Source organism: Blastococcus sp. SYSU DS0669, assembly GCF_054050895.1.
Window position 1 is genome coordinate 112381 of the sequence record NZ_JBJHAE010000006.1, and the last position, 56117, is coordinate 168497.

Genomic DNA, 56117 nt, shown 5'->3' on the forward strand with positions numbered 1-56117 from the left:
CAGCCCGCGACCGGCACCTCCTCGTCGGCGTGGGCGATCTGCGCGAGCTGGCTCCAGATGAGGACGAGGATGACCGCCGACCCGGCGAAGGCGAACCAGAACGGCCCGGTGATGCCCCAGACGCGCGCGATCAGCCCGCCCAGCGCCTGGCCGACGACGATCCCGCCGAACACCCCGACGTAGTAGAGGCTGCCGACCCGCCCCTGCAGGTGGGCCGGGACGGCGCGCATGCGGACGGTGCGCGACGTCGTCCCCCAGACGAACGCGTGGGCACCGAAGACGAAGAGGACCGCTGCCGCGACCCAGGGGGCGGTGGTCAGCGCGAGCCCGAGGTGGGTGAGGGTCTCGATGACCAGGCCGACGCGCATGAGCAGGGCCAGGCTCGCGCGCCGGGCCAGCCAGTCGTAGGAGACCGTGCCCAGGAGGCCGCCCACCGCCGTCACCGTGCTGAGCAGGCCGAAGCCGATCGGCCCGAGCGCGAGCCGGTCGGTCGCGTAGAGCACCAGCACCGACCACGCGGCGCCGTAGGTGACGTTGAAGGTGACGATCGTGATCGTCAGGGTCCGGACCGGACCGTTCCCCCACGTCCAGCGCAGGCCCTCGACGATCTCGCGGCCGACGTGCCGCTCGCCCTGCGCGCGGGGGAGCGGGGGCAGCGCCATGCGCACCAGCAGCAGCGCGCCGAGCGCGACGCACAGCCCCTGGACGAGGAACGGCCAGGCCGAGCCCGCCGCGAAGAGCACCGCGCCCAGCGCCGGTCCGGCCATCTGGTTCATCGTGAGCGCGCCGGCCATCATCCGGGCGTTGCCGACGCCGAGATCGGCGCGGTCGACCACCATCGGCAGCAGCGTCCCCGAGGTGGTGTCGGCGAAGACCTCGGCGGTGCCCAGCAGGAACATGGCGGCGAGCACCGGCCCGACGCCGATCGAGCCCGTGACGAGGGCGACGGTCAGGACGGCGAGGACGACGGCGCGAGCGACGTCCACGGCGACGACCAGCAGGCGGCGGTCGACGCGGTCGGCGAGCACCCCGGCGTAGAGACCGAACAGCAGCCAGGGGAGACGCTGCAGCAGGGCGGCGAGCGCGACGACGAACGGATCGGTCGTCCGTGACGCCACGAGCAGCGGCCCGGCGGCCAGCGCGATGCCGTCGCCGAGGTTGGTCACCCACGAGGAGCCGACCAGCCAGCGGAACGGCGTCCCCATGCGGGCCGGGAGCACTGCTTCGACGACCCGGCCCACGAGGAGAGGAGCTTAGGCCTCCCGCGGGTGGGCGGCCGGTGCCGCCGGTCGGGTCAGCGCGGTGCCGTCTGCTCGGCGTTGAACTCGAGGACGGCGTCGAGCCAGAAGCTCAGGTCCTCGTCCGCGACGAGCGCGTCCCGGTCGACGGCGATCCACCCCTCGCCCATGGACCGTCCGGCGCCCATCTCCGCCCGGCGGGCGCCGGACACCTCGAGGTACCCGGCGTCGCGAGCGGCGGAGACGCGTACGAGCAGCGCGCCTCCGCCGGCCGAGACGCAGGCGGCCATCTTCCCGTCGACCATGAAGGCGAGGCCGCCGAACATCGTGATCTCGCGGACGGCCCTCCCCTCGGGGAGCGCCTCGCGGACGCGGCCTGCCAGTGCGACGTCGTAGGCCATGCGCGGTCCTCTCGTCGGGAGCGTCGGCAGCGTAGGGCCTGCGGTCACCCCTCGGACGGGCTGCGCTCCTCCCGGTCCCGGTCCCGGTCCTGGCGCCGGGCCGGTGGCGCCAGTCGGGCGCGCAGGACCGGGACGCCGCCACCGTCGAGGTCGTCGAGGGCGGTGGTGCGGCCGGACATCGCCAGCAGGAGGGCGTCGGCGTCCCCGTGCACGGGCCGACCGCTGCCGTGCGCCCAGTCGAGGTCGGCCGCCTCGAACCGGAGCCCGTCCAGCGCGCCGCGGGGGACGAAGCCGCCGTCGGCCAGGTAGGTCAGCGACGTGCGCAGGCGCGGCTCGGGGATGTCGCGCGGGATGCCCAGCGGCCGGCGGATGTCCACGCCGTGTACCAGGAGGTCGGTGAGGGGCGCCTCGGGGCCTGCGCCGGGTGGGGTGAACCGCGAGTCGGCCTTCCGGTGCAGCACCTCGACGAGCTCGGCGAAGGGCCGGCGGGCCTGCTCGCGGGTCACCCGGACGTTCGCCCGGTCGAAGCTGCCGCGGCAGACCAGCATCGCGAGGAGGAACCTCCGGGTGCTCACCTCGAGGGGCACGACCAGGTGGGCGGCGACGTCGTGCACGGTCCACCCGCTGCACAGGCTCGGGGCCGCCTGCTGCTCAGCCGTCAGCCCCGACAGCATCGCCGCCAGGCCGCGGCGCTCCTCGCCGATCTCCGCGAACGTGTCCTGCACGTGGTCATCGTGGCAGGGACCGCCGGATCGAGGCGGTGTCCCCCAGCAGGGCATCCGCCGGCCCCGGATGTCGTGGGGAGGGTCGACGCCGGCCAGGTCACGGCAGGCGCAGGACGCGGGCCTCCCAGGGGCGCAGCTCGGCGGGGTCGTCGTCGGGCAGGTTGCCCAGCACCAGCTCGGCGGCCGGCGCCTCCGGCAGCAGCTCGGCCAGCCGGTAGGGGGTCCGCGACAGGTTGCAGACGACGAGCAGCTCCACCCCGCCGAGCGAGCGGGTGAACGCGTACACGTCGCCGTGGTCGGGCAGCAGCATGGTGAAGTCGCCCAGCGCGACGACGTCGTCGGTGTGCCGGAGCGCGATCAGCCGCCGGTAGTGGGCGAGCACCGAGTTCTCGTCGTCCCGCTGCGTTGCCGCGTTCCACTGCACGTGGTCGGGGTTGACCGCCAGCCACGGCGTCCCGGTCGTGAACCCCGCGTGCGGGGAGTCGTCCCACTGCACCGGCGTGCGGGCGTTGTCGCGGCTCATGTACCGGAGGGCGGCGAGCACCTCGGCCGGGTCGTGGCCGGCCGAGACGGCGTGCACGTGGTGGTTGAGCGACTCGACGTCGGCGAACTCCTCGAGCGCGGTGAACGGGTAGTTGGCCATCCCGAGCTCCTCCCCCTGGTAGACGTACGGCGTCCCCCGGTGCAGGTGCAGCAGCGTGGCCAGGCAGGTCGCGGAGTCGCGGCGGAACTCGGGGGAGTCGTCGCCGAAGCGGGAGACGGCGCGCGGCTGGTCGTGGTTGTCCCAGTAGAGGGAGTTCCAGCCGACGTCGGCCAGGCCAGCCTGCCAGCGGCCGAACGAGGCCTTGAGGTCGCGCATCCGCAGCGGGTGGATGTCCCACTTCGAGGTGCCGTGGTCCAGCCCCACGTGCTCGAACTGGAACACCATGTCCACCTCGCCGCGCGCCGGGTCGGTGAACAGCCGGGCCTGCTCGACGGTCACACCGGGCATCTCGCCGACCGTCAGCAGCGCGCCCGAGCGGCCGGCGACGACCTCGCGGTGCATCTCCTGCAGGAACTCATGGATCCGCGGCCCGCACAGGTAGGACGCCGAGCCGTCACCCAGCGCGGAGCCGGCCAGCGGCGGACCGTCGTGCAGGTGCCCGTCCGGGGCGACGTCCTTGCTGATCATGTTGATGACGTCCATGCGGAAGCCGTCGACCCCGCGGTCGAGCCACCACCGCATCATCTCGTACACGGCCTGCCGGACCTCGGGGTTCTCCCAGTTGAGGTCGGGCTGCCGGCGGTCGAAGAGGTGGAGGTAGTACTCGCCGGAGGCCTCGTCCAGCTCCCAGGTCGAGCCGGAGAAGAACGACTGCCAGTTGGTCGGCTCCGCCCCCGGGGCGCCGGGCGCCATGCCCGCGCGCGGCGGGCGCCACCAGTACCAGTCGCGCTTCGGGTTCTCCGTCGACGAGCGCGACTCCAGGAACCACGGGTGCTGGTCGCTGGTGTGGTTGACCACCAGGTCCATGACCAGCTTCATCCCGCGGGCGTGCAGCGCGGCGATCAGCTCGTCGAGCTGCTCGAGCGAGCCGAACAGCGGGTCGATGTCCTGGTAGTCGCTGATGTCGTAGCCGTTGTCGGCCTGCGGCGAGGGGTAGACCGGCGAGAGCCAGAGGACGTCGACGCCGAGGTCGGCCAGGTGGTCCAGGTGCAGCAGCACGCCGCCGAGGTCCCCGATGCCGTCGCCGTCGCTGTCCATGAACGAGCGCGGGTAGACCTGGTAGACGACGGCACGGGTCCACCACGGCGGCTGCTCACTGGCCATGTGCCCAGCCCAGCACGCCGGGCCGCCGCTCGCAGGGTCAGGGCCCTCCGTGGTGCACCGCCTCCACGTTGTTGCCGTCGGGGTCGCGCAGGAAGACGCCGTAGTAGCCCGGGTGGTACTCGGGCCACACGCGCGGCTCGTGCAGGACCTCGGCGCCGGCCTCGCGCGCGGCGGCGAAGACGGCGTCGACGGCCTCGCGCGACGGCGCGGCCAGCGCCAGGTGCACCGGGCGGTGGCCGGTGTCCTCGGCGGGGCTGGTCCACAGCTGCGGCTGCCCGTCGGGGCCGCTGAGCCCGATCACCGGCCCGCGCGGGGTGTCGATGCGCATCGCCTCGCGGACGCCGCAGGCCGCGAAGACGCGCTGGTAGAAGGCGGCCGCCGCCTCGGCGTCGGCGCACTGCAGACCCAGGTGGTCGATCATGGCGCGGAACGTAGCGGCGGGGACCGGCAGAGCGGGGCACCCCGGTTCCGCCTTCGGGGAAACCGCGTGCCTCCTGTCGTACCCGTCGCCCAGGATGGGCGCGCCCACGACCCACGGAGGAGAGCGATGACGCTGCCACGCGCCCTGGCGCCGTTGCGGCACCGCTCCTACCGGCTGCTCGCGGCGGCGATGGCGCTCTCGTTGCTCACCCAGGGGCTGTGGGCGATCGCGATGGTCTGGCAGGTCGTCGCGCTCGGCGGCGGCCCCGGCGCGCTGTCGCTCGTCGCCGCCATCGGCTCCGGCGGCATGCTCGTCATGGCGCTGCTCGGCGGGGCGCTGGCCGACCGGGTGCCCCAGCGGCACCTGCTGCTGCTCGTGGCGCTGCTGCAGGGCGGCGCGACCTCCGTCGCCGCCGCGCTCTCGCTCGCCGGAGTCCTGGAGGTGTGGCACCTGGCCGTGGTCGCCCTGGTGGACGGTGCGGCCCTCGGGCTGTTCTACCCGGCGTACTCCGCGCTGGTGCCCGCGCTCGTCCCCGAGGGCGACCTGCTCGCGGTGAACGGGCTGGAGGGGGCGGTGCGCCCGGTGCTCGGCCAGGCGGCGGGGCCCGCGGTCGCCGGGTTCCTCGTCGCCGCGTGGTCCCCGGGCGCGGCGATGGCCGGCACCGCCGCCACGGCGTTCCTCGCCGCGGGCTTCCTGCTCGCGCTGCCGCTCACGCCGGTGCGCCGGGAGAGGGCCGAGGGCGCGGCACCGCCCGGTCTGGTCGCCGACGTCCGGGAGGGCGTCCGCTACGTCGTCGCGACCCCCTGGCTGCTGGCCACGCTGCTGTTCGCCGCCCTCATGCTGCTGGCCTTCATGGGGCCGTTCGAGGTGCTCGTCCCCTTCGCGATCGAGGACGCCGGCGGCGGGGCGAGCCAGCACGCGTGGGTGCTGGCCGCCTTCGGGGTGGGCGGCGCCCTGGGCTCGCTGCTGGTGGCGTCGTGGCGGCTGCCGCGCCGCTACCTCACGGTGATGAACCTGCTGTGGGGCGCCGGCTGCCTGCCGATGGTCGTCTTCGGGTTCAGCACCGACCTCGGGGTCATGCTCCTCGCCGCGGCGGCCGTGGGGGCGACGTTCCAGGCGGGCATGGTGATCTGGGGGACGCTGTTGCAGCGCCGGGTGCCGCCCGCCCTGCTCGGCCGCGTGTCCAGCCTCGACTTCTTCGTCTCGCTGAGCCTCATGCCGCTGTCGATGGCGCTCGCCGGGCCGCTCAGCGAGCTGGCCGGGCTCACCGGGGCCTTCCTGGTGGCCGGGCTCGCCCCGCCGGTGTTCGCCGTCGTCGCCATCTGGGCGGGGCGGCTTCCCGCCGACGAACTGGCCCATCCGCTCGACGTCGGCCGGCCCGAGCCGGAGCTGCCGCCCGCTGCTTGGATGGGGGACGACGGCGCCGGGAGAGCCCCGGTGCGGGAGGGAGAACCGTGGCCGAGCTGAGCCGACCCGAGGTCGAGCCGCCGACCGGACCGGCCCCCGACGACCTGGTGATCGAGGACCTCGTCGTCGGCGACGGCCCGGAGGCCAAGGCCGGCGACCTGGTGAGCACCCACTACGTGGGCGTCACCCACGAGGGCGGCGAGCAGTTCGACGCGTCGTGGGACCGCGGCGACCCGCTCGAGTTCCGGGTCGGCGTGGGCATGGTCATCCAGGGCTGGGACGAGGGCATCGTCGGCATGAAGGTCGGCGGTCGCCGCCGGCTGACCATCCCGGCGCACAAGGCATACGGCGAGCGCGGCGCCGGGGGCGTCATCAAGCCGGGTGCGACGCTGGTCTTCGTCGTCGACCTCGTCGGGGTCCGCTCCTTCACCGGCGGCTGACCCGGCGGAAGAAGTCGGGAGGGTGACGGCGTTGGGCCGGGCATGCAGGTAGAGGTCTGGTCCGACGTCGTCTGTCCGTGGTGCTACATCGGCAAGCGCCGGCTGGAGGCTGCGCTCGAGCAGTTCCCGCACCGCGACCAGGTCGATGTCGTGTGGCGCTCCTTCCAGCTCGACCCGACCGCCCCCGAGGGCGAGACGCACCCGACGCTGCCGGCGCTGGCGCGCAAGTACGGCACCAGCGTCGAGCAGATGCGGCAGAACATGGCGCAGGTCGAGCAGGTCGCCGCCGGTGAGGGGCTGGAGTACCACCTCGCCGACGCCGTCAGCGGGAACACGCTCCTCGCGCACGAGCTGCTGCACCTCGCCGCCGAGCACGGCACGCGCAACGAGCTCAAGGAGCTGCTGCTGCACGCCTACTTCGAGGAGGGTCGCTCCGTCTTCGACGTCGAGTCGCTCGTGCCCCTCGGTGTCCGGGTGGGGCTGGACGAGGCGGAGGTGCGCGCCGCGCTGACCGATCGCCGGTACCTGGCCGCGGTGCGCCAGGACAGCGCCACCGCGCAGTCGCTGGGCGCGACGGGCGTCCCGTTCTTCGTCGTCGACCGGAAGTACGGCGCCGCCGGCGCCCAGCCCGCCGAGCTGCTGCTGCAGGTGCTCGAGCGCGCCTGGGCGGACGCGCACCCGCTGGTCACCGTGCCGCCCGCCGAGGGCTGCACCGACGACAGCTGCGCCACCTAGCCCACACCTAGCCCACCAGGTCCGCCACCGCGCGCAGGGCCTGCTCGGCGCCGGCGTCCAGCTCTCGCACCACCTCGGTGGCCGAGCGCTGCGTCGTCACCAGGCCGACCGCCTCGCCCGCGTAGACGGGGGCGGTTGCCGGGTCCCCGGTCCGGCGGCCGTCCACCACCAGCTGCCGGGCCGCGGCGTCGTGCACGAGCTCGTCCTCCCGCCCGTGCCAGGCGCGGGAGAAGTCGTTGACCAGCGCCCGGCCGGGCCACCGCTCCGGCCAGGCGACGCCCTCCGCGACGTCGAAGGCGCGGGTCAGCACGGTCTCCTCGCCCGTCGCCGCCCGCACCCGTTCCCGGGCGGCGGGGGAGTTCAGCCCCTCCGTGCACGACAGCAGCGGTGTGCCGATCCAGACGCCGGCCGCGCCCGCGGCCAGCGCAGCGGCCATCCCGCGTCCGGTGGCGATCCCGCCCGCGGCGAGGACGGGGCGGTCGGTCAGCGCGAGCACCTCCTGCAGGAGGGGGAGCGTGGCGCGGTGCCCGGTGTGCCCACCGGCCTCGCTGCCCTGCGCCACCACGACGTCGACCCCGGCGGCCAGCGCCTGGTGCAGGTCGGCCACGGTGTTCACCTGCGCCGCGACGGCGATCCCGGCGTCGTGCAGGCGCGGGACCCAGGGCGCCGGGTCGCCGAACGAGACGGATACCAGGTCGGGTGTCGCGCCCAGCGTGGCCTCGAGCAGGTCGGGCCGGTCGGGGAGTGCCCAGGCCATCAGCCCGACGCCGAACGGCAGCCCGTCGCCCCGCGGGATCGAGCACTGCTCGGCGACGAAGGACGCCGGCGTCGCGCTGCCGACGCCGATCATGCCCAGCCCGCCGCCGAGCGAGACCGCCCGCGCGAGCGCGCCCCCGGCCACACCGGCCATGGGTGCCCCGATGACCGGCGTGGCGAGGTGGAAGCGGCGGGTCAGCGCGGTCCGGATCACGACCGCATCCTGCCCGCTCTACTGCGTGGCCGGGCCGCCCTGCTCCGTGCCCTGGAGCCGGCCCAGGAACTCGTGGCACCGCCTGGCGCGCTGGGAGTCCTGCTCCATGACCTCGCGGAAGAACGCCGCGATGTCGTCCAGGCCCGCGTTCTCGGCGTCCCGGACGTACTGGCCGTAGTCGTGCCCGGCCTTGAGCGAGTGGTACTGGACGGAGACGAGGTCGTAGAAGACGTCCTCGAAGCCAGTTTCACCGGTGGCCATCGGTCCTCCTCGGTTCAGGTGGGTGGGACGGGCCCGCCTTACCCGGGGAGAACCGATCCGTCACACGATCAGGCCGGCGGGGTGCCGCCGAATGCGCCACCGGTGACGTCGCCGCCGCCCGCCTCGTCCTCGAGGTTCTCGCCGGCGGCCAGCTCGTCCTCGCCGGTCGCTGCCGCGTCGTCCTCCGCGGAGGCGAGGTCGGCACCTTCCCCGTAGGCCCCCGGGTCGGCCTGCAGGGTGCGGGGGTCGTTGAGCGGGTCGGGGGTGTCCGGATCGGTGACGGTCATGGCCGCCTCCTTTCCCGGGGGGGCGCGCGCCAACCCCTCGACCGACCCGTAACACATGTGTTACGCATGGCCGGTGGAGGCGATGCAGGCGCTGGCCGACGGGACCCGGCGTGAACTCGTGGCGCTCCTGGCCGGGGGAGAACGGACCGCGGGGCAGCTCGCTGCGCCGTTCCGGGTGAGCCGTCCGGCGATCAGCCGGCACCTGCGGGTGCTCCGCGAGGCCGGGCTGGTGAGCGTGCGCGCCGACGGGCGCGAGCGCCGGTACTCGCTGGACCCACGGCCGCTGCGGGAGATCGACGACTGGCTGGAGCCCTACCGCGACCTGTGGGCGCAGCGGCTCGACGCGCTCGACACCGAGATCGCCCGCGGCAGGCGGGCGCGGAGCATGGGAGACCCGGCATGACCGAACACCTGGACACCCGGCGCGGCACCGTCACCACGGAGGACGACGGCCGCCGCCGGCTGGAGTTCCGCCGCAGCTGGCCCGACCCGATCGAGGACGTCTGGTCCGCCCTCACCGAGCCCGACCGCATGGCCCGCTGGATCGGCACCTACGAGGGCGAGCGGCGGCCCGGCGGCACCGGCACCTTCACGATGACCCACGAGGACGAGGCGGTCGGCGAGCCGATGACCGTCGTCGAGTGCGACCCGCCGCGGCGGCTCGTCGTGCAGTGGGTCCAGGAGCAGGAGGGCTCCGGCGTGTGGCGGATCGACCTCGACCTCTCCACCGAGGGCGATCGGACCGTCCTCCGCTTCGTCCAGGTCTTCGCCGCCGGCGTCGACGTCACCGACTACGCCATGGGCTGGCACTGGTACCTGGACAAGTTCGACGCCGAGGTGAGCGGCCGGCCCGCGCCCGGCCGCTGGGACGAGTTCGCCGCGGAGGTCGGCCCCGCCTACGGCCGCGCAGGCTAGTTCCGTCGGCCCCGGTTCTGAGGCCCGCCCTGAGCGTGCGAAGGGTGGGGGGAACGGGGGTCCTCCGTCTGGACCGGGTCGGGGCCGGTCCACGGGCCCAGCCGGCCGAGGAGCCGGTCGCGGGAGGCCAGCCGCGGCCCGGCCTGCACCGGGTAGGCGTCGTAGGTCTCGGTGAGCTCGCGGGCCGCGTGAGCGGCGAAGTTCGGGTCGTCCTGGGCCTCCCGGGCGACCGCGACCAGGTCCGCCGAGCCACCAGCGACGATCGCCTCCGCCTGTCGGGCGTCGACGACCAGGCCGACGGCCATGGTCGGCAGGTCCGCCCCGTCGCGGATGTCGCGGGCGTAGGGCACCTGGTAGCCGTAGCCGATCGGGTGCTCCCAGCCGCCGCCGATTCCGCCGCCGGAGACGTCGACCGCGTCCACCCCCCGGGCGCGCAGCTCGCGGGCGAGGGCGACGGTGTCCTCGATGGTCAGCCCGTCCCCCGAACCGTCGACGGCGGAGACGCGGACCAGCACCGGCTTGCCCTCCGGCCAGGCGGCGCGCACGGCGTCGACCACCTCGAGCGGGAAGCGCATCCGGCCCTCCCGCGAACCGCCGTACGCGTCCTCGCGCCGGTTGGTGAGCGGGGAGAGGAACTGGTGCAGCAGGTAGCCGTGCGCGGCGTGCACCTCGACGACGTCGAACCCGGCGGCGTCGGCCCGGCGGGCGGCGGCGACGAAGGCGTCGCGCACCTCGGCCAGCTCCTCGGCCGTCAGCGCGTGCGGCACCGGCCACCCCGGCCCGGCGGGGACGGGGGACGCCGAGACCGTCGGCCACGGCGCCTCACCCGGGTGGGCGTCGTCCTCGGTCACCGGACCCGAGCCCTCCCACGGACGGCGGCTGCTGGCCTTGGCCCCGGCGTGCGCCAGCTGGATGCCGGCCGCGGCGCCCTCGGCGTGCAGGAAGTCGACCACCCGGGCCAGCCCCCGGACGTGGTCGTCGGACCACAGGCCGACGTCGCCGTGGCTGATCCGGCCCCCCGGGGTGACGGCGGTCGCCTCGACGACCACCAGGCCGAAGCCGCCCAGCGCGAACCGCCCGAGGTGCACGAGGTGGTAGTCCCCGACCAGCCCGTCGGCGACCGAGTACTGGCACATGGGGGCCACGGCGAGGCGGTTGCGCAGCGTGACGTCGCGGAGGCGGAAAGGCGAGAGGAGGATGGGGGTGCTCACGAGGTGTGGCGAACGCCGCGTTCCGGCAGGCTGTTCCGAGGTGAGCACAAGACGTCCTATACGTAACATTTGTCTCGGTTACAAGCGCATGTCGACGCTTGTAGCCTGACCCGATCCGAACGGCCGTCCAGCGGCCGCGGCTCGCAGGGCACCACCGTCGGAACGGGAGTCCGCTCCGGCGACGCAGAGGATGGAGACGCCGTGACCACCGTGGCCACCCCAGGTCTGGAGAACGCCCCGACGACACACGCCCGGCTGCTGGCCTGGGTGCGGGAGATGGCCGAGCTGACGACGCCGGACCAGGTGGTCTGGGTCGACGGCACCGACGAGGAGTGGGAGCGGCTCACCCGGCAGCTCGTCGACGCGGGCACCTTCACGCCGCTGGAGAAGAAGCCCAACTCGTTCTGGTGCGCCTCCGACCCCAGTGACGTCGCGCGCGTCGAGGACCGCACCTTCATCTGCTCGGTCGACGAGGCCGACGCGGGTCCCACCAACAACTGGATGGACCCGAACGAGATGAAGTCGGTCATGACCGAGCTGTACCGGGGGTGCATGCGCGGCCGGACGATGTACGTCATCCCGTTCTGCATGGGCCCGGTCGAGGCCGAGAGCCCGATGTTCGGCGTGGAGCTCACCGACTCCGAGTACGTGGTCGTCTCGATGCGGGTCATGGCCCGCATCGGCAGCCGCATCCTGGAAGCGCTGGGAACCGACCGGCCCTTCGTGCCCGCGATGCACTCCCTCGGCGCTCCGCTGGAGCCGGGACAGGCCGACGTCCCGTGGCCGTGCAGCACCACCAAGTACATCGTGCAGTTCCCCGAGGAGCGCATGATTTGGTCCTACGGCTCCGGCTACGGCGGCAACGCCCTGCTGGGCAAGAAGGCCTACGCGCTGCGCATCGCCTCGGTCATGGCGCGCGACGAGGGCTGGCTCGCCGAGCACATGCTCATCCTCAAGCTCACCAACCCGCAGCAGAAGACCTACTACGTCGCCGGCGCCTTCCCCTCCGCGTGCGGCAAGACGAACCTGGCCATGCTGGAGCCGACCATCCCCGGCTGGAAGGTCGAGACCATCGGCGACGACATCGCCTGGATGCGGTTCGGGGAGGACGGCCGGCTCTACGCCATCAACCCCGAGTACGGGCTCTTCGGCGTGGCTCCGGGAACCGGCTGGGACACCAACCCCAACGCCATGCGGACGATCGAGAAGGGCAACTCGGTCTTCACCAACGTCGCGCTCACCGACGACGGCGACGTCTGGTGGGAAGGCATGACCGAGGAGCCCCCGGCCCACCTCACCGACTGGAAGGGCCGGGACTGGACGCCGGAGAGCGAGGAGCTCTCCAGCCACCCGAACAGCCGGTTCTGCACCCCCATCACCCAGTGCCCGATCCTGGCGCCGGAGTACGACGACCCCCGCGGTGTGCCGATCTCGGCGATCCTCTTCGGTGGTCGTCGCAAGACCACGGTTCCCCTCGTCAGCGAGGCCCGGGACTGGAACCACGGCGTCTTCATGGGCGCGACGCTCTCCTCGGAGACCACCGCCGCCGCCACAGGCGCCGTCGGCGTCGTCCGCCGCGACCCGTTCGCCATGCTGCCGTTCATCGGTTACAACGCCGCTGACTACTTCGGTCACTGGGTGAACACCGGCAAGCAGGCCGACGCCACCAAGCTGCCGAAGATCTTCTACGTGAACTGGTTCCGGCGCGACGAGGACGGCGGCTTCCTGTGGCCGGGCTTCGGTGAGAACAGCCGCGTGCTCAAGTGGATCGTCGAGCGCATCGAGGGCACCGCGGCCGCCGTCGAGACCCCGGTCGGCCACGTGCCCACGCCCGAGGCGCTCGACGTCTCGGGTCTAGACATGACACCGGAGCAGGTCGAGCAGGCCCTCGCGGTCAAGCCGGAGGAGTGGCGCGAGGAGATCCCGCAGATCACCGAGTGGTTCGAGAAGTTCGGCGAGAAGCTGCCCAGCACCATGTGGGACGAGCTCGAGATCCTCAAGAGCCGCCTCGCGTAGAGAGAGGACCACCCTCCCCCCACGCCTCGCACGCTCGGCGCGGGCCCCTGAAGGGTGGCCGTTCCAGCGCGTCGCCAGGGCCCGGACCGCGGTTGCGGTCCGGGCCCTCCGCCGTCCGCGCCCGACCCGGCCACGATCAGGTGAGCTGATCACCGGGTGTCCTCCCTCACGGTGGGCGGTGAGGGAGGACGCTCCACGATCAGGGACCCTGATCATCGCCGGGGGCGGGTGGAGCGTGACGGGTCGCCGTCGCGGCACGCCCGCCCACGGTCGGTTAGCGTGGCTGAGCCCCCCCTGCCCGTTCTCGGAGGCAAGCCCACTCGTGCCCAATCCCTACCTGCAGGTCCTGCGGACGCCGCACGCCCTGCCGATGGTGCTCGCCGCCTTCATCGGCCGGCTGCCCCTCTCGATGGTCGGGCTGGGCTCGGTCCTCCTGGTCGCCTCCGAGACCGGCTCCTACGGCCTCGGCGGCGCCGTGGCGGCGGTGGGGGCGGTGACGACGGCGATCGCCGGACCGCTGCTGGGGCGGTGGGCCGACACGCACGGCCAGCGCCGGGTGCTGCTGCCGGTGCTGGTCGTCTTCGTCCTCTCCGGCCTGGTCTTCCTCTTCTCCGTGCGCGAGGACTGGCCGCTCCTGGTCGTCTTCCTCTCCGCCGGGCTGGCCGGGGCCTGCATCCCGCCGGTCTCCTCGATGATCCGCGTCCGCTGGACCCACCTCCTCCGCGGCAGCCACCGGCTGCACACGGCGCTGTCGATGGAGTCCGTCGTCGACGAGTTCGTCTTCATCGTGGGTCCGGTCCTCGTCACGTTCCTGTCGACGACGGGGCACGCGACCTCCGGCGTCGTCACCGCGTTCACCCTGGCGACCGTGGGCAGCCTGCTGTTCGCCGCCCAGCGCCGCACCGAGCCGGAGCCGCACGGGCACGCCAGCCGGCAGGGCCCCTCCGCGATCCGCACCACGGGGCTGCGCGTGCTCTTCGTCGTCGGGGCCGCGGTCGGCGCGATCCTGGGCACCCTGGAGATCGCCCTGGTCGCCTTCGCCGACGAGCGGGACGCCATGGCGCTCTCCGGCGTGCTCATCGCCAGCCTGGCGGTCGGGTCGATGGCCAGCGGCATCGGCTGGGGCGCCATCCACTGGCAGCTCCCGCTCCGGCTCCGGCTGGTCGGGGCCCTGGCCCTGCTCACCCTGCTGGTCGTCCCGCTGCTGTTCATCGACGACATCTGGGTGATGGTGCCGTTCGTGATCGTCGCGGGCATCGCGGTGTCGCCCTCGCTGATCAGCTCCTTCACCCTGGCCGAGCTGCTGGTGCCCCGGTCGGCGGTGACGGAGGCGTTCACGTGGATCGGCACCGCGCTGGGCCTGGGGGTCGCCGTCGGTGCCTCGGTCGCGGGCAAGATCGTCGACGTCGCCGGCGCCAACCGGGCCTTCGTCGTCGCGATCGTCGCCGCGGGGATCGCCGCCGTGGTCGTCGCCTCGTACCAGCGGCTGCTGCACGTGCCGGCCGAGCACGCCGCCGAGCCGGCGCTGGCCCGCTGACCGGCGACGCCGTGGAGGAGTACGCGCTCCCCGGGGCGCTGGTCCGCGACCGGTCGGTGAGCGTGCCGCTGCACTGGGGCGACCCCGACGCCGACGGCTCCCTGGACGTGTTCGTGCGGGAGCTGGTGCACCCCGACCGGCGCGGTGACGACCTCCCGCTGCTGCTCTTCCTGCAGGGCGGCCCGGGGGGCAAGTCGCCGCGGCCGACCCGGGGCGGCTGGATCGAGCGGGCGCTGCGCGACTTCCGCGTCGTCCTCCTCGACCAGCGCGGCACCGGGCGCAGCTCCCGGGTGACCGGCGCCGCCCTCAGCCGCCTCCCCGGCGCCGCCGCGGCCGCCCGCCACCTGCTGGCCCACCGCGCGGACTCGATCGTCGCCGACGCCGAGCACGTGCGGACCACCCTCTACGACGGCCGGCAGTGGACGACGCTGGGCCAGAGCTACGGCGGTTTCCTGACCCTCACCTACCTGTCCCGGGCGCCGGAGGGCCTGACCCGCTGCCTGGTCACCGGCGGGCTGCCGGGCCTGCACGCCGACGCACGCGACGTGTACCGGCGCACCTATCCCCGCGTCGCGGCCCGCACCCGGCAGTTCTACGAGCGGTTCCCGGGCGACGTCGCCCGGGTGGCCGCCGTCGCCGACCGCCTGGCGGCCGGGCCCGCGACCCTGCCGGACGGCGACCGGCTCACCGTGCGCCGTCTGCAGACGACCGGCCACGTGCTCGGCATGCGGGACGGCGCCACCGAGCTGCACTGGCTGTTCGAGGAGGCCCTGGGCGCCGACGGCGAGCTCACGGACACCTTCCTCGACCAGGTCTCCCGGCGGACCTCCTCCTGGGACGATCCCCTCTACGCGGCCCTGCACGAGAGCATCTACGTGCAGGGGGCGGCCCCGGTCGGCTGGGCGGCGGAGGACGAGCGGGGCCCGGGATTCGACGGGGACCGCCGCCCGCTGCCCTTCACCGGCGAGATGGTCTACCCCTGGATGTTCGACGAGATCGCCTCGCTGCGGCCGTTCGGCCCTGCCGCGCACGCGCTCGCGGAGCTCGAAGAGTTCCCGGCCCTGTACGACCCCGCGCGGTTGGCGGCCAACGAGGTGCCGGTCGACGCCGCGGTCTACTTCGACGACATGTACGTCGACGCCGGGCTGTCGCTGCAGACGGCCGGGGAGGTCGGCAACGTGCGCACCTGGGTGACCAACGAGCACGAGCACGACGGCCTGCGTGTGGGCGACGTGCTCGACCGGCTGCTCACCCTGCGGTCCCGGTGACGCGTCCCCGGCCGGCCGCCGGCGGTGGGCGGCAGCTCGGGGTGGCCCCCGAGCGGCTGGGCCGCTGGCTGGACGGCGTCGCCACCCGGCACGGCGCCTTCACCACGGTGGAGCCGGCCGACGACGGGCTGCGGATCGCCTGCGCGGACACGACCACCGTCGTCCTGCACGCCCCGTTCGGCTGGACGCCCCAGCCGCCCCTGCTCGCCGCCTTCACGGCTGCCGCGGGCCGGCCGCGGCGCGCGGCCGTGCTCCTCGTCCGCCGGGGCCGGTGGGCGGTCGGCGTCTTCGACGGCGACGAGCTGGTGGTCTCCAAGGTCGACGCCCGCCAGGTGCAGGGCCGGACGGCGGCCGGTGGCTGGTCGCAGCAGCGCTTCGCCCGCCGGCGCGGCCACCAGACCGACGCCGTCGTCGACCACGCCGTGGAGACCGCCGTCCGGGTGCTGCTGCCGCACGCCGACGGGCTGGCGGCGCTGTTCACCGGCGGGGACCGGGGGCTGGCCGACGAGGTGCTGGCCGACCCCCGGCTGCGCCCGCTGGCCGCCCTGCGCCGCGACCCCGCGCTGGACGTCGGGGAGCCGACCAAGGCGGTCCTGTTGGGGACGCCGAAGCAGTTCCGCGCCGTCCAGGTGCTCATCAAGGAGCCACCCCCGTCCGCGGGTTGAGCCGGCCCAGGAGACGTTGAGCCGCGTGCGAGCGCGGCTCAACGTCCCGTGGGGCGGCTCAACGGCGGTGGGGGACGGCACCTGGCCGCGGTGTCGTCCGGAGGACGACAGAGTCAGGGCGTGAGGACCAGGCGGATGGGGTCGCCCTCCTTGTTCGCCAGCCGCTGCACGCCCTCGGCGGCGTCGGCGAGCGGGAGCGTGCCGGAGATGGAGCGGGAGAGATCGAGCCGGTGGTGCCGGACCAGGTCGACCAACTCCTCGACGTGGCCCGGTTCGGAGCCGTAGTGGCCGAGGATCCGCTGCCCGAAGTAGCTGAACTGGGTCCCGTTGCGGATCTCCAGCGGCTGGTCGGTCAGGCCGACCAGCACCAGGGCCCCGTCCCGCTCCAGGCAGCGCACCGCCTGCTCGCGCACCGGCGCGACGCCGGCGAAGTCGAAGGCGAAGGCCAGCCCGGCGCCACCGGTGAGCTCCCGCACGCGGGTGGCGATGTCCTCGGACGGGTCCAGCGCGAGGTCCGCGCCGAAGTCCAGCGCCCGCTGCCGGGCCGCGGGCACCGGGTCGACGGCGACGATCGGGGCGGCCCCGGCCAGCCGCAGCAGCTGCACCGCGTGCGCGCCTAGCCCGCCGATGCCCCAGACGCCGACCGGCTGGGCGGCGCGCACCTGCGCCGTCCGCACGATCGAGGCCCACGGCGTCGAGACCGCATCGGGCACGATGCACGCCTGCTCGAAGGGCAGCGTGTCGGGGATGGGCACGACCGTGCCCGCCGTCGCCAGGGCGTACTGCGCCCAGCCGCCGTCGTAGTCGACGCCACGGGTGTGGATCCAGCCGTCCTTCTCCTCCCCGGCCTGCAGGAGCACCCGCTGCCCCTCGGTCAGGCCGCCCACGCCGTCGCCGAGCTCCGCGACGGTGCCGGCCACCTCGTGCCCGAGCGTCACCTCGTCACCGGCGAGGAACAGCGGGGAGAGCTGCCCCTCGATCAGGTGGACGTCGGAGAGGCAGATGCCGGCCGCGGCGACCCGGATCAACACCTCCCCGGGGCCGGGTGCCGGCCTGGGCACCTCCTTGACCACGAACTCACGGGTGCGCACGTCCAGCCGGCCGGCCAGCATCGAGTCAGGCATGCCCCCATCCAACGCCGTGGGCGCTGCGCCGACGAGGGGGGTCCGGGGAACCCCTGCCCCGGGGCGCCGCGGCCCCCTGTGACGCGCGGGAACCGGGAGGCGGACGGGAGAGTTCCGGTTGACGCGCCACCGCGCGGGTGGTTGTGGATCGCCATCGGCCCTGCTGAGCTGCACGAACAGCCGGAGGAGGGTCATGGAGTCGCGCACGAGGCCGGGTCGCACCCTGCTCACGCTCGCGGGCGCCGTGCTGCTCGCCGGCGTCCTGCTGGCCGGGCTGCTCCTCCCCTGGGTCGGCGGGCCCGCCCTGGCCGCGCGCAGCTCCTCGGCCCTGCTCGGCGACCCGCCGGAGGAGTTCTCCGTCGAGGTGCCGGCGGGCAACACCGTGGTGCTCGCGGCCAACGGTGAGCTGATCACCTCCTTCTACCGGGAGAACCGCGAGCCGGTCGCCTTCGACCAGATCGCCGAGGTCATGCGGCAGGCGCTGGTCGCCGTCGAGGACGCGCGCTTCTACGACCACGGCGGCCTCGACGTGCAGGGGACGACGCGCGCCCTGGTCACGAACATCGCCGCCGGCGAGGTCGAGGAGGGTGGGTCCACCCTCACCCAGCAGCTGGTCAAGCAGACCCTGCTGCAGTCGGCGCGCACCCAGGACGAGCGGAACGCCGCCACCGAGAAGACCTTCGGCCGCAAGCTGCGCGAGGCCCGGCTGGCCCTGGCGATGGAGTCGGCCTACACCAAGGACGAGCTGCTCACGCGGTACCTCAACATCGTCTACTTCGGGCAGAACGCCTACGGGGTGCAGCCCGCGGCCCGGGCGTTCTTCGGCGTCGACGCCGCGCAGCTGACCCTGCCCCAGGCGGCGCTGCTGGCCGGCCTGGTGCAGAGCCCCAAGGACCACGACCCCTTCACCGACCCCGAGGGCGCGACCGTCCGGCGCAACCAGGTGCTCGCCCGGATGGCTGAGCAGGGGTACATCAGCCCTGAGCAGCAGGAGGAGGCCTCGGCCGCCCCCCTCGGCCTGGCCCCGGCCCCGGCGCCGCCCCGCGGCTGCGTCGAGGCGACCGTGGGTGCCTACGTCTGCGACTTCGTCCAGCAGTACCTGATCGACGAGCTGGGGCTGACCCAGGACGACCTCGAGCGCAACGGCTACGTCATCCAGACCACGCTGGACGCCGACCTGCAGCGCGCCGGTGACGCCGCGGTGCTCGCCAACCAGCCGCTGGAGAGCCCGCTGGCCGCCACCTTCACCGCGGTCGAGCCGGGCACCGGGCACCTGCTGGCGATGAGCGTCAACCGGATCTACGGCCACGACGAGGCGGACCGGCGGCAGGAGTCGGTGAACCTCAACGCCCTCCCGAGCCGTGGCGCGGGCTCCACCTACAAGGTGTTCGTGGCCGCCGCGGCGCTGGCCCGCGGTTACTCCACGGAGTACACGCTCACCGCGCCGAGCCCCTACGTCTCGCGCGTGTACCGGGAGGGCGACGGGTTCTACGACGTCCGCAACTCGGGTAGCTACCGGGCGACCCTGGACCTGACCACAGCCCTCTACCAGTCCTCCAACACCTACTTCCTCGCCCTCGAGGACGCGCTCGGCAGCGTCGAGGAACCGGTGCGCATGGCCGAGCGCATGGGGCTCTACGAGCACGGCCCGCAGGGCCTGGCGCAGCGCACCGTCGACGAGAACAACGGCTCCTTCGCCTTCGGCCCGGAGGCGACCAGCCCGCTGGGGCTGGCCAGCGCCTACTCCACGCTGGCGGCCTCGGGCACCCGGTGCGACGTCGTCCCGGTGACCGGGATCCTCGACCGCGAGGGCGAGCCCGTCCTCGGCGACGACGGCGAGCCGCTGGTCGACGGCGATCGCTGCACGCCCGAGGCCATCCCCGCCGGGGTCGCGAACACCCTGAACCAGATGCTGCGCAAGGACGTCGAGCCGGGATCCGGCGGGCAGACCGGCCGGCGCGCGTACGTGCCGGGTCACCAGATCGCGGGCAAGACCGGCACCACGCAGGACAACGTCTCGGTGGCGTTCGTGGGCTACACGCCGGAGATCGCGGCCAGCGTCATGGTGTTCAACCCCAAGGAGAGCCAGGACGTCGGCGGCTTCGGCGGCGACAAGGGCGCCACCATCTGGCACGACGCGATGGCGCCCGTCCTCACCGCGCGGGGCAGCAGCGACTTCCCGCCCGCGGACCCAGCGGTGGTGCGCGGCAACACGATCCGCGTCCCCTCCTGCGGGGAGCCGTCCCGGTGCCAGGACGTGCTCGAGGCCGCCGGTTTCCTCCCCCGCGTGGTGCGGGTGGACAGCGAGCTGGCCCAGGGGCAGCTCGTGGGGACCAGCCCGCCGGCGGGTGGGCGCGCCGTGCCGGGACAGGTCGTCGCCGTCCTCGTCAGCAACGGCTCCCGCTACGTGCCGCCCCCGCCGCCGCCCCCGCCGCCCCCGCCGGCTCCCGAGCGCGCGCCCGAGCCGGTGCCGCCGCCACCGGCCCCGCCGGTCGTGCCCGAGCCGGATCCCGGGACCGGTGACCCTGCGGTGCCCGACGACCCGGAGCTAGGCCCGGTCGAGACCTGGCTCGACCGGTTCCCCTATCCGCCGCCGCGACGCTGAGCGGCGGTCCACCAGCTCGTCCAGCGTCTGGGTGGTCAGCCAGCCCAGCAGGACGACCAGGTGGAGGAGGAACAGCCAGAGCGCGAGCGCGACCACGCCGCCCACGACGTCCAGGTCACCGAACGGCGCGCCGAGGTCCAGCGGCAGCGCCAGGAACAGCACGAACCCCTGCAGGAAGCCGGACAGGCAGGCGGCGGTGAACAGCGCGCCGACCAGCAGCGACCGCCACCGCACGCGGCCGCCGCCGACGACCCGGAACCCCCAGGCCAGCGGCAGGGTGAGCGCGGCCAGCACCGCGTAGTAGCCGAGCGCCACCTGCCCGACCGTGGCCGCCACGCCCCCGCGCTCGGCCAGGTCGGCCATCCGCGCCGCGGCGAGCAGCAGCGGGTAGAGCAGCACCGGGGCGAGCAGCAGCAGCGGCAGGGCGGCGAGCCGGCCGCGCCAGGCGGTGTGCCCCTCGTGCCGGGCGTGCCGTGCGGAGAAGCGCAGGAGGGCGCGCCGGAGCCCCTCGCCGTAGAAGGACATGGGCAGCAGGGCCAGCAGGGCGCCCAGCGGGTCCAGCCCCGCGCCGGCCTGGACCAGCCGTTCGACGGCGTCCGGGGCGCCGAGCGCGCCGGGCAGCAGGTCGCCGAGCCGGTCGCCGAGCTCCCGCACCCGCTCCGGGGAGGTGAGCCAGGCGGTCAGCCCGAAGGCGAGCACCACCAGGGGGACGACGGCGATGCCGGCGTAGAAGGTGAGCCCGGCGGCGATGAGCATGAGGTCGCGTCCCCGCAGCCGGGCGCGCACGCCCCGGACGAGGTCGCGGAGCGCGCCGACCGCCCGGGACGACCGGCTCCCGCGCTGCGGATCACTCGAGGGGCTCACGGCGATCCATCCTCCGGTAGTGGTCCCGCGGGGCCGTGCCGAAACCGCCCCCGGCCGCGTCCGCCCGGCGTCGGGTGGGGCTGCTGTGACGTGACCCGGGAAGAACTACACGAATGTGGTTCGCGGCATTGTCACGACCGGGTCACGCCGCCTACGGTGAGTAGGTCCGTCGGGGCTTTCCGTCACTGCCGAGTGACCCCCGCCGGGCGCCGTCGAGCCGGACCCGCGTACCCGCGGGCTGCCGGACCGGGGACCGTCGCAGCGTCGTGGCGGGACGGACCCGTCCGTTCCGCCGCACGGGGGCGCCCGGCCGGTCCTGGCAGGCGGCCGTGGACGAGATCGGAGAGCCGCCGCACCATGGCGACCCCCCTGCGCACACCCGCCCGCCGCCGCACCGCCGGGCGGGTGGGGCTGGCCCTGGCCGGCACGGTCGGCATCCTGCTCGCCACGGTGCCCGCCGCCGCGGCTCCCGGCTCTCCCGCCACGTCCGGTGAGGCGGCCCGGCTCGTCGCCGAGCGCGGCCACCAGCTCGAGGTCGTCACCGAGGAGTTCAACGCGGCACGGGATGCACTGGCGGCCCAGCAGGCCACCGCCGAGGCGGCCGCCGCCCAGCTCCAGCAGGCCACCGCGGACCTGGCCCGCGCCCAGGAGCAGGTGCGCGGCATCGCCCGCAGCGCCTGGACCGGCGAGGGTCTGAGCTCCTTCCAGGCCCTGCTCACCAGCGACTCGGCCGACGAGTTCGTCAGCCGCGTGAGCACGCTCGAGACGATCTCCGGGCACCAGGGCGTGGTGCTCACCCGGGCCGCCGAGGCGAACGTGGCCGCCGCCCAGGCCCAGGCCGCAGCGCAGCAGGCCGCCGCCCAGGCGAAGGCCGCCTACGACTCCATCGCCGGCCAGCAGGCCGAGCTGCAGGAGCAGGTCGACGAGTTCCGAGCCCAGTTCGACCGACTGAGCGCCGCCGAGCGCCAGGCCGTGGCCGAGGCGCACCACGCCGAGGAGCGCGGCGGGGAGCCCCAGCGCGCCAGCCGCGGGGAGCGGGAGGCGGTGGCAGCCGCGCCGTCCGCTCCCGTGGCGGCCGACAGCCGCGCCGCGCAGATCGCGGTCGACACCGCCATGGCGCAGCGGGGCAAGCCCTACGTGTGGGCGGCGACGGGTCCCGGCGCGTTCGACTGCTCGGGTCTGACCTCCTACGCCTTCCGGGCGGCCGGGATCGCGCTGCCGCGCGCCAGCCGGAACCAGGCGGGCGTCGGCCAGGCGGTCTCCCGCGACGATCTGCGCCCCGGCGACCTGGTCTTCTTCTACAGCCCGGTCAGCCACGTGGGCATCTACATCGGCAACGGCCAGATGGTGCACGCGCCGACCTCGGGCGACGTGGTCAAGGTGGCCAGCATCGACTCGATGGGCGGCTACGCCGGGGCCCGGCGCATCGCGGGGTGACGCCCGGCAGCCGCTCAGGTCGCGCCCGACCCGCTGACCTGCTGCAGCAGCCCCCAGACGAACACCGCCCGCACCCCACCCGGCAGCCGCACCTCGGAGCGGGTGGGCACGCCGGTGTCGACCCCGCGGGCGCCCGGCAACCCGACGACGTCGTCGAGCACGTGCTCCCACACGAGCAGGCGACGCGGGCGGGCCCGGGGTACCGGTGACCCCGGCGCCCGGGCGAGGTGCTCGTGCAGCACGGCGCCCCCGGGGCCGCTGACGACCTCCCACCACTGGTGCGGCCACAGCGGGAGCGGCCAGCGCCGCACCTGGACGTCGAGGTCGCCGACGCGCCGGTCCTCCAGCTCCTCCGGGGGGCCGAGGACCGCGGTGCGCAGGGCCAGCCCGCGCGGGGCCCGCCGGGAGTGCTGCAGCGCCTGCCAGCGGGTGTGCGCGGCGTGGGCCTCCGCCCGGGTCGCCCCGAGCCGGGGCAGGGCGGCGGCGGTGAGGTCGGGCCGGACGTCGGCCATCCGGCGCAGCAGCACCAGGCAGAACTCCCGCCGGGCCAGTCCGCGCACGCTGCCGACCCTGCCACCGGGCCGGCTGCCGCGTACGTCACACCCCCGCCCGGGGACGTCGCCGGCGGCCCGCTCGTTCACCTGCCGGATCCCGCCCCCGACCCGAGGACGCCCCGTTGAACCCGCGCACCGTCACCGCCGCCTTCCGCATCGTCGCCGTCGCCGAGGCGATCACCTGGGTCGGCCTGCTGGCCGGGATGTTCGTGAAGTGGGTGCTGCAGACCTCCGAGGTGGGCGTCCAGGTGTTCGGGCCCATCCACGGCGGCGTCTTCGTCGTCTACGTCCTCGTCGCCCTGGTCGCCGCCCGGGTGCTGCGCTGGTCGCTGCCCACGACGCTGCTCGCGCTGGCCGCCTCGGTGCCGCCGCTGGCCACCGTCTGGTTCGAGCGGTGGGCCACCCGCACCGGCGCGCTGCCCGCGCGCGAGGCGCTGGCCGCCTGAGCCACCGGGCCCGGCCGGTCGCTACGGTCGCCGTCATGCCCGAGCCCGTGCTGCCTTCGACCGCCCGCCTCCTGCTCGCCCGCACGGCCCGGGTCCAGCGCGACGGCCGGTCTCCCGGCCTCGTCGCCGGCGTGGTCCGTGACGGCGGGCTGGCGTGGTCGGCCGGCCGCGGGGAGGTGCCCGGGCCGCACACGGACGTCCAGTACCGGCTGGGGTCGATCAGCAAGACCGTGACGGCCGTCGTCGTCATGCGGCTGCGCGACGAGGGCCGGCTGGGGCTGGACGACCCGCTGGAGCGCCACCTGACCGGCACGCCGTTCGGCGACCGCACGGTCGGGCAGCTGCTCTCCCACCTCGCCGGCGCCTCGGCGGAGAGCCCCGGCGGCTGGTGGGAGCGGACACCGGGCGGGTCGCTGGAGGAGCTGGGGCTGGCGGAGACCGAGGTCGTCCTCGGCGCCGCGCGCCGGTTCCACTACTCCAACCTCGGCTTCGGCCTGCTCGGCGAGCTCGTCGCGAGGCTGCGCGGCTCGTCCTGGGACGACGTCGTCACCGCCGAGGTGCTGGCGCCGCTGGGCATGGCGCGCACGACTCCCCGCCCGGTGGCCCCGGCCGCCGAGGGACGGGCGGTGCACCCCTGGGCCGACGTCGTGCTGCCCGAACCCGAGCACCACGCCGGCGTGATGGCGGCCGCCGGGCAGCTGTGGGCGACGCTGGCCGACCTCGGCCGGTTCGCCGCGTTCCTCCTCGGCGACACCGCGGACGTGCTCGACCCGGCGACGCTGGAGGAGATGACCGTGCCCGCCGGGGTGGACTCCTCCGCGCCCGGCTGGTCCTCCTACGGGCTGGGCGTGCAGGTGGTGCGGGTCGACGGGCGGACGCTGGTGGGCCACGGCGGCTCGATGCCCGGCTTCCTGGCCGGCGTCTTCGTCGACCGCGAGGAGCAGACCGGCGCGGTCTCGCTGGCCAACACGACCAGCGGCCTGGACCCGCTGGTGTTCGGCCTGCTGGCCGACCTGCGCGCCGCCGAGCCGCGGGTCGTCGAGCCGTGGGTGCCCGCCCCCTCGCCGGTGCCCCTGGAGACCCTCGGTGTCTGGTTCTGGGGGCCCGCGCCCTACCTCCTGCGCTCGGTCAGCGGCGGGCTGCTGCACCTGGGCCCGCTGCCCGGGCGGCCGGGCCGGGCCAGCCGGTTCGCGTCGGCCGAGGACGGCACCTGGCGGGGGCTGGACGGCTACTTCGCGGGGGAGAGGCTGCGCATCGCCGACGACCACCTGGAGCTCGACACCTTCGTCTTCACCCGCACCCCGTACGACCCCGCCGCGCCGGTGCCCGGCGGTGTGGACGACCGCGGCTGGCGCTGACCCGCTCTCCCCCCGGGCCACGATCAGGGAACCTGATCATGCGGTGTCCTCCCTCACCGTGGGCGCTGAGGGAGGACGCTCCACGATCAGGGGACCTGGTCATCGCCGGGCGCCGTCACGGGCGGTCGAACGCGTCGATCGTGGTCTTGACGACGACGCCGTAGGCCAGGTGCGGCACCAGGTCGCTGAGCCAGTCGGTCGTCGACCAGGTGCGCGGGTCGGTCACGCCGAGCACGGTCATCGGGCCGTTGGCCGCCACCATGGCGCCCAGCGCGGTGAGGGCGACACCGACGGGCTTGGCCGACAGGAGACCCGCCGCGCGCGCCAGCCCGCCGACCACGCCGACCCCGACGCCGGCCACCAGCCCCGTCATGGGCCCGAGCCCCTGGATGCGGTTCTGCCGGGTCTGCTCGTCGCCCGGGATGGGCACGTGCGCCGCCTCCGCGAGCTTCTCGACGGTCCGCTCGGGCGTCGAGCTGCTGCCCCGGCCGCGCACCACCATGTCCAGGTAGGTGACGGCGTTGAGCGCCGTCGTGCCGGCCGCGCCGGCGGCCGCCCCCCTCAGCGCCCAGCCCAGCGTGCTGATGCCGCGCCTGCCCTTGCCGGTGCGCCCTACCGGGGTCCGCTTCGCCATGTGCGGCCCGATACCCGCCCGGAAGCGGCCCCACCCACCGACCGCGTCCTCGCCCGGGCCACGGAGACCGGCACCCCTGGCGGAGCCGCTCGGGCACGGCCACGCTGGGCAGGTGGACGACGTCGGCGCCGAGCTGGAGCGCACCATCGGCGAGCTGCTCGGGCAGCGTCGCGCGGAGGCCTCCATCTGCCCTTCCGAGGCTGCTCGGGCGCTCGATCCCGAGGGCTGGCGCGACCTGATGCCCGAAGCGCGCCGCGCGGCCGGCCGCCTCGCGGACGCGGGGACCGTCGAGGTGACCCAGGGCGGCGAGGTGGTCGACGTCCGGACCGCCCGAGGACCCGTGCGGATCCGCCGGCCCCGCTAGCCGGTGCCGGCGGCGCGGTGCAGCAGCGGGCCCACGCGCCGCTCGACGAACCGGCGCATCGCCAGGGCGGTGTCCACCCGCTGGACGCCGGGGATGGCCAGCACCGCCTCGGTGATCCGCCACAGGTGGTCGGCGTCGGTGGCCGCGACGTGCACCAGCAGGTCGGTGGCGCCCGAGAGGCCGGTCACCTCGAGCACCTCGGGGAGCCCGGCGAGCGCGCCGCTGACCTCGGCCAGCCCGCGCTGCGCCACCTGCACCGACATGTAGGCGGTCAGCCGGTACCCGAGGGCCTCCGGGCGGACCCGCTGGTCCAGCGGGCCGAGCACGCCGTTGCCCTCCAGCCGGGCCAGCCGGCTCTGCACGGTGTTGCGGGCCAGGCCGAGCCGCTGCGACAGCGCCATGACGCTGGCCCGCGGGTCCTCCGTGAGGGCCAGCAGCAGCCGCGCGTCGGTGGCGTCGATCTCCGGCACGCTGGGCAGTCTGTCAGCTCCCGGCCGTGCGCGGGCAGCTTTCTGCGCAACTCCCTCGACCACCCCTGCGCAGATCGCCCCCGCCCGGGCTGGTCAGCAGCGGGGAGGCCGTGCCAGGATGTGTGAGGGCCGCCACACCCGGCGGGCCGCAACGTCCAGCACCACCGCGCCGCCGGTGACCCCGGTGGCGGTGGCCGACGGCGAGGAGCGCGACCGGTGACAGCGTTGCCAGAGACCACCGAGATGGTCGACCCCGTCCCGGGGGCCGACGCCCCCCACCTGCCGCAGCGGACGCAGCTGGTCCAGCTGCTCACGCCCGAGGGCGAGCGGGTCGAGCACCCCGACTACTCGCTGGAGATCTCCGACGAGGAGCTGCGCGACCTCTACCGCGACCTGGTGCTGGTCCGCCGGTGGGACGTCGAGGCGACCGCGCTGCAGCGCCAGGGCGAGCTGGGCATCTGGGCCTCGCTGCTGGGCCAGGAGGCCGCGCAGATCGGCGCCGGCCGCGCGATGGCCGCCTCCGACATGGCCTTCCCGACCTACCGCGAGCACGGCGTCGCCTGGACCCGCGGCGTCGACCCGCTGCACGTCATCAGCCTGTTCCGCGGCGTGGACAACGGCGGCTGGGACCCGGTGGCCACCGGCTTCAACCTCTACACCGTGGTCATCGGCGCGCAGACCCTGCACGCCACCGGCTACGCCATGGGGCTGCAGCGCGACGGCGCCGAGAGCGCGGCGCTGGCCTTCCTCGGCGACGGCGCCACCAGCCAGGGCGAGGTCAACGAGGCGATGATCTGGGCGGCGAGCTTCTCGGCCCCCGTCGTCTTCTTCTGCCAGAACAACCAGTACGCGATCAGCGTCCCGCTCGAGCGGCAGTCGCGCGTCCCGCTGTACCGGCGCGCGGCCGGCTTCGGCTTCCCCGGCGTCCGGGTCGACGGCAACGACGTCCTCGCCGTCCTGGCCGTGACTCGGCAGGCGCTCCAGGCCGCGCGCGAGGGCCAGGGGCCGACCTTCATCGAGGCGTTCACCTACCGGATGGGCGCGCACACCACCTCAGACGACCCCACCCGGTACCGGCTGGCCAGCGAGCTGGAGGAGTGGAAGCTGCGCGACCCGATCGCCCGGCTGAAGGCCCACCTCTCCCGGCACGACAAGGCCGATGCGGCGTTCTTCGACCGCGTGGAGCGCGAGGCCGACGAGCTCGCCGTGCGGATCCGCAGCGGCACCGTCGACATGCCCGACCCCGAACCGACGGCGATGTTCGACTCCGTCTACGCGGAGCAGACCCCGTGGCTGGCCGCCCAGCGCGACGACTTCGTCGCCTACCGCGCGAGCTTCGAGGAGGCCGGCGAATGAGCACCGAGACCCTGACCATCGGCAAGGCACTGAACCTCGGCCTGCGCAAGGCCATGGAGGACGACGCCAAGGTCGTGCTCATGGGGGAGGACATCGGCAAGCTGGGCGGTGTCTTCCGCATCACCGACGGCCTGCAGAAGGACTTCGGTGAGGCCCGTGTGGTCGACACGCCCCTGGCCGAGGCCGGGATCCTGGGCACCGCTGTCGGGCTGGCGATGCGCGGCTACCGGCCGGTCTGCGAGATCCAGTTCGACGGGTTCGTCTTCCCCGCCTACAACCAGATCGTCACCCAGGTGGCCAAGATGCACGCCCGGTCGAAGGGCCGGCTGCCGATGCCGATCGTCATCCGCATCCCCTTCGGCGGCGGCATCGGGGCCGTCGAGCACCACAGCGAGAGCCCCGAGGCGTACTTCGCGCACACCGCCGGGCTCAAGGTGGTCGCGGTCAGCAACCCGGTCGACGCCTACTGGGGCATCCAGCAGGCGATCGCCCACCCCGACCCGATCGTCTTCCTGGAGCCCAAGCGGCGGTACTGGGAGAAGGCCGAGGTCGACACCGACGCCACCCCCGACCCGCTGTTCGCCTCCCGCGTGGTCCGCGGCGGCGACGACGTCACGGTGCTCGCCTACGGCCCCATGGTGAAGACGGCGCTGCAGGCCGCCGAGGCGGTCGCTGGCGAGGGGCGCTCGCTGGAAGTGGTCGACCTGCGCACCGTCTCCCCGCTGGACCTCGAGCCGGTCTTCGAGTCGGTGCGTCGCACCGGCCGTTGCGTCGTCGTCCACGAGGCGCCCGTCACCCTCGGGCTCGGCGCGGAGATCGCCGCCCGGGTGACCGAGACCTGCTTCCACTCCCTGGAGGCGCCGGTGCTGCGGGTCGGGGGTTTCGACACCCCCTACCCGCCGTCGAAGCTGGAGGAGGAGTACCTCCCCGACCTCGACCGGGTGCTGGACGCCGTCGACCGCGCGATGGAGTTCTGAGCCGTGGCCCAGCGACAGTTCAAGCTGCCCGACGTCGGTGAGGGGCTCACCGAGGGCGAGATCCTCCAGTGGCTCGTGGCCGTCGGCGACACCATCACCGTCAACCAGCCGCTGTGCGAGGTGGAGACGGCGAAGGCCGCCGTCGAGCTGCCCTCACCGTGGGCCGGCACCGTCGTCGAGCTGCTGCACGAGGCCGGCACGACGGTCGACGTCGGGGAGCCGATCATCACCGTCGACGTGGGCGGCGACGCCCCGGCGGCGGAGCCGGCCGGCGAGGGCGCCGCGACCGGCGAGGAGCCGGCCGCGGGGCTGATCGGCGGGGCCGCCCCGGGTGGGCGCACCGCCGTGCTGGTCGGCTACGGCCCGCGGACGACCGAGGCCCGCCGCCGGCCGCGCCGCTCGGGCGCCGCGGCCGCCGCCCGCGCCACCGCGCTGCCCGGCGCCGACTACGGCTCAGGCGGCACCGACCGGCCGCCCCTGCCCTCCGACGACGGCCCGCCGCTGCTGGCCACGGCCCCCGACATGCGCAGCAAGCCGGTGCGCCACGGCGGGCTGGAGGTCGGCCGCCAGGCCGAGGCCGCCGCCCGCCGTGAGGAGGCCGCGCCGTCGCGCGGGTCCGCCCCCGGCCGGCGCGGACCCCGCCCGCTGGCCAAGCCGCCGGTGCGCAAGTACGCCAAGGATCTCGGCGTGGACCTGACCACGGTCTCGGGGACGGGCACCGACGGCTGCATCACCCGGGCCGACGTCGACGCCGCCGTCGCCGCGCGGGCCGACGGCGCCGGCGCCCAGGCCCCCGTCGCGGGCACCGCCGGGGAGCAGCGGATCCCGGTCAAGGGGGTCCGCAAGGCCACCGCGGCCGCGATGGTGGCCAGCGCCTTCACCGCCCCGCACGTCACGGAGTTCCTGACCGTCGACGTCACCCGGATGATGAAGCTGCGCAGCCGGCTGGCCGCCCGGCCCGAGCTCGCCGGGGTGAAGGTCAGCCCGCTGCTGTTCGTGGCCAAGGCGGTGCTCCTGGCGGCCCAGCGGCACCCGATGGTGAACAGCTCCTGGGACGAGGCGGCGCAGGAGATCGTCGTCCACGGCCAGGTCAACCTCGGCATCGCCGCGGCCACGCCTCGCGGGCTGGTGGTGCCCAACATCAAGGACGCCGGCCGGCTCTCCCTGGCCGAGCTCGCCGGCGCGCTGGCCGAGCTGACCGAGACGGCGCGGGCCGGGCGCACCGCCCCGGGCGACATGACCGGCGGCACGCTCACCATCACCAACGTGGGCGTCTTCGGGGTCGACACCGGGACGCCGATCCTCAACCCCGGGGAGTCGGTGATCCTCGCCTTCGGCGCCGTGCGGGAGTTGCCGTGGGTGCACAAGGGCAAGGTCCGCCCCCGGCAGGTGACCCAGTTGGCGCTGAGCTTCGACCACCGCATCGTCGACGGCGAGCTGGGGTCGAGGTTCCTGGCCGACGTGGGGGCGCTGCTGCACGATCCGGGCGCGGCGCTGGCCTTCTGACCGGCGCGCGCGGGAGGGTGGCTCCGTGGATCGACGTCGGACGGCTCTCGTCCTGCTGCTGCTCTTCGCGCTCTGCAGCGGCGTGGCCATCGTCGTCAGCGGGAGCCGGCCGGGGCCCGAGCAGGGCCTCGCGCCGTCGCTGGCCCAGTTCACCGGCCATGCGCTGGCCCTCGCCGCCGCCGTGCTCCTCCTGGCCTCGCCGGGAGAGAGCGCGGTCGGCGGTCCCCGGCGGGTGGGAGGAGTCGTCCTCGTCGCCCTCCTGGTCCTGGTGGTGCTGGACCTGGTGGCGGCGGACGGGCCGAACATCGCCGCCGGGGCGGTGCACCTGCTCGGGCTCGTGGTGATCATGGTGGCCACCGTGCGACTGGCGCTGGGCCTCGCGGCCGACCGGCCGGCAGCGCGGTAGCGGTCCCCGCCCGAGGCGCGGGGACCGCCAGGGCCCTGCGGGGTCAGCCGCGGCCGGCGAGCTGCCCGCGCAGCATCAGCCAGCCGACGACGGCCAGGTACGCGCCCACCGGCACACCGCCCCCGAGCTGGGACAGGAGCAGGAAGACCGGCGTCACCAGGGGCAGGAGCGCGACGATCGGTCGGGGCACCTGACGGCCACGCCGGAGGGAGACGGCCAGGCCGGCCGATCCGAGGAACCAGAGGGCGTTCGCCACGAGCGCCACCGCGGGGAAGAAGGAGAGGTCCTCCCCGTTGATGGCGCTCGACAGCATCCCGGCCGACAGGAGCACCGTCCCGGCCGAGGCGACCTGCGCGGCCCGGCGGGAGCCACCCAGCGCGGCCAGCCGGAGGTAGAGGACCGGCAGCGCCCAGAGCATGACGCTGGTGCCGACGAGCATGGCGGCGGTCCGCGGGTCGATGGCGGGGTCGGTGTCCTGCGGGTACAGCACCTGGGTCACGCCGACGGCGACCGAGATGCCGGCGGCGACGAGCGTCGCGATGCCGGCGGCGCGGTCGGGGCGCCGTGCGGTCGTGGTTCGGGCGGAGGGGGAGAGGGTGGTCACGGGAGCTCCTCGGGTCGTGGAAAGCGCCTGGTCAGGCCGTCGCCGAGAAAGCTAGGAGCGTCCGGCCCCGCCCGGCATCGGCCGCGGGTCCACATCGCGCGCCGCGGGGTCGCAACGCCGGTGTCGACCTTGGTCGAACCCCGGTGTCGCCCCGAGGTGGACGCCGGGGTCCGGTGGCGAGCCGTAGGTTCCCCTCCGTGACCACGACCGCAGACGGGGCTCCGGGCCCGGCCCCCGCGGTGCACCCCGCGGTCGCCGCCGCGTCGGTCCCCCGCTGGACCAGCGGGCTGGACGTCGCCGTCGCCGCCGGGCTGGCCGTCTGGGGACTGCTGGAGGTGCTCCTCTCCCCGGAGCTGGCCGCGACGCCGGCCACCCTCTTCGTGCTGGTCGCGACGCTGCCCCTCGCGCTGCGCCGGAGGTTCCCCGGCTCGGTCACCGTCGTGGTGTCGGTCGCCCTGGTGGTGCACGCGGCGACGGCGGAGGCGGCGGCGACGTTCACGCCCTTCCCCAGCCTGCTGCTCGCCGCCTTCACCGTCGCGGTGCACGTCGCCCCCCTACCGGCCGCCGTCGGCCTGGGCCTGGTGCCCGTGATCGCGATGGGTGCGGCGGGGCAGCTCGGCTACTTCGGCGTCGAGGCGACGCAGCCGCGCTCGGTCATCCTGCTGTTCTTCTTCGTCGCCGGCGCCTGGACCGGCGGGCGCGTCGTCCACCACCGCGCCCTGGCCGCCCTGCGGGCCGAGCAGAGCTCGGCCGACGCCGCCGGGCGGGCGGTCGCCGCCGAACGGGCCCGCATCGCGCGGGAGCTGCACGACGTCGTCGCGCACGCGGTGTCGGTCGTGGTCCTGCAGACCGGCGCGGCCGAGCTCTTCGTCGGCCGCGATCCCGACCGCGCGCGCGACCACATCGGCATGGCGCGTCGCACGGCGACGGAGGCGATGGCCGAGATGCGGCACCTGCTCGACGTCCTGCGGGAGGGCGAGGCGGTCTACGTGCCGCAGCCGGGCATCGAGCGGCTGCCCGACCTGGTGGACGAGGCCCGCGGCGCCGGGCTCGACGTCGCCCTCGACGTCGCCGTGGACCAGCCGGTGCCCGACGGCCCGTCGCTGGCGGTCTACCGGATCGTGCAGGAGTCGCTGACCAACGTGCTCCGGCACGCCCCCGGCGCGCGGACGGCCGTGGCCGTCGCCCGGCGCGGGGACACGGTCACCGTGACGGTCCGCGACTCCGGACGCCGGGCCGGCGCCGCCGGGCCGGAGCTCGCGCCGGAAGGGCTGCGCGGGGGCGGTCACGGGCTGCCCGGGATGCGCGAGCGGGTCCGCGTCTACGGCGGATCGCTCGCCGTCGGTCCCGAGCCCGACGGCGGCTGGTCGGTCCGCGCCGTCCTCCCGGTGACGGCACCGTGAGCGAGCGGCTGCGCGTGGTCGTCGCCGACGACCACGCCCTGGTCCGGTCCGGCATCACGGGACTGCTCGAGGCCGGCGACGTCGAGGTGGTCGGCGAGGCCGCCGACGGGGTGCAGGCGGTGGAGCTGGCGCTGCGGCTGCGCCCCGACGTCGTCGTCATGGACGTGCGCATGCCGCGCCTGGACGGGATCGAGGCGACCCGGCGGCTCCGCCGGGAGCCCGGGAGCCCCCAGGTGCTGGTGCTCACCACCTTCGACCTCGACGAGTACGTCTTCCGCGCGCTCGAGGCCGGTGCGGCGGGCTTCCTCCTGAAGGACGCGCCGCCCGGCCGGCTGGTCGACGCCGTGCGCACCGTCGCCGAGGGCGAGGCGCTGCTGGCCCCCGCCGTCACCCGCCGGCTGATCGAGCGGCACCTCCGGGCGGCGATCGCCCCGCCGCAGCCGGTCGCCGGCCTCAGCCCGCGCGAGCGCGAGGTCTGGTTGCTGGTCGCCCAGGGCCTCTCCAACGCCGAGATCGCCGCCCACCTGGTCGTCACGGAGGCCACGGTGAAGGCGCACGTCACCCGGCTGCTGGCCAAGCTCGGGGTCCGCGACCGGGTGCAGGCCGTCGTCCGGGCCTACGAGACGGGCCTCGTGCGGCCGGGCGGGCCAGGATGAGGGCGTGAGGGCTGCGCGGACCGACCTCGACCGGCTGCTGGACTTCGCGGCGCGGTCGCGGCTGCCCGACGGGTTCGGCTACCTGGGCTCGGACGGGGCGGTGCTGCCGCGGCCGCAGGAGACGTGGATCGTCGCCCGGATGACCCACGTCTTCGGGCTGGCCGCGCTCCTCGGCCGGCCCGGGGCGGACGAACTGGTCCGGCACGGCGTCGCCGCGCTGCGCTCCGGCCCGCTCCACGACGCCGTGCACGGCGGGTGGCGCGCGACGGGGGACGACGACGCCAAGGCCGCCTACGTGCACGCGTTCGTCGTCCTCGCCGGCGCGACGGCGACCACCGCGGGGGCCGACGGCGGCCGCGGCCTGCTCGACGAGGCCGTCGCCGTCTGGCAGGACCGCTTCTGGGACGCCGACGCCGGGCTCGCGGTCGACGAGTGGGACGCCGGCTGGACGCGGCTGTCCGGTTACCGGGGGGCCAACGCGAACATGCACGGCGTCGAGGCGGTGCTCGCCGCCGCCGACGCGGTCGACGACACCGCCCTCGCCGACCGGCTGCGCGGGCAGGCGCTGCGCAGCACCGAGCGGATCGTGCACGGCTTCGCCCGCGAGCGGGCCTGGCGCCTGCCCGAGCACTTCACCGCCGCGTGGGAGCCGCTGCCCGACCACAACCGCGACCGCCCGGCCGACCCGTTCCAGCCCTACGGCGTCACGGTCGGGCACCAGTTCGAGTGGGCCCGCCTCGCACTGCACCTGCGGGCCGCCCTGCCCGATCCGCCGTCCTGGCTGCTCGAGGACGCCGTCGCGCTCTTCGACGCGGCGGCGAGGCGGGGGTGGGCCGCCGACGGGCGCGAGGGCTTCCCGTACACGCTGGACTGGGACGACCGGCCGGTCGTCGGCGCGCGCATGCACTGGGTGCTCTGCGAGGCGGTCGCGGCCGCCGCCGTCCTGGCCAGGGTCACCGGTGAGGAGCGCTACCGGGGGCTGGCCGAGCGCTGGCGGGTGCACGGGGAGGAGCGGTTCGCCGACCCCGCCACGGGGAGCTGGCACCACGAGCTGACCCCCACCGGAGAGGTCGCCGAGGGCACCTGGGCCGGGCAGCCGGACGCCTACCACCTGGCCCAGATGCTGCTGGTGGCGGACCGGCCGGTGCGCGGGAGCATCGCGGCCGCGCTGCGCTGAGCAGCGCGGACCACGTGTCGGCCCCGCCGGCGCGGGGTAGGTGGCGGCCCGACCGAACAAGCGATACGAGGAGCTGAGAACGTGGCCAGCGTGCAGGAGTCCGTCGACGTCGACGTCCCGATCCGCGTCGCCTACGACCAGTGGACGCAGTTCGAGACCTTCCCGAAGTTCATGGGCGGTGTCGAGAGGATCACGCAGATCGACGAGACCCACACCCACTGGGTCACCAACATCGACGGCGTGAAGCGCGAGTTCGACGCCGAGATCACCGAGCAGCACCCCGAGGAGCGGGTGGCCTGGACCAGCACCAGCGGCGATGCCAAGCACGCGGGCGTGGTGACGTTCCACCGGCTGGACGACGCCAAGACCCGCGTCATGATCCAGATCGACTGGGAGCCCACCGGGCTGGTCGAGAAGGCCGGCGCCGCGCTCGGCTTCGACGACCGGCAGGTCAAGGCCGACGCGAAGAAGTTCAAGGAGTTCATCGAGAGCCGCGGCACCGAGACCGGTGCCTGGCGCGGTGACGTGCCGCGCCCCGACCAGTCCTGACCCCGGCGATGATCAGGTGACCTGATCCCCCGGTGTCCTCCCTCACCGCACGCGCTGAGGGAGGACACGCCACGATCAGGTCACCTGATCATGGACGACGGCGACGGCGCCCACCCGCGCGGGGAGGGCGTCGTCGCCGTCTCGGGTCACTCCGCGTCGAGGTCCTGGGCGACGAGGTCCGCGATGCGGTCCAGCGCGGCCTGGTCCTCGCTGGCGACGATCACCTCCGAGCCCTGCTTCGCGCCGAGGGTCATGATCATCAACGGCGAACCGGCGTCGACCGGGTTGCCGCCGGGGGTGGCGAGGGTGACGGGCACCCCGGCCTTCCCGACGGCCTCGGCGATCAGCGCGGCCGGGCGGGCGTGCAGCCCCACCCGGGAGCCGACGGTCACGGTCTGACTGGGCATGTGTCCTCTTCTCGCTGTCGTGCTGGGGGAGGCGGCGCCCTCGCAGGGTCCCATCGCGAGCGTGCGAGCGCTGGGGGGCGAGGGGGTTCTTCTCCTGGCGGTCAGGCCGTGGGGGGGGGGGGGGGGGGGGGGGGGGGGGGGGGGGGGGGGGGGGGGGGGGGGGGGGGGGGGGGGGGGGCGGGGGGGGGGGTGGGGGGGGGGGGGTGGGGGACGCGCCCGCCCCCCCCCGCCCGCCCCCCCCCCCCCCCCCACGGGGGTCGGGTTGTGCGCGTGCGCCAGGTCGACGGCGTCCTCCGGGGCGTCGTCGGGATCGCTGCGCCCGAAGCTCTTGGCGAGCGTGACCGCGATGCCACCCACGACGGCGCCGATGGCGATGGCCAGCAGCCACAGCAGGACGTTGCTGATCGCGAAGAAGACGAACACCCCGCCGTGCGGAGCCCGCGCCTCGATCCCCAGGACGGCGACGATGGCACCGGTGGTCGCGCCGCCGAGCATCATCGACGGGATGACCCGGACGGGGTCGGCCGCGGCGAAGGGGATGGCCCCCTCGGAGATGAACGAGAGGCCGAGCAGCCAGGCCGCCTTGCCGTTCTCCCGCTCCGCGGCCGTGTAGAGCCTCGAGCGGATCGCGGTGCTGAGCGCCATGGCCAGCGGGGGCACCATCCCGGCGGCCATCACGGTCGCCATGATCGTGAACGAGCCGCTGGTCTGCGAGGCCAGGCCGGCGGTGGCGAAGAGGTACGCCGCCTTGTTGACCGGTCCACCCAGGTCGAAGGACATCATCAGGCCGAGGATGATCCCGAGCAGGATGGCCGAGGACCCGCTGAGGCCGTTGAGCCAGTTCCCCAGCCCCTCGAGCGCCGCCGCGAGCGGGCGCCCCAGCAGCATGACCATGATGCCGCTGGAGATCAGCGTCGCGAGGAGCGGGATGATCACGACGGGCTGGAGCCCCCGCACGCCGGAGGGCAGCTTCCAGCGGCTGATCCACAGGGCCACCAGGCCGGCGAGGATGCCGCCCACCAGGCCGCCGAGGAAGCCGGCGCCCACGGTCAGCGAAACCGCGCCGACGACGAAGCCGGGCGCGATGCCCGGCCGGTCGGCGATGGCGTACGCGATGTAGCCGGCGAGGGCCGGGACGAGGAAGGCGAACGCCGCCTGCCCGAGGACCGTGCAGACCGCGCCGAGGTAGCCGAGGATGCCGAACCGGAGCTCCTCGGTGCTCTGGCCGACCGGGAGGTCGAGCAGCGAGTTGTTCAGCACCCAGCTCAGGGCGTAGCTCTGGCCCTCGGCGTCGGGGTTGCCGCTGACGATCTGGTAGCCCCCGAGCGCGAACCCCAGCGCGATGAGCAGGCCGCCCGCGGCGACGAACGGGATCATGTAGCTCACGCCGGTGAGCAGCCAGCGGCGGATCTCGGTGGCCGTTCCCGGACGCCCCCCGGCGCCGGACGGGGCCGCGGCGCCCGACGCGCTGCCGGACACGCGGCGTGCGTCCGGGTCGTGCGCGGCGGCCAGCGCCTCGCGGATCATCACGTCGGGCTCGTTGATGGCCCGTTTGGTGCCGCTCTGCACGAGCGGCTTGCCCGCGAACCGGTCCTGGTCGCGGACCCCGACGTCGACGGCGAAGATCACGGCGTCGGCGGCGCGGATGACGGCCGGGTCGAGCGGGGTGGAGCCCGAGGAGCCCTGCGTCTCGACGTGGACGTCGACGCCGGCGGCCTCGCCGGCGGCGGCCAGCTTGTCGGCGGCCATGTAGGTGTGCGCGATGCCCGTGGGGCAGGCGCTGACCACGACGACGCTCCTGCGGGCAGCGGGCTCCGACGGCGGCCCTCCGGCGGGAGCGGTGGCAGGCGCGGTCGCCGCCGAGCCCGCGGTCGCCCCGGCCGGTGCCGCCGCGGGCGCCGGGGAGACGACCTCCTCCACGAGGGCCACGATCTCCGCGTCCGAGGTCGCCGACCGCAGCGAGGCGACGAACTCCGGCCGCACCAGGGCCCGCGCCAGGGCGGTCAGCAGGGTGAGGTGGTCGGCATCGCCGTGCGCGGGGGCGGCGATGAGGAAGGCGAGGTCGGCCGGGCCGTCGGGGGCGCCGAAGTCCACCTTCGGGGAGAGGCGGGCGAAGGCGAGCGACGGCTCGGTCACCGCCTCGGAGCGGCAGTGCGGGATCGCGATGCCCCCGGGCAGGCCGGTCGCCGCCTGCGCCTCGCGGGCCAGGACGTCGGCCTGCAGGGCGTCGGCGTCGGTGGCCCGGCCGGCGGCGGCGACCAGTTCGGCCAGCCGGCGGACGACCGCGGCCTTGTCCGGCCCGAGATCGGCGTCGAGCGCCACCAGGTCGGGAGTGATCAGTGCGGGCATGGGCCTCTCCCGGAGGAGTCAGAGGGCGTCCCGGCCGACGGCCGGGACGGGGTTCGGGACGGTGGGACTCGTGCTGCCGGGTAGCCCGGCGGTGACCCGTACGGCCGGACCGTCCACCTGGGCCGGGGTGGGGACGGCGGATCCGGGGAGCGACGCGCTGGCCGCTCCGTAGGCGACGGCGTTGCGCAGCCGCTCGGCCGGCGGCGCGCCGGCCAGGGAGGCGAGGAGGTGGCCGGCGAGGCTGCAGTCGCCGGCGCCGACCGTGCTGCGGACGGTCACCCGCGGCGGACGGGCGGACCAGAGCTCGCCGTCGGCCGTGGAGAGGAGCGCGCCGTCCGCGCCGAGCGTGAGCAGCACCTCGGCGACACCGCGATCGTGCAGCGAGCGCACCGCGGCGAGCATCGCGGCCGGGTCGCGCAGCACCTCCTCCTCGGTGAGACCGGCCAGCTGGGCCAGCTCCTCGGCGTTCGGCTTCAGGAGGTCGGGAGCGGCGTCGGGCCCCGCGGACAGCAGCGCGACGAGGGGTGCCTCGCTGGTGTCCACGGCGATGCGCGCCCCGGTGTCCCGAAGCGAGCGGACGAGGTCGGCGTACCAGTCGGCCGGCGTCGACGGCGGCAGGGAGCCGGAGAGGACGACCCACTCCGCGGCTGCGGCGTGCCCGTGCAGGACGCCGCTGAGCGCGCTCCGCGAGACCTCGGTGAGCGGGGCGCCCGGCTCGTTCAGCTTCGTCGTCGTGCCGGCCGGGTCGACCAGCGTGTAGTTGGTCCGCACGGGGGTCTGGACGGGGACGGTGGCCAGCTCGAGGCCGAGGGCGCGCAGCGCCGTGACGATCGGGTCCGACGCCGCCGCCGGGAGGATCGACACCACGTCGCCGCCCGCCGCGGCGAGGGCGCGGGCCACGTTGACCCCCTTGCCCCCCGGCTCGGTGGTGGTCCCGGCCAGCCGCACGATGCCGCCCTGGCCGAGCGGGCCGGGCAGCTCCAGGGTCCGGTCCAGGCTGGGGTTGGCCGTCAGGGTGACGACCCGGCCGGGCCGCCGCGGGCCGGTCACGCGATCACCACCTCGACGCCGGCCTTCTCCAGCTCGGCGACCACCCCGGGATCGGCCTTCTCGTCGGTGACCAGGACGTCGACGTCCTCGATCGCGGCGTAGCGCACCAGGTGCTCGCGTCCCAGCTTGCTGCTGTCGGCGAGCACCACGACCCGCTGCCCGGCCCGCACCATGGCCCGCTTGACCGACGCCTCGGCGTCGTCCGGCGTGGTGAAGCCGTGGTCGGGGGTGATGCCGTTGGCGCCGAGGAACGCCACGTCGACGCGCAGCTCGGCCAGGGCCCGGACGGTCGTCTCGCCCACCGCGCACTGGGTGACGCCGCGGACGCGACCTCCCAGCACGTGCAGCGTGACGCCGCCGGTCCCGGAGAGCCGAGAGGCGATGGGGACCGAGGAGGTGACGGCGAGCAGCCGGCGGTCGGCGGGCAGGAGCTCGGCGAGGGCGGCCGTCGTCGTCCCGCCGTCCAGGACGATGCTGCCCTCCGCGCCGGGCAGGAGAGCCAGGGCCGCCGCGGCGATCGCGCGCTTCTCGTCGCTGTGCGTGCGGTGCCGCTCGCCGAGGCCCGGCTCGACCAGGGTGAGGGCGCCGGCCGGCACGGCTCCGCCGTGCACCCGGCGGAGCGTGCCGGCCCGCTCGAGGACGGCGAGGTCGCGCCGGACGGTCTCCGTGGTCACGCCGAACTCCTCGGCCAGGGCGGCGACGGCCAGCCGGCCGCGATCGGTCACCAGCGCCGCGATCGCCTGCTGGCGCTCCTCGGGATAGAGCACGGGCCCTCCGGGACGGTCGACGGTGTCCGAATGTGTGGCTTCGTCGTTGTGCTTGTGTTGTTTTACGTCCGATCCGTTGACAAGTCAACAGGAATTCGTGACCCTGATCACGGCACCCGCCCTCCCGCACCGGCCTTGAGCGAGGTCCTCATGTCCAGCACCGTCTCCCCGCCCGCGACCGCGGGTCCCGCGGTCCTCACCGGCACCCCGGTGGTCCCAGGGGCTGCCGTCGGGCCCGTCGTCCGCCCCGCGGGGGCGATCCGCCTCCCGGCCGACGACGGCGCCGAGGTGCCCGGCTCGGAGCGGGAGTCGGAGAAGGCCCGCTACGGCGCGGCCGCCGAGGCCGTGGCCGCGCGGCTCACCTCGCGCGCCGCGGCGGCGACCGGGGTGAGCGCGGAGGTCCTCAGCACCACGGCGGGCATCGCGCGGGACCGCGCGCTGCGCACCGCGGCGGAGCAGCGGATCGACGCGGGCGCCCCGGCCGCCGTCGCCGCGGTGCAGGCCGCGCAGCAGTTCATGGACATGTTCGCGGCGCTGGGCGGCCTGATGGCCGAGCGCGTGCCGGACGTGCGCGACGTCCGCGACCGGATCGTCGCCGAGCTCACCGGCCAGGGCGAGCCCGGCGTCCCCGCGCCGGACGTGCCTTCCATCCTGCTCGCCGACGACCTCGCGCCGGCCGACACCGCGGGCCTGGACCCGGCACGGATCCTCGGGCTGGCCACCCGGCTGGGTGGCACGACCAGCCACACCGCGATCATCGCCCGCCAGCTCGGCCTGCCCTGCGTCGTCGGCGTCGGTGGGCTCGACGCGGTCCCCGCCGGGGCCACGGTGCTCCTCGACGGCGAGCAGGGGACGCTGACCGTCGACCCCGAGCCGGAGGAGGCGAGGGCGCGGGTGGCCGCCGCCCGGCTGGCCGCCGAGGCGCTGGCCGGGTACCGGGGGCCGGGGCGCACGAGGGACGGGCACGTCGTCCAGGTGCTGGCCAACGTGCAGGACGGCGCCGGCGCCCGGGCCGCCGCCCGTGCGCACGCCGAGGGGGTCGGGCTGTTCCGGACGGAGCTCGCGTTCCTGGGCCGCGCGGAGGAGCCCTCGGTCGAGGAGCAGGCGACCGGGTACGCCGAGGTCCTGGCGGCCTTCCCGGGCCGGAAGGTCGTCGTCCGGACCCTGGACGCCGGCTCGGACAAGCCGCTGGCCTTCGCCACCCCGCCCGACGAGGCCAACCCGGCGCTCGGCGTCCGCGGCCTGCGGGTCGCCCGCCGCGACCCCGGGCTGCTCGAGCGCCAGCTCGACGCGATCGCCGAGGCGGCGGCGCGGACCGCGTCGACGCCCTGGGTCATGGCGCCGATGGTGGCCACCGTGCCGGAGGCGGCCGGCTTCGCCTCCGCCGTGCGCGCCCGTGGGCTGGTGCCCGGCGTGATGATCGAGGTGCCCTCGGCCGTCCTGCACGCCGAGCGCCTGCTCGCCCACGTGGACTTCCTGTCCATCGGCACCAACGACCTGTCCCAGTACGCCCTCGCCGCCGACCGGCTCTCCGCCGATCTCGCCGAGCTCACCGACCCGTGGCAGCCCGCGCTGCTCGAGCTGGTGGCGCTCACGGCCGCTGCGGGTCGGCGCGCCGGGAAACCGGTCGGCGTCTGCGGGGAGGCTGCCGCCGATCCGCTGCTGGGGTGCGTCCTCGTCGGGCTCGGGGTCAGCTCCCTGTCCTGTGCCACCTCCGCCGTCGCCGGGGTGGGCGCCCGCCTGTCCACCGTCGACCTCGTGGCCTGCCAGCGGGCTGCCGAGGCGGCGCTGGCGTCCGACGAACCGCTGGCGGCCCGAGCGGCGGCTCGCGCGGCCCTCGCCGCGTGACGACTCTCACCCCAACGGATGAGGAACCTTCGGTGGAATCTCAGGTCCGCCGACGTTTCGTCGGATTAGATTGGCAGGTGCCTGCGTTACTACGGCAGCAGGCATCACATTCCGACGAAAGAGGCAACAACGATGAGCAGCGTGACGACCAGCTGGCGGCGGCGTCGGCAGCTGGCGCGTACCCGCCGGGAGCTGAACAAGGCCCTGGCCCGCAGCAGCAGCCCGGCCATGCGTGACGAGCTCCTGACGATGGCCAACGGCAGCCACCTCCTCGGCCGCTGAGCCCCGGCCGCGCGGCGCGCGGCCCGTGAAACCGACCCCGGTTCCCCCTCAGGGACCGGGGTCGCGTGCGTCCCGGCCCGTCCGGGGTGCGCCTCCGACCCGCGACCGCGGTTCACCCGAAGCGGTCGGTTCCGCTCAAGCGGGGGTGCTGGTCCGCCGATCACCGAGCCGTGGGCACACGAGCACCCGCCACCGGCGCCGCGAGCGCCGGCCGGTCGGCCGAGGCGCGGGAGACCCCCGGCATCACCATGGCCGGGGTGCTGCACTACGTCCGCCGCCACGGTGGGGACGACGCCGTCGCCGCGGTGCTGGACCGCGCCGGGCTCGCCGACGTCGCCGACCAGGTCGACGACCAGGCCTGCTGGTGGAGCTACGACACCCGCATCCGGCTGTTCACCGCGGCCACCGAGGTGCTGGGCGACCCGGACACGATGTTCCACGTGGGCGCGGCCGCGATGCGCAGCGGCCTGGGCCACTCCCTGCTGCTGGTCCTGCGTGCGCTCGGCACACCGCGCCAGGTGTTCCGCCAGCTGCCCCGGGCCGCGGCGAAATTCACCACCGTCTCCCGGATGGAGATCCGCGAGACCACCGCGACGTCGGCGACCGTCGCCCTGCACCTGGCCGACGGCTACGCCCACTCGGCGCTGGACTGCGCCTACGCGCGCGGCCTGGCGGTCACGATCCCGGCCATCTTCGGCCTGCCTCCCGGCGTGCTCGCGCAGACCGAGTGCTGCGTCGACGGCACCGGGACCTGCATCTACCGCCTCACCTGGGAGCGGCGGTCGCGGTGGCGCCGCCGACGGCCCGGCGCGGCGGATGCCGACCCGGAGCTGGCGGCGCTGCGGGGACAGCTGCGCACGCTCCAGTCGGCCGCGGGCGACCTCGTCGCCAGCGAGGACCTCGACACCGTCCTCCACCGCATCGTGGCCCGCGCCGGCGAAGCCGTGCTCGCCCCGGCACACCTGCTCGTCGTCACCGCGCCGGGCGGCGGGCCGCCGCTGGTCCACGGCGCCGGCATCCCCGAGCACCAGCTGCCCGCCCTGGCCGCCCGCATCCTCGCCGGGGACGACCTGGACGCCACCGCCGTGGTGGTCGACGTCGCCTCCCCGCGCCGCCGGCACGGCCGGCTGGCCGCGATCTACCCGTCGGGCGACGGCGAGATGACCGACGAGCACGCGATGCTGGCCGCCTACGCGGGGCACGCGGCGGCGGCCCTGGATCTGATCATCGCCCTGCAGGAGGCGCGCACGGAGGCGGGCCGGGCAGGTGCGCTGCTGGAGCTGGCCCACGAGCTGGCCGCCGCGGCGGATGCCGTGGAGGTGGCCGAGCTGGTCACCGCGGCGCTGCTGCGCGTCGTCGGCTGCGCCCGTGCCAGCCTCCTGCTGTGGGATCCCGGTGCCGGGGTGCTGCGGGCGTCCGCGACCGCCGGCCTGTCCGAGGAGCAGGCAGCGGTGATGCGGCTGACCGCGCTGCGTCCCGAGGAGACGCCTGAGCTGATGGGGCTGCTGACCGAGCGGGACCCGCTCGTCCTCGACGACACGACCAGCAGCCCCACCATCCGCGCGCTGCTGCGGGGCGTCGGGAGCGCGCGCGTCGTCGCCGTCCCCCTGCTCGCCGGCTCGGCGTTCCTGGGCGTGGTGACGGTCGGCTGGCAGACCGGGCAGGCGCCCGACGAGCTCGGCGGTGACGTGCTGGCCCGGCTGCGCGGTGTCGGTGACCAGGCCGCCACGGCGCTGCAGAAGGCCCGGCTCCTCGAGACAGTGCGACACCAGGCCACGCACGACGCGCTGACCGGCCTGCCCAACCGCGTCCTCTTCCTGGAGCGGCTGGAGACGACGCTCGCCGCGACCGGTCCCGGCGGCCGGCTCGGGGTGCTGTTCTGCGACCTCGATCGGTTCAAGGAGGTCAACGACTCGCTCGGGCACGCGGCCGGCGACGAGCTCCTGCGCCAGGTGTCGGCGCGGCTGCGCGCCGCCGTCCGCCCCGGGGACACGGTGGGCCGGCTCAGCGGGGACGAGTTCGCCATCGTGCTCCCGGACCTCGCCGATGCCGGCCACGCGCAGCTCCTCGCCGACCGCATCACCGCCTGCTTCGACGAGCCCTTCCGGCTCGAGGGCACCCCCGTGCGGGTCGGCACCAGCGTCGGGGTCGCCGTCCTCGATGAGGAGCGGGCGTGCGACGCCGACGCGCTGCTCCGCGAGGCGGATGCGGCGATGTACCGGGAGAAGCAGCGGCGCGGCCCCTCGGCCCGCGCCGGCCGCTGACCGCTCAGCCGCGCAGCCGCGCCCGCAGCGCCGCCTGCTCGTCGGCGCCGAAGCCGTGCGCGTGCAGCCAGCCGACCGGGCCGTCGAAGCGCTCGTCGAGCAGCGCCAGCAGCCGGTCCATCGTCTCGGCGCGCGGGGTGTGGCTGGCGACGTCGCGGGTGACCATGTCCTCGGCGTAGGTCGGCGAGGTGGCCAGCTTCGCCACCAGCGCGTCGATGATCTCCGCGGTGAGCGCGTAGTCGGCGACGATCTCCTCGTGCGGCACCCCGGCGACCGCGAGCGCCAGGGCGCACACCACGCCGGTGCGGTCCTTGCCGGCCGCGCAGTGCACCACCGACGCGCCCTCGGGAGCCCGGGTGAGCGCCCGCAGGGCCCCGACCACGTTCTCCGAGCGCTGGCCGAGATAGCCCAGGTAGGAGCGCACGGCCGGGGGCTCGCCCTCGTCGTGGGCGGCGACCTGCCGCGGCAGCAGCGACTCGGTCCACCCCGCCGCGAGCTCGGGCCGGGGGTCGTCCTCCTCGACCGCGAAGACGTCGGTGTGGTGCCCCCGCTCGGGCAGCAGGGTGAAGTGCCGGTGGGTGACCTCGGGGACGGCGCGCAGCGGGCCGCGCCCCTCGAGCAGGATCTCCGCGGTGGTGCGCAGGTCGATCACCTGGCGCAGCCCGAGCTCGCCGACCAGGCGCCGGACGTCGGTGTCGGTGAGGGTCTGCAGGTTGTCGCTCCGCAGGATCCGGCCGGTCGCCGTCCGCTCGCCGTCGGTGGTGGGCAGCCCGCCCAGGTCGCGCATGTTCGTGGTGCCGTCGAGGCGGATCCAGCGGTCGGTGTGCGGAGAGGTCACCCCTGGGACGGTACGGCGTCCGCCCCCCGGGCTCAGCTCCCGGCGGGCTCGCCGGGGATCGTGAACAGCGGCCCCCAGGCCTCATCGGGCCCGATCGGGAACAGGGTCCCCGGGGTGGCCCCGCGGTTGGCCCAGCGCGCCTCGTAGGGGAGCCCGTCCAGGAGCACCCGGGCGCCCCGCTGGTAGAGGGCGTCGGGGTTCCACACCTCCGTCACGTCGGTGACGGTCGGCACCGGCTGGGGGGCTGACTCCGTCGTCTGCACCACGCCGAGCAGCGCCCAGGGCGACGGGACACCGGCCGTGGCCGGCACGGACGGGTCGACCCCCATGGCGTACCAGCGGGCCTCGTACACGTTGCCGTGCCACACGACCTTGTAGCCGGCCGGGTACTGGGCCTCGGCCCGCCAGATCGGGTAGGGGCTCGTCGCCGGGTCGTCGACGACCGGCTGACGGCCGGCATCCTCCACGGTGTCGTCGATCTGCACGGCGGGGCCGTCGCCACCGAGGCCGGCGAACGCGGTCACGAAGGCGAGGGCCTCCTGGGGGACGCCGCTGCAGGTGTTCGAGTGGACCGCGACGTCGGCGAAGCTCGCGCCGCAGCCGGTGTCGCGGTTCAGCGACCACAGCGAGAGCCGCCCCAGGCCGGTGGCACGCGCGAACGAGGCGAGCGCCGCGGCGTCGTCGAGGGAGAAGACCTCGCCTTCGACGTCGTTCTGGCCGATCATCGGGGTCGCGCCGATCCGACTCCAGACCTCGCGCTCCCCCAGGGAGGTGCCGATCTCCTCGTACAGGGCGCGGACCTGACCAGCTGTGGCGCGGAGCGCCTGCTCGGTCGCCTCGATCATGGACTGCTCCGCGGGCTTGGCGCCGCCGTAGTCCATCGTCATCACGTTGACGCCGGTCAGCTCCACGCCGCCGGCCAGGGTGGCGCGCACGAGCTCCACGCCCTCGGCGGTCATCCCGGTCGGGGCCACCGGCACGGTGAGCCACACGGCGAGGGGGGAGCCGGCGGCCGCCCGCTCGCGCTGCAGGTCGGCCAGGGCGGCCGCCCGCCGGCCGGCCGCGGCGAGGTCGGCGACGGCGGTGCCCTCCACGTCGAGGTCGACGGCGGAGAGGTCGTAGCGCTCGACGACGTCGCGGTACGCGTCGGTGAGGTCACCGGTGTCCGTGCAGGTGATGGCGAGCTCGTCGTTGACCAGCCCGCCGAAGCTCACCATCACGTCGCCGCCGGCAGACCGCAGCTGGTCGATCCGACGGTCCAGCTCCAGGTCGGTACCGGCCTGCTCGAGGGAGTAGTAGCCGCCCCAGCTGGGTGCGCAGCCGTCCTCCGGGTCGGCCACGACGAAGGCCAGGGCGACGGTTCGCGCGGGGTTGACCGACGGGTCCTGGAACTGGAAGGTCGGGGTCAGGGTCACGTCGACGTAGGGGACGCTCCAGGACAGGCTCGCCGGCTCCGTCCGGTCGGCGGCCTCGGTCACCGAGACGAACGCCCCGCCGGCGACCGCTGCGACGACCAGCAGCAGCAGGCCCACGCGCGCCCAGGACAGCCGGCGCGCCACCGGCTGCTCCTCGTCCCGGGGTGCGGCGCTCGATGCGCCCATGGAAGCCCTCGCTCTCGTCGACGCGGTCCCCGGTCGGGACTGCGGTTGGGTGGTTCGACCTCGGCACAGCCTGCCCCGTGGTGGCACCCGTCCGACCCACGCCGGGCACGGGCCTCATCACGAGGGGTGACCGGGGGCAGCGGCCGGGGCTGCCGCGGCCGCAGGATGCGATCCGACGTGGGGGACGCCGGTCGGACGCCTGGCACCCGTCGGAGTCGACGAGCACGAAGGCGGAACTGATGCGACGAACCCTTCCCGATCCGCGCCGGCCGGACGTCCGGCGGCAGTGGGGGAGCGACCGGCGGCGGGAACCCCTCCCGCTGGTGCCCGCGAAGGTGTCCGAGCGACGCATGGCGATCGGCCGGCTGGCCATCGTCCTGACCGTCTCGGCGTGGGCCGTGTACGTGGCCTTCACCATCGAGCAGCAGTTCATCGAGGGGAAGGCTGACAGCGCGCGGCTGGTCATCGAGGCGATCGTCTACCTGCTGCTGATCACCGGCCTGGCCACATCGGCCATGGCCTACCTCATCACCCGGATCGGGTTCTTCTACCGGAGCCGGGCGCACACCCGGGCGTCGCGCGCCGTCCTCGACGCCTTCTTCGACCAGCCCGCAGCTCCGGTGACGGTGCTCGTCCCCTCGTACCAGGAGGACGAGCGGGTCATCCGGACGACGCTGCTGTCGGCGGCGCTCCAGGAGTACCCGGCGCTGCACGTGGTGCTGCTCATCGACGACCCGCAGAACCCGACCACGAACCGGGCCCGGGCACTGCTGGACGACGCGCGGGCGCTCCCCGGCAGCATCACGGCCCAGCTCGAGGTGCCCGCCGGCCGCTTCCGGGAGGCCCGCGACGCCTTCGAGCGGGCGGTGGGGGACGGCGCCGGCCGGGCCGCGAGGGCCGACGACGTCCGGGAGCTGGCCGAGCACTACCGCTTCGCCGTCGAGTGGCTGCACGACCTGGGCGCCCGGCACGAGGTCATCGACCACACCGACGTCTTCTTCGTCGAGCACGTGGTCGGCGCGTTGGCCGCGGACCTCGCCACGGTCGGCGATGCGCTGGTCAGCGCGGCCCAGGAGGGCGCGGTCCTCCCGGGCGACCGGCTGCTGCAGCTCTACCGCCGGCTCACCGCGACCTTCGGCGCACGCGTCAGCAGTTTCGAGCGCAAGCGCTACCGGTCGCTCTCCCACGAGCCGAACAAGGCCATGAACCTCAACAGCTACATCGGTCTCATGGGGGGCAGCTACCGGGAGGTCCAGACGCCGGTGGGGCTGGCGCTGGTCAGCTCTGCGGCACGGGTGGCCGACCTGACGGTCGAGGAGCCCGAGTACGTCCTCACCCTGGACGCCGACAGCATGCTGCTCCCGGAGTACGCCGCGCGGATCGTGCACCTGCTCAGCCAGAGCGCGCACAGCGGGGTGGCCGTCGCGCAGACGCCGTACAGCTCGTTCCCGGGGTCGGCGACCCGGCTGGAGCGGATCTCCGGTGCGTCGACGGACCTGCAGCACATCGTGCACCAGGGCATGACCCAGTACGACGCGACCTTCTGGGTCGGGGCGAACGCGGTGCTGCGCAAGCGGGCCCTCGACGACATCGTCGAGGTGGACTACGACGGTGACTTCGAGATCCGGCGCTACATCCAGGACCGCACGGTCATCGAGGACACCGAGTCGACCATCGACCTCGGGGTGCACGGCTGGTCGCTGCTGAACTACCCGGAGCGGCTGGCCTACTCGGCGACCCCGCCCGACTTCGGTTCGCTGTGCATCCAGCGGCAGCGGTGGGCCAACGGCGGTCTGCTCATCCTCTCCAAGCTGCGCGAGCAGGTCCGGGCCCGCCGGGCGCGCGGGGAGCGCAACCGCTTCGGCGAGCTGTTCCTCCGGGTGAACTACATGGCCTCCATCTTCTGGAGCTCCGTGTGCCTCGTCGTCATGCTCTTCTACCCGTTCAACGCCGAGCTGCTCCACCCGCTCCTGCTGCTCGTGTCGGTGCCGTACTTCCTCATGATGGCCGGAGATCTGCGCGCCACCGGGTACCGGCGGACCGACGTCCTGCGCATCTACGGCTTCAACCTGATCCTGCTGCCGGTCAACCTGTCGGGCTCCTTCGCCTCCATCCTGCAGCTGATCACCGGGGAGAAGAGCGCCTTCAAGCGGACGCCGAAGGTTCGTGACCGCACGACGGCGGGGGCCGTGTTCATCCTCGCGCCCCTGGCGCTGATCGGGTTCTCCGCCTACACCGTCGTCGTGGACATCCAGTCGCAGCACTGGGGCCATCTCGTCTTCGCCGCGCTCAACACCGCGCTGGCCACCTACGCCATGGTCGCGTTCGTGGGTCTCGGCAACAGCATGGTGGACCTGTGGGTGCACCTGCGGGACTGGCTCTACCGCCCGGTGGAGCCGCGTCGGCAGGGGGACGTCCGCGCGGGCCGGCCGTCCCGGTCGTCGGGAGCCGCCCAGCCCCGGCCCGTCGCCGTCCCGCCGGCTCCCGACTGGGCTTCCGTCCTCCACTACGGCATCCCCGGCACGCCGGGGGGCATCGCCGTGCCCGCGGATGTCGGCGGCGTGCGGGAGGTCGCCCCGGTCCCCGCGCCGCGGTCCGCCCCGCCGGTCGAGCCGGACGACAGCGCCGTGGTGGCCGCGTTCCGCGACTTCATCTTCTTCACCGTCTTCCAGCCGATCGTCGATCTCACGACCGGCGAACCGGTGGGGTACGAGGCGCTGTGCCGGTTCGCCGACGGACGGGCTCCCCAGGAGCGGCTGGATGCGGCGACCGACCGCGGCATCGGCGTGGACCTCGACGGCGCGTTGCTGCGGGCCTCGCTGGCCGCCGCGGCGTCGCTGCCCGAGGGTGCGTGGGTCTCGGTGAACGTCTCCCCGGCGCTGTGGCACTCGCCGCGGGAGCTCTCCAGCATCGTCAGCCGCTCGACCTGCCCGGTGGTCCTGGAGTCCGGCACGCTGGTCGAGGGGCGGAGCCTCTCCGCGGCCGAGCTGCCGATCGGGGTGCAGGTCGCGCTGGAGAACCCGCTGGTGGGCTACGAGAGCTTCCGCTGGGTGGAGGAGCACCGGCCGGGGTTCCTCAAGCTCGGGCGGGAGACGACGGTCGGCATCGAGCACGACGCCGCGCGGCGTGCGCTGCTCGCGGCGCTCGTGCCCTTCGCCGAGGAGCGCGGGTGCCGTGTCGTGGCCTCGGGAGTGGAGACGGCGACCGAGCGGGACGCGCTGCGGGAGAGCGGGGTCCAGCTGGCGCAGGGCTTCTTCCTCGGGCTGCCGGCACCCGCGCGCGTGCTGGACCGGCGACCGGCGTCCGGACCGGGCCTGGTCGAGGTCTCGTCCGGGCGGTGAGCTCGGTGCTGTGACGGGCCCTGACCCGCGCCGCGCCCGGTCTGCCCGCGACGATCAGCGCCCCTGATCATCGAGCGTCCTCCCTCACGTCCTGCGCTGAGGGAGGACGCTCCACGATCAGGTTCCCTGATCCCGGCCACGGGGACGGCGGAGTCGCGGTGCCGGTGAGGAGGCGGTCGCAGACGTCGATCAGGCGCTGCCGCAGCACGGCGCCCCGCGCGGCGAACCCTCGCTGCGCGGCCACGTACTCGGCCTTGCCCTCGGGCGTCTCGATCGGGACGGGGGCGTAGCCGTGCGCGCGCAGGTCGTACGGGGAGGCGCGCATGTCCAGCTCCCGGATCGCCACGGCCAGCTCGAAGCAGTCGGCGACCAGCTCCCCCGGTGTGGCGGGGCTGAGCTTGTAGGCCCACTTGTAGAGGTCCATGCCCGCGTGCAGGCACCCCGGCTGCTCCAGCAGCGGCTGGCTCTCGCGGGTGGGCTGCAGCCGGTTCCGCCCGACGGCGGCCGGGGTGAAGAACCGGAACGCGTCGAAGTGGCTGCACCGGACCGGGTGCGCCTCGACGACGGCGTCGGTGCCCTCCTGGCCGAGCCGCAGCGGGACCGGGTGCCGGGTGCCCGTGTCGCGGTAGACCATCGCCCACTCGTGCAGACCGAAGCACCCGGTGAACGCCGGGCGGGAGGCGGTCGCCACGAGCAGCCGGCGGACGAAGCGCACGGTGTCCCCGCGGTCGGCCAGGAAGGCGGCGACGTCGAGCCGCACCGTCGCGCCGTCGGTCCCGTACCAGCGCCGGCCCGCGTGCGGTGCGGGCCCGGCCAGGGCGACGTCCGGGCCGGGGTGCCAGCGGCGGAGCCGGCCCGGCGTCTCGGAGTAGTAGGTGAACAGGAAGTCCAGCACCGGGTGGGTCTCGCCACGACGGCGCCGCTCGCGGTGCGGCACCGCCCAGCGGTCCACCCGCAGCTCGTGCGCCGCGGTCCGCGCCTGCCACTCCTCGACCGCCAGGACCGGCGGGTGGACGGCGGTCTGCTGCACCGGGCCAGGGTACGAGCCCCTGTCGGGGCGCCGGCCGGGAAGTCAGTCCGGGTCGACGCGGGTGAGCCGGTGCAGGCGCAGCGCGAGCTGGACCTCCAGGGCGCGGGCGGGGGAGGACCACTCCCGGCCGAGCAGGCGGCCGATGCGGTCCAGGCGCTGGGTGACGGTGTTGACGTGCACCTGCAGGGCCTCCGCCGCCCGGGCCGGCGAGCTGCCCGCCGCGAAGAAGGCCTCCAGCGTCCCCTCCAGGTCGGTGCCCCGCTTCGCGTCGTACTCCAGCACGGGGGCCAGCGTCGCCGTCACGAAGGCGGGCACGTCGCGGCCCTCCCCGACGAGCAGGCCGAAGAACCCCAGCTCCTCGGCGCTCGCCGAGTCGCCGGTGCGGCCGAGCGCCACCAGGGTCGCCGCGCAGCGGGCGGCCTCCGCGTGTGCGGCCGCGACCGCACCGGGGCCGGAGGCGGGCCCGGCGCCCCCGACGGTGGCCGCTCCGGCGCCGGCGGCGGCGAGCTCCCGGCGGACCGTGGCCGCCGCGGTGCCGGGCTCGAGCCCGGGCAGGCAGAGAACGACGCAGCCGCCGTGCAGGCCGGCCAGCCCACCGCGGGTCGCCGCCAGGTGGGCCGCGGTGGCCAGCGCCCGCGGCCGGCACCGGGCCTCGACCCGGGCGACGACGACGGCGTGCGGGCGGTCGAGGTCCGCGCCCAGCCGGCGTGCGCGCTCCCGGAGCCCGTCGGGGTCGCGCAGCCCGGGGCTCAGCAGCGCCTCGAGCAGCTCACCCCGCACCCGGTTCTCCGCCTCGCCCGCCGTCCGGCGGATGAGCAGCAGCAGGGCGGTGACCAGCGCGGCGCGCTCCAGGATCCGCTGGTCCGAGTCGGCCAGCTCCTCCTCGCGGTGCAGCACCAGCCCGCCCAGCAACTCGCTGTCCACCGTGACGGCGGCGGTCCACCAGCTGCCGTCCTGCACCGTGCGGCCGGTCGCGCGGGCCAGGGTGAGGGCCCCGGCGGGATCGGGCGGCAGCGCGGTCGCCGCCTCGGCGCCGGGCGAGGCGGCCCGGCCCTCCTCGTCGAGCACGGTGATGCTGCCGCCCAGGGCCTCGGTCACCGCGGCGGCGACGTCCTCGACCCCGCCGCCGCGCAGGACGACGTCGATGAACCGGTCGTGCGCGCCGGCCGCCCGCTCCACCGACGCGGTGTGGGCGCGCAGCCGGCGGCTGGCCGCCGAGAGCTCGTCCAGCGCCGACCGCGTCTCCTCCAGCAGCCGGGCGTTGTCCAGGGCGATCGCCGCGTGGGCGGCCAGCGAGCCCAGGAGGGAGACCTGCGACCGGTCGAAGGTCCGCTCGCGTCTGTCGGCGGCGAAGAGGACGCCGATGACCTGCGCGCCCCGGACCAGCGGCACCCCGAGGATCGCGACGAGCCCCTCGTCGCGCACGCCGTCGTTGATCTCGGTCGTGTGCCGGAACCGGGGGTCGGTGAAGTAGCTCGCCGTGGCGTAGGGCGCGGCGGTCTGGGCGACGAGCCCGCCCAGCCCCGCCCCCATCGGCAGCCGCAGGCCCTGGAACCGGGCCGAGACCGAGCCGTCGGTGACCCGCATGTAGGTGTCGCCGCGCACGGGGTCGTTCAGCGTCAGGTAGGAGACGTCGCTGCCCAGCAGCTGGCGGGCACGCCGGACGATGGCGGTGAGCACCGAGTCCACGCCGCGGAGCGCCGCGAGGTCGTTGGCGGTGTCGAAGAGGGCGGTGAGCTCGGACTCCCGGCGGCGCCGGGCGGCGAACGCCTCGCGGACCTCCAGCGCCAGCACCTTGACCCGGTCCAGCTCGGCGAGCTCGTCGGCGTCGGCCCCCGCCGCCCGCGCCCGCACCAGCGGCCGTTCGTACTCGATCGCCGCGGCGTCGCCGAGCAGCAGCTCGAAGAACTCGGCGGTCCGGCCCGGCACCGGGCGCGGGCCGGCACCGCCGGAGGAGGGCGCCGGGGGGGTGGACACGACCGGCATTCTGGCCGGTCGCGCGGTCACCGTGCGCTCCACCCGCCGTCCATGACCAGAGAGGTGCCGGTGACCGAGGCCGCGGAGGGGGAGCACAGCCAGGCGACGGCGTCGGCCACCTCCACCGGCTCGATCAGCCGCTTCACCGCCGCCGGGGCCAGCATCACCTGCTCGACGACGTCGCCCTCGGACAGGCCGTGCGCCAGCGCCTGCGCGGCGATCTGCCCCTCCACCAGCGGGGTTCGCACGTAGGCGGGGTTGACGCAGTTGGAGGTGACGCCCCGCGCGGCGCCCTCCAGGGCGATGACCTTGGAGAGCCCCTCCAAGCCGTGCTTGGCCGTGACGTAGGCCGACTTGTACGGCGAGGCGCGCAGCCCGTGGACCGAGCTGACGTTGACCACCCGGCCCCAGCCGCGGTCGTACATGTGCGGCAGCGCGCCGCGGACCAGCCGGAAGGGGGCCTCCAGCATCAGCCGCAGGATGTGGGAGAACCGGTCGACCGGGAACTCGTGCACCGGCGCGACGTGCTGCAGGCCGGCGTTGTTGACCAGGATGTCGACGGCGAGGTCGAGGCGGTCGACGGCGTCCAGGTCGGAGAGGTCGGCCGTGACCGCCGTGCCGCCCACCTGCCCGGCCACGGCCTGCGCGCCCTCGGCGTCGCGGTCGACGATCACGACGTCGGCGCCGTCGGCGGCCAGCCGGAGCGCGCAGGCACGGCCGATGCCGGACGCCCCGCCGGTGATGAGTGCCCGCCGCCCGACCAGGGGACCGTTGACCGCCATGGCGCGAACGCTAGGCCGCCGGTGCGACCTGCCCCACGGTCGCCGCGCACACAGCACGCTGCCCCCGGATGGTGTGGCAGCACACCCGCCGCCCGGGCTCGGTCAGTCGGGGACGTTCCCCGGGCGGGTGACGCCGTCGTCCCGCTGCGCGTCGTCGTCGGTGGTGAGCGTCGCCTCCCCCTCGGGGGCGCCGTCCTCCTGGGCCTCGGCGACGGGCCCGTCCGTGGTGTCGGGGGACTCGCGGTACCCGGTGGGCTGGGACTCGGTCATCGGCCGTCGTCCCCGGAGCGGTCGGTCGGGGCCTGGACCTCGCCGGTGGCGCCGGCGCGGGTGGCGCGGGCGACGTCGCCGTCCGCGCGCGCGGGCAGGTCGTCCCCCTGGGCGGCGTCCCGCTCGACGCCTTCCTCGGCGGTGAGCGGCACGTCGTCGAAGGAGGAGGCGAGGTCGCTGTTGGCCCCCGTGCCCGACGAGGTGGGTACGTCCTGCTGGATGCGGTCGCTGCCCTGCGGATCGGTCATGCCGGCCTCCTGTCCGTCGGCTGTCCCGACAGCCCATGCCCGTCGTCGTCTCCCCCAAACGACCGGGGCCGCCTCCCCGACGCGAAGGCGGCCCCGGTGACGGGATGGAACGGCCCTCGTGCAGGGGCCCGCCGCGAGCCTGCGAGCGGTGGGGGGGCGCGAGGGTCCTCCTAGAAGGCCGCTTCCGGCACGTCCATGAGGGCGTTGTCGGTGGCCTCGACGATGGCCCGCTCCGCCGTGAGCCTCGGCAGCACCTGGGTGGCGAAGAAGCGCGTGGCGGCGAGCTTGCCCTCGTAGAAGTGCCTGTCCTTCTCGCTGACGTCGCCGGCCAGGGCGGCCAGGGCGACCTCGGACTGGCGGATCAGCAGCCAGGCGGTGATCAGGTCGCCGGTGGCCAGCAGCAGCCGACTGGTGTTCTGCGCGACCTTGTAGAGCGAGGACATGTCCTCCTGGGCGGCGGTCAGGTGACCGAACATCGTGGTGAGCATGCCCTGGACGTCCTGGAGGGCGGTGCCGAGCAGCGTCCGCTCCTCCTTGAGCCGGCCGTTCCCGGCCTGGCCGTCGACCGTGGCCTGGATCTGCTCGGCCAGCCAGGTCAGCGCGACGCCGCCGTCCTTGACGATCTTCCGGAAGAAGAAGTCCTGGCCCTGGATCGCGGTCGTGCCCTCGTAGAGGGTGTCGATCTTGGAGTCCCGGATGTACTGCTCGATCGGGTAGTCCTGCAGGAAGCCCGAACCGCCCAGCGTCTGCAGCGACTCGGAGGTGAGCAGCTCCGTGGCGCGCTCGGAGCCGAAGCCCTTGACGACCGGCAGCAGCAGGTCGTTGACCCGCTCTGCCAGGCGCGCCGCCTCGCTGTCCCCGGCGGCCTCCGCCTCGGTGACGCGGTCGCGGAAGCCCGCGGTGTAGAGGTACAGCGCCCGCATGCCCTCGGCGTAGGCCTTCTGCCGCATCAGCGAGCGGCGGACGTCCGGGTGGTGGGTGATGGTCACCCGGGGGGCGTCCTTGCTGGTCGCCGTCAGGTCGGCGCCCTGGACGCGGGTCTTCGCGTAGTCCAGCGCGACCTGGTAGCCGGCCGAGAGGGTCGCGATCGCCTTGGCGCCGACGAACATCCGGGCGTGCTCGATGACCTTGAACATCTGGGCGATGCCGTCGTGCACCCCGCCGACCAGCCAGCCCTGCGCCGGCACCGGGCCGTCGCCGAAGGTGAGTTCACAGGTCGTCGACACCTTGAGGCCCATCTTCTTCTCGACGTTGGTGACGTAGGCGCCGTTGCGCTCGCCGAGCTCGCCGGTCGCGAGGTCGACGTGGAACTTGGGGACGACGAAGAGCGACAGCCCCTTGGTGCCGGCCTTCGCGCCCTCGGGGCGGGCCAGGACCAGGTGGATGATGTTGTCGCTCATGTCGTGCTCGGCCGACGTGATGAACCGCTTCACGCCGTGGATGTGCCAGGAGCCGTCGGGCTGCTGCACGGCCTTGGTGGTGCCGGCGCCGACGTCGGAGCCCGCGTCGGGCTCGGTGAGGACCATCGTGGCGCCCCACCGGTGCTCCAGCATGAGCTCGGCCAGGCGCTTCTGGTCCGGCGTGCCCAGCTCGTCGAGGATGGCGGCGAAGGCGGCGCCCGAGCCGTACATGAACACGGCGGGGTTGGCGCCCAGGATCATCTCGAAGGCGCCCCAGGTGAGGGCGTGGGGTGCGCCGAAGCCGCCGAGGTGCTCGGGCAGGTCGAGACGGGACCACTCGCCGTCCTGGACGGCCTTGTACGACTTCTTGAACGACTCCGGGAGGGTCACGGAGTTCGTCGCCGGGTCGAAGACCGGCGGGTTGCGGTCGGCGTCGACGAACGAGGCGGCGACCGGGCCCTCGGCGAGCTTCCGGATCTCGGCCAGGATCCCGCGCGCGGTGCCGGCGTCCATCTGCTCGAACGGACCGGTGCCGAACTTGTCCTTGGTCTCCAGGAACTCGAAGAGGTTGAACTCGAGGTCCCGCAGATTGGCGGTGTAGTGCGTCATGGCGCTCAGGCTCCCGTGCTCCGTGCCGGCGGACGGCGTCGTCCTACTCGCGAGTAACAAACGTTATTACCCGCGAGTAGCAACGGCAAGCACCGGGGCGCCGGACACGCCTGCGGCCGGGGTCTGCCCCGGAGGGGGTCAGCGCTTGCGACGCCGCGCGCGCATGACCGCGCCCGCCAGCCACACGAGCAGGCCGCCCAGCGCCGCCGCCACCAGCAGCGCCACCACCAGGGGGCCCTCGACGTCGGTGAAGACGAGGC

Annotated in this window: 53 protein-coding genes (2 of these 53 only partly in view); 26 read left to right on the forward strand and 27 right to left on the reverse strand. The window is 74.9% G+C overall.

The genetic code is table 11. The features are described from left to right. The 5 genes from ACI792_RS09020 to ACI792_RS09040 form a co-directional block, all read right to left on the reverse strand. Positions 1-1241, reverse strand: partial view of an MFS transporter gene (locus ACI792_RS09020; RefSeq protein ID WP_456602298.1) — the 5' portion only. Its footprint begins 1 nt before the window's first position; only the first 1241 of its 1242 coding nucleotides appear in the window; the start codon lies at positions 1239-1241; the stop codon is cut by the window's left edge — 2 of its three bases fall inside, at positions 1-2. Positions 1242-1294: 53 nt separating this feature from the next. Beyond that, the gene (locus tag ACI792_RS09025) at positions 1295-1639 is read right to left on the reverse strand and encodes a TfoX/Sxy family protein (RefSeq protein ID WP_456602299.1); all 345 of its coding nucleotides are present in this window, start codon (positions 1637-1639) and stop codon (positions 1295-1297) included. A 44-nt stretch (positions 1640-1683) separates the two neighbouring features. Continuing rightward, positions 1684-2364: a maleylpyruvate isomerase family mycothiol-dependent enzyme gene (locus ACI792_RS09030; protein ID WP_456602300.1), complete on the reverse strand. Its 681-nt coding sequence runs from the start codon at positions 2362-2364 to the stop codon at positions 1684-1686. A 97-nt stretch (positions 2365-2461) separates the two neighbouring features. Next, positions 2462-4171 (reverse strand): alpha-glucosidase, encoded by a 1710-nt coding sequence (locus ACI792_RS09035; RefSeq protein ID WP_456602301.1) that lies wholly within the window; start codon positions 4169-4171, stop codon positions 2462-2464. A gap of 37 nt (positions 4172-4208) precedes the next feature. After that, complete coding sequence (locus ACI792_RS09040) at positions 4209-4592, reverse strand: VOC family protein (protein WP_456602302.1); 384 nt, start codon at positions 4590-4592, stop codon at positions 4209-4211. A 126-nt stretch (positions 4593-4718) separates the two neighbouring features. On the opposite strand from ACI792_RS09040, the gene ACI792_RS09045 reads away from it, so the two are divergent. From ACI792_RS09045 to ACI792_RS09055, 3 genes are read left to right on the forward strand one after another with little or no spacing between them, the layout of a single operon-like run. Further along, entirely contained in the window at positions 4719-6059 is a 1341-nt protein-coding gene (locus tag ACI792_RS09045; protein ID WP_456602303.1) for an MFS transporter, read from the forward strand. Continuing rightward, a complete protein-coding gene (locus ACI792_RS09050) occupies positions 6047-6439 on the forward strand; it encodes an FKBP-type peptidyl-prolyl cis-trans isomerase (RefSeq protein WP_456602304.1) in 393 nt (130 codons plus the stop codon). The genes ACI792_RS09045 and ACI792_RS09050 overlap by 13 nt, the downstream gene beginning before the upstream one ends. A gap of 42 nt (positions 6440-6481) precedes the next feature. Beyond that, on the forward strand, positions 6482-7174 hold the full coding sequence (locus ACI792_RS09055; RefSeq protein ID WP_456602305.1) for a DsbA family oxidoreductase: 693 nt from the start codon (positions 6482-6484) through the stop codon (positions 7172-7174). Positions 7175-7181: 7 nt separating this feature from the next. On the opposite strand, the gene ACI792_RS09060 is transcribed toward ACI792_RS09055, so the two are convergent. The 3 genes from ACI792_RS09060 to ACI792_RS09070 all read right to left on the reverse strand — a co-directional run bounded on the left by ACI792_RS09060 (position 7182) and on the right by ACI792_RS09070 (position 8692). Continuing rightward, the gene (locus tag ACI792_RS09060) at positions 7182-8144 is read right to left on the reverse strand and encodes an NAD(P)H-dependent flavin oxidoreductase (protein ID WP_456602306.1); all 963 of its coding nucleotides are present in this window, start codon (positions 8142-8144) and stop codon (positions 7182-7184) included. 18 nt (positions 8145-8162) lie between these two features. Further along, a complete protein-coding gene (locus ACI792_RS09065; protein ID WP_456602307.1) occupies positions 8163-8405 on the reverse strand; it encodes an acyl carrier protein in 243 nt (80 codons plus the stop codon). 68 nt (positions 8406-8473) lie between these two features. Next, positions 8474-8692: a hypothetical protein gene (locus tag ACI792_RS09070; protein ID WP_456602308.1), complete on the reverse strand. Its 219-nt coding sequence runs from the start codon at positions 8690-8692 to the stop codon at positions 8474-8476. 82 nt (positions 8693-8774) lie between these two features. On the opposite strand from ACI792_RS09070, the gene ACI792_RS09075 reads away from it, so the two are divergent. Together ACI792_RS09075 and ACI792_RS09080 are read left to right on the forward strand one after the other, a co-directional pair. Beyond that, positions 8775-9095 (forward strand): ArsR/SmtB family transcription factor, encoded by a 321-nt coding sequence (locus ACI792_RS09075; RefSeq protein WP_456602401.1) that lies wholly within the window; start codon positions 8775-8777, stop codon positions 9093-9095. Beyond that, the gene (locus ACI792_RS09080) at positions 9092-9607 is read left to right on the forward strand and encodes an SRPBCC family protein (RefSeq protein WP_456602309.1); all 516 of its coding nucleotides are present in this window, start codon (positions 9092-9094) and stop codon (positions 9605-9607) included. Before ACI792_RS09075 ends, ACI792_RS09080 begins: the two co-directional genes overlap by 4 nt. On the opposite strand, the gene ACI792_RS09085 is transcribed toward ACI792_RS09080, so the two are convergent. Further along, positions 9604-10818: an NADH:flavin oxidoreductase/NADH oxidase gene (locus ACI792_RS09085; protein WP_456602310.1), complete on the reverse strand. Its 1215-nt coding sequence runs from the start codon at positions 10816-10818 to the stop codon at positions 9604-9606. The two genes, ACI792_RS09080 and ACI792_RS09085, sit on opposite strands and share 4 nt — an antisense overlap. Before the next feature lie 201 nt (positions 10819-11019). On the opposite strand from ACI792_RS09085, the gene ACI792_RS09090 reads away from it, so the two are divergent. The 4 genes from ACI792_RS09090 to ACI792_RS09105 all read left to right on the forward strand — a co-directional run bounded on the left by ACI792_RS09090 (position 11020) and on the right by ACI792_RS09105 (position 16304). Then, entirely contained in the window at positions 11020-12834 is a 1815-nt protein-coding gene (locus ACI792_RS09090; protein WP_456602311.1) for a phosphoenolpyruvate carboxykinase (GTP), read from the forward strand. A gap of 322 nt (positions 12835-13156) precedes the next feature. Then, entirely contained in the window at positions 13157-14371 is a 1215-nt protein-coding gene (locus tag ACI792_RS09095; RefSeq protein ID WP_456602312.1) for an MFS transporter, read from the forward strand. A gap of 11 nt (positions 14372-14382) precedes the next feature. Beyond that, positions 14383-15639 (forward strand): alpha/beta fold hydrolase, encoded by a 1257-nt coding sequence (locus tag ACI792_RS09100; RefSeq protein ID WP_456602313.1) that lies wholly within the window; start codon positions 14383-14385, stop codon positions 15637-15639. Further along, positions 15636-16304, forward strand: coding sequence for an acVLRF1 family peptidyl-tRNA hydrolase (locus tag ACI792_RS09105; protein WP_456602314.1), 669 nt, complete (start codon positions 15636-15638; stop codon positions 16302-16304). Before ACI792_RS09100 ends, ACI792_RS09105 begins: the two co-directional genes overlap by 4 nt. Positions 16305-16417: 113 nt before the next feature. Here the strand turns inward: ACI792_RS09105 and ACI792_RS09110 are convergent, their stop codons facing one another. Then, positions 16418-17428, reverse strand: coding sequence for a zinc-binding dehydrogenase (locus ACI792_RS09110; RefSeq protein WP_456602315.1), 1011 nt, complete (start codon positions 17426-17428; stop codon positions 16418-16420). Positions 17429-17621: 193 nt separating this feature from the next. Between ACI792_RS09110 and ACI792_RS09115 the strand changes: the two genes are divergently transcribed. Further along, entirely contained in the window at positions 17622-20033 is a 2412-nt protein-coding gene (locus tag ACI792_RS09115) for a penicillin-binding protein (protein ID WP_456602316.1), read from the forward strand. Here ACI792_RS09115 and ACI792_RS09120 read toward each other — a convergent pair. Continuing rightward, positions 19977-20897 (reverse strand): YhjD/YihY/BrkB family envelope integrity protein, encoded by a 921-nt coding sequence (locus ACI792_RS09120; RefSeq protein WP_456602317.1) that lies wholly within the window; start codon positions 20895-20897, stop codon positions 19977-19979. The genes ACI792_RS09115 and ACI792_RS09120 overlap by 57 nt on opposite strands. A 357-nt stretch (positions 20898-21254) precedes the next feature. Between ACI792_RS09120 and ACI792_RS09125 the strand changes: the two genes are divergently transcribed. Further along, positions 21255-22334: a C40 family peptidase gene (locus ACI792_RS09125; RefSeq protein ID WP_456602318.1), complete on the forward strand. Its 1080-nt coding sequence runs from the start codon at positions 21255-21257 to the stop codon at positions 22332-22334. A gap of 14 nt (positions 22335-22348) precedes the next feature. Here ACI792_RS09125 and ACI792_RS09130 read toward each other — a convergent pair whose 3' ends face one another. Next, positions 22349-22894 carry a hypothetical protein gene (locus tag ACI792_RS09130; protein ID WP_456602319.1) on the reverse strand — a complete coding sequence of 182 codons (546 nt, stop codon included), beginning with the start codon at positions 22892-22894 and terminating at the stop codon, positions 22349-22351. A 116-nt stretch (positions 22895-23010) separates the two neighbouring features. On the opposite strand from ACI792_RS09130, the gene ACI792_RS09135 reads away from it, so the two are divergent. Together ACI792_RS09135 and ACI792_RS09140 are read left to right on the forward strand one after the other, a co-directional pair. Then, positions 23011-23334, forward strand: a complete 324-nt coding sequence (locus ACI792_RS09135) for a DUF3817 domain-containing protein (protein ID WP_456602320.1) — start codon at positions 23011-23013, stop codon at positions 23332-23334. A 35-nt stretch (positions 23335-23369) separates the two neighbouring features. Next, a complete protein-coding gene (locus tag ACI792_RS09140; protein ID WP_456602321.1) occupies positions 23370-24692 on the forward strand; it encodes a serine hydrolase domain-containing protein in 1323 nt (440 codons plus the stop codon). 115 nt (positions 24693-24807) lie between these two features. On the opposite strand, the gene ACI792_RS09145 is transcribed toward ACI792_RS09140, so the two are convergent. After that, positions 24808-25326: a hypothetical protein gene (locus tag ACI792_RS09145; protein ID WP_456602322.1), complete on the reverse strand. Its 519-nt coding sequence runs from the start codon at positions 25324-25326 to the stop codon at positions 24808-24810. A gap of 112 nt (positions 25327-25438) precedes the next feature. Here ACI792_RS09145 and ACI792_RS09150 point away from each other — a divergent pair, with 112 nt between their 5' ends. Further along, entirely contained in the window at positions 25439-25690 is a 252-nt protein-coding gene (locus tag ACI792_RS09150; protein ID WP_456602323.1) for a DUF3253 domain-containing protein, read from the forward strand. Here the strand turns inward: ACI792_RS09150 and ACI792_RS09155 are convergent. Next, positions 25687-26160, reverse strand: a complete 474-nt coding sequence (locus ACI792_RS09155) for an Lrp/AsnC family transcriptional regulator (RefSeq protein ID WP_456580399.1) — start codon at positions 26158-26160, stop codon at positions 25687-25689. The two genes, ACI792_RS09150 and ACI792_RS09155, sit on opposite strands and share 4 nt — an antisense overlap. A gap of 216 nt (positions 26161-26376) precedes the next feature. On the opposite strand from ACI792_RS09155, the gene pdhA reads away from it, so the two are divergent. From pdhA to ACI792_RS09175, 4 genes are read left to right on the forward strand one after another with little or no spacing between them, the layout of a single operon-like run. After that, positions 26377-27516: a pyruvate dehydrogenase (acetyl-transferring) E1 component subunit alpha gene (pdhA, locus tag ACI792_RS09160; protein ID WP_456602324.1), complete on the forward strand. Its 1140-nt coding sequence runs from the start codon at positions 26377-26379 to the stop codon at positions 27514-27516. Beyond that, a complete protein-coding gene (locus ACI792_RS09165) occupies positions 27513-28493 on the forward strand; it encodes an alpha-ketoacid dehydrogenase subunit beta (protein WP_456602325.1) in 981 nt (326 codons plus the stop codon). Before pdhA ends, ACI792_RS09165 begins: the two co-directional genes overlap by 4 nt. A gap of 3 nt (positions 28494-28496) precedes the next feature. Beyond that, positions 28497-29999, forward strand: coding sequence for a dihydrolipoamide acetyltransferase family protein (locus ACI792_RS09170; protein WP_456602326.1), 1503 nt, complete (start codon positions 28497-28499; stop codon positions 29997-29999). 25 nt (positions 30000-30024) lie between these two features. Then, positions 30025-30405: a hypothetical protein gene (locus ACI792_RS09175; RefSeq protein ID WP_456602327.1), complete on the forward strand. Its 381-nt coding sequence runs from the start codon at positions 30025-30027 to the stop codon at positions 30403-30405. A gap of 43 nt (positions 30406-30448) precedes the next feature. Here ACI792_RS09175 and ACI792_RS09180 read toward each other — a convergent pair whose 3' ends face one another. Then, positions 30449-31009: a hypothetical protein gene (locus tag ACI792_RS09180; protein ID WP_456602328.1), complete on the reverse strand. Its 561-nt coding sequence runs from the start codon at positions 31007-31009 to the stop codon at positions 30449-30451. 197 nt (positions 31010-31206) lie between these two features. Between ACI792_RS09180 and ACI792_RS09185 the strand changes: the two genes are divergently transcribed. From ACI792_RS09185 to ACI792_RS09200, 4 genes are all read left to right on the forward strand, one after another. Beyond that, on the forward strand, positions 31207-32412 hold the full coding sequence (locus ACI792_RS09185) for a sensor histidine kinase (RefSeq protein ID WP_456602329.1): 1206 nt from the start codon (positions 31207-31209) through the stop codon (positions 32410-32412). Next, complete coding sequence (locus tag ACI792_RS09190; RefSeq protein WP_456602330.1) at positions 32409-33068, forward strand: response regulator; 660 nt, start codon at positions 32409-32411, stop codon at positions 33066-33068. Before ACI792_RS09185 ends, ACI792_RS09190 begins: the two co-directional genes overlap by 4 nt. Positions 33069-33072: 4 nt before the next feature. Next, on the forward strand, positions 33073-34245 hold the full coding sequence (locus ACI792_RS09195) for an AGE family epimerase/isomerase (protein WP_456602331.1): 1173 nt from the start codon (positions 33073-33075) through the stop codon (positions 34243-34245). Positions 34246-34326: 81 nt separating this feature from the next. After that, a complete protein-coding gene (locus ACI792_RS09200; RefSeq protein ID WP_456580405.1) occupies positions 34327-34794 on the forward strand; it encodes an SRPBCC family protein in 468 nt (155 codons plus the stop codon). A 146-nt stretch (positions 34795-34940) separates the two neighbouring features. Here the strand turns inward: ACI792_RS09200 and ACI792_RS09205 are convergent, their stop codons facing one another. Genes ACI792_RS09205 through ACI792_RS09215 form a run of 3 tightly spaced genes read right to left on the reverse strand, consistent with a single transcriptional unit; the run spans position 34941 to position 39367 of the window. Continuing rightward, positions 34941-37550 carry a fructose-specific PTS transporter subunit EIIC gene (locus ACI792_RS09205; protein ID WP_456602332.1) on the reverse strand — a complete coding sequence of 870 codons (2610 nt, stop codon included), beginning with the start codon at positions 37548-37550 and terminating at the stop codon, positions 34941-34943. A gap of 18 nt (positions 37551-37568) precedes the next feature. After that, on the reverse strand, positions 37569-38600 hold the full coding sequence (locus ACI792_RS09210) for a 1-phosphofructokinase family hexose kinase (RefSeq protein WP_456602333.1): 1032 nt from the start codon (positions 38598-38600) through the stop codon (positions 37569-37571). Beyond that, on the reverse strand, positions 38597-39367 hold the full coding sequence (locus tag ACI792_RS09215) for a DeoR/GlpR family DNA-binding transcription regulator (RefSeq protein WP_456602334.1): 771 nt from the start codon (positions 39365-39367) through the stop codon (positions 38597-38599). Before ACI792_RS09215 ends, ACI792_RS09210 begins: the two co-directional genes overlap by 4 nt. 150 nt (positions 39368-39517) lie before the next feature. Between ACI792_RS09215 and ACI792_RS09220 the strand changes: the two genes are divergently transcribed. The 3 genes from ACI792_RS09220 to ACI792_RS09230 all read left to right on the forward strand — a co-directional run bounded on the left by ACI792_RS09220 (position 39518) and on the right by ACI792_RS09230 (position 43761). After that, positions 39518-41215 carry a putative PEP-binding protein gene (locus ACI792_RS09220; RefSeq protein WP_456602335.1) on the forward strand — a complete coding sequence of 566 codons (1698 nt, stop codon included), beginning with the start codon at positions 39518-39520 and terminating at the stop codon, positions 41213-41215. A gap of 132 nt (positions 41216-41347) precedes the next feature. Continuing rightward, positions 41348-41497 carry a hypothetical protein gene (locus ACI792_RS09225; protein ID WP_456580996.1) on the forward strand — a complete coding sequence of 50 codons (150 nt, stop codon included), beginning with the start codon at positions 41348-41350 and terminating at the stop codon, positions 41495-41497. A gap of 170 nt (positions 41498-41667) precedes the next feature. Beyond that, complete coding sequence (locus tag ACI792_RS09230) at positions 41668-43761, forward strand: diguanylate cyclase domain-containing protein (protein ID WP_456602336.1); 2094 nt, start codon at positions 41668-41670, stop codon at positions 43759-43761. Positions 43762-43765: 4 nt separating this feature from the next. On the opposite strand, the gene ACI792_RS09235 is transcribed toward ACI792_RS09230, so the two are convergent. Then, entirely contained in the window at positions 43766-44599 is an 834-nt protein-coding gene (locus ACI792_RS09235; protein WP_456602337.1) for a tyrosine-protein phosphatase, read from the reverse strand. Between the two features lie 32 nt (positions 44600-44631). Next, positions 44632-46200 (reverse strand): chitinase, encoded by a 1569-nt coding sequence (locus ACI792_RS09240; RefSeq protein ID WP_456602338.1) that lies wholly within the window; start codon positions 46198-46200, stop codon positions 44632-44634. 335 nt (positions 46201-46535) lie between these two features. On the opposite strand from ACI792_RS09240, the gene ACI792_RS09245 reads away from it, so the two are divergent. Beyond that, a complete protein-coding gene (locus ACI792_RS09245; RefSeq protein ID WP_456602339.1) occupies positions 46536-49541 on the forward strand; it encodes a glycosyltransferase family 2 protein in 3006 nt (1001 codons plus the stop codon). 67 nt (positions 49542-49608) lie between these two features. Here the strand turns inward: ACI792_RS09245 and ACI792_RS09250 are convergent, their stop codons facing one another. From ACI792_RS09250 to ACI792_RS09280, 7 genes are all read right to left on the reverse strand, one after another. Continuing rightward, positions 49609-50571 (reverse strand): 3-methyladenine DNA glycosylase, encoded by a 963-nt coding sequence (locus tag ACI792_RS09250; protein WP_456602340.1) that lies wholly within the window; start codon positions 50569-50571, stop codon positions 49609-49611. Positions 50572-50613: 42 nt separating this feature from the next. Then, entirely contained in the window at positions 50614-52557 is a 1944-nt protein-coding gene (locus ACI792_RS09255) for a helix-turn-helix domain-containing protein (protein WP_456602402.1), read from the reverse strand. 17 nt (positions 52558-52574) lie between these two features. After that, positions 52575-53330, reverse strand: coding sequence for a 3-hydroxybutyrate dehydrogenase (locus ACI792_RS09260; protein WP_456602341.1), 756 nt, complete (start codon positions 53328-53330; stop codon positions 52575-52577). Between the two features lie 102 nt (positions 53331-53432). Beyond that, positions 53433-53600 (reverse strand): hypothetical protein, encoded by a 168-nt coding sequence (locus ACI792_RS09265; protein ID WP_456581003.1) that lies wholly within the window; start codon positions 53598-53600, stop codon positions 53433-53435. Further along, positions 53597-53848, reverse strand: coding sequence for a hypothetical protein (locus ACI792_RS09270; RefSeq protein ID WP_456581004.1), 252 nt, complete (start codon positions 53846-53848; stop codon positions 53597-53599). Before ACI792_RS09270 ends, ACI792_RS09265 begins: the two co-directional genes overlap by 4 nt. A 170-nt stretch (positions 53849-54018) precedes the next feature. Next, positions 54019-55857 carry an acyl-CoA dehydrogenase gene (locus tag ACI792_RS09275; RefSeq protein ID WP_456602342.1) on the reverse strand — a complete coding sequence of 613 codons (1839 nt, stop codon included), beginning with the start codon at positions 55855-55857 and terminating at the stop codon, positions 54019-54021. A gap of 138 nt (positions 55858-55995) precedes the next feature. Further along, positions 55996-56117 carry the final stretch of a lipopolysaccharide assembly protein LapA domain-containing protein gene (locus ACI792_RS09280; protein WP_456602343.1) on the reverse strand. The gene runs 250 nt beyond the window's last position, so 122 of the gene's 372 nt are visible here — the last part of the coding sequence; its start codon lies beyond the right edge, outside the window; its stop codon occupies positions 55996-55998.

What these genes read in the sequence shown, in the direction of transcription:
- ACI792_RS09115 (WP_456602316.1), top strand. Translation starts at nt 17,622, where the DNA reads ATGGAGTCGCGCACGAGGCCGGGTCGCACCCTGCTCACGCTCGCGGGC.
- ACI792_RS09255 (WP_456602402.1), bottom strand. Translation starts at nt 52,557, where the DNA reads ATGCCGGTCGTGTCCACCCCCCCGGCGCCCTCCTCCGGCGGTGCCGGC.
- ACI792_RS09070 (WP_456602308.1), bottom strand. Translation starts at nt 8,692, where the DNA reads ATGACCGTCACCGATCCGGACACCCCCGACCCGCTCAACGACCCCCGC.
- ACI792_RS09260 (WP_456602341.1), bottom strand. Translation starts at nt 53,330, where the DNA reads ATGGCGGTCAACGGTCCCCTGGTCGGGCGGCGGGCACTCATCACCGGC.
- ACI792_RS09140 (WP_456602321.1), top strand. Translation starts at nt 23,370, where the DNA reads ATGCCCGAGCCCGTGCTGCCTTCGACCGCCCGCCTCCTGCTCGCCCGC.
- ACI792_RS09110 (WP_456602315.1), bottom strand. Translation starts at nt 17,428, where the DNA reads ATGCCTGACTCGATGCTGGCCGGCCGGCTGGACGTGCGCACCCGTGAG.
- ACI792_RS09055 (WP_456602305.1), top strand. Translation starts at nt 6,482, where the DNA reads ATGCAGGTAGAGGTCTGGTCCGACGTCGTCTGTCCGTGGTGCTACATC.
- ACI792_RS09220 (WP_456602335.1), top strand. Translation starts at nt 39,518, where the DNA reads ATGTCCAGCACCGTCTCCCCGCCCGCGACCGCGGGTCCCGCGGTCCTC.
- ACI792_RS09205 (WP_456602332.1), bottom strand. Translation starts at nt 37,550, where the DNA reads ATGCCCGCACTGATCACTCCCGACCTGGTGGCGCTCGACGCCGATCTC.
- ACI792_RS09240 (WP_456602338.1), bottom strand. Translation starts at nt 46,200, where the DNA reads ATGGGCGCATCGAGCGCCGCACCCCGGGACGAGGAGCAGCCGGTGGCG.
- ACI792_RS09065 (WP_456602307.1), bottom strand. Translation starts at nt 8,405, where the DNA reads ATGGCCACCGGTGAAACTGGCTTCGAGGACGTCTTCTACGACCTCGTC.
- ACI792_RS09145 (WP_456602322.1), bottom strand. Translation starts at nt 25,326, where the DNA reads ATGGCGAAGCGGACCCCGGTAGGGCGCACCGGCAAGGGCAGGCGCGGC.
- ACI792_RS09080 (WP_456602309.1), top strand. Translation starts at nt 9,092, where the DNA reads ATGACCGAACACCTGGACACCCGGCGCGGCACCGTCACCACGGAGGAC.
- ACI792_RS09270 (WP_456581004.1), bottom strand. Translation starts at nt 53,848, where the DNA reads ATGACCGATCCGCAGGGCAGCGACCGCATCCAGCAGGACGTACCCACC.
- ACI792_RS09165 (WP_456602325.1), top strand. Translation starts at nt 27,513, where the DNA reads ATGAGCACCGAGACCCTGACCATCGGCAAGGCACTGAACCTCGGCCTG.
- ACI792_RS09275 (WP_456602342.1), bottom strand. Translation starts at nt 55,857, where the DNA reads ATGACGCACTACACCGCCAATCTGCGGGACCTCGAGTTCAACCTCTTC.
- ACI792_RS09040 (WP_456602302.1), bottom strand. Translation starts at nt 4,592, where the DNA reads ATGATCGACCACCTGGGTCTGCAGTGCGCCGACGCCGAGGCGGCGGCC.
- ACI792_RS09125 (WP_456602318.1), top strand. Translation starts at nt 21,255, where the DNA reads ATGGCGACCCCCCTGCGCACACCCGCCCGCCGCCGCACCGCCGGGCGG.
- ACI792_RS09265 (WP_456581003.1), bottom strand. Translation starts at nt 53,600, where the DNA reads ATGACCGAGTCCCAGCCCACCGGGTACCGCGAGTCCCCCGACACCACG.
- ACI792_RS09025 (WP_456602299.1), bottom strand. Translation starts at nt 1,639, where the DNA reads ATGGCCTACGACGTCGCACTGGCAGGCCGCGTCCGCGAGGCGCTCCCC.
- ACI792_RS09045 (WP_456602303.1), top strand. Translation starts at nt 4,719, where the DNA reads ATGACGCTGCCACGCGCCCTGGCGCCGTTGCGGCACCGCTCCTACCGG.
- ACI792_RS09225 (WP_456580996.1), top strand. Translation starts at nt 41,348, where the DNA reads ATGAGCAGCGTGACGACCAGCTGGCGGCGGCGTCGGCAGCTGGCGCGT.
- ACI792_RS09075 (WP_456602401.1), top strand. Translation starts at nt 8,775, where the DNA reads ATGCAGGCGCTGGCCGACGGGACCCGGCGTGAACTCGTGGCGCTCCTG.
- ACI792_RS09035 (WP_456602301.1), bottom strand. Translation starts at nt 4,171, where the DNA reads ATGGCCAGTGAGCAGCCGCCGTGGTGGACCCGTGCCGTCGTCTACCAG.